The sequence below is a fragment of the Burkholderia sp. Bp9142 genome, assembly GCF_003853415.1.
GTDB lineage: Bacteria > Pseudomonadota > Gammaproteobacteria > Burkholderiales > Burkholderiaceae > Burkholderia.
Genome location: NZ_QTPP01000030.1, coordinates 57672 through 98128, shown reverse-complemented (window position 1 = coordinate 98128; position 40457 = coordinate 57672). Strand labels below are relative to the sequence as shown.

At 67.6% G+C, this 40457-nt stretch carries 32 protein-coding genes and 1 riboswitch (1 of these 33 only partly in view); of the genes, 17 read left to right on the top strand and 15 right to left on the bottom strand.

The genetic code is table 11. The annotated features are described in order from the left end of the window. Positions 1–83 precede the first annotated feature (83 nt). Both DIE22_RS27525 and DIE22_RS27520 read left to right on the top strand, forming a co-directional pair. Positions 84–290: a hypothetical protein gene (locus DIE22_RS27525; RefSeq protein ID WP_124494823.1), complete on the top strand. Its 207-nt coding sequence runs from the start codon at positions 84–86 to the stop codon at positions 288–290. A 288-nt stretch (positions 291–578) separates the two neighbouring features. Continuing rightward, on the top strand, positions 579–2003 hold the full coding sequence (locus DIE22_RS27520) for a DHA2 family efflux MFS transporter permease subunit (RefSeq protein ID WP_124606520.1): 1425 nt from the start codon (positions 579–581) through the stop codon (positions 2001–2003). A 332-nt stretch (positions 2004–2335) separates the two neighbouring features. On the opposite strand, the gene DIE22_RS27515 is transcribed toward DIE22_RS27520, so the two are convergent. From DIE22_RS27515 to DIE22_RS27505, 3 genes are all read right to left on the bottom strand, one after another. Further along, positions 2336–3079 carry a 2OG-Fe(II) oxygenase gene (locus tag DIE22_RS27515; protein WP_124606519.1) on the bottom strand — a complete coding sequence of 248 codons (744 nt, stop codon included), beginning with the start codon at positions 3077–3079 and terminating at the stop codon, positions 2336–2338. A 431-nt stretch (positions 3080–3510) separates the two neighbouring features. After that, on the bottom strand, positions 3511–5103 hold the full coding sequence (locus DIE22_RS27510; protein WP_124606518.1) for an inorganic phosphate transporter: 1593 nt from the start codon (positions 5101–5103) through the stop codon (positions 3511–3513). A gap of 141 nt (positions 5104–5244) precedes the next feature. Next, positions 5245–5832 carry a histidine phosphatase family protein gene (locus DIE22_RS27505; protein WP_124606517.1) on the bottom strand — a complete coding sequence of 196 codons (588 nt, stop codon included), beginning with the start codon at positions 5830–5832 and terminating at the stop codon, positions 5245–5247. Positions 5833–5875: 43 nt separating this feature from the next. Then, positions 5876–6018: riboswitch (cobalamin riboswitch) on the top strand. Between the two features lie 31 nt (positions 6019–6049). On the opposite strand from DIE22_RS27505, the gene DIE22_RS27500 reads away from it, so the two are divergent. Next, positions 6050–6259, top strand: a complete 210-nt coding sequence (locus DIE22_RS27500) for a CbtB-domain containing protein (RefSeq protein WP_047902386.1) — start codon at positions 6050–6052, stop codon at positions 6257–6259. Positions 6260–6272: 13 nt separating this feature from the next. Further along, on the top strand, positions 6273–7007 hold the full coding sequence (locus tag DIE22_RS27495; RefSeq protein ID WP_124494832.1) for a CbtA family protein: 735 nt from the start codon (positions 6273–6275) through the stop codon (positions 7005–7007). 21 nt (positions 7008–7028) lie between these two features. Here the strand turns inward: DIE22_RS27495 and DIE22_RS27490 are convergent, their stop codons facing one another. Continuing rightward, the gene (locus tag DIE22_RS27490) at positions 7029–7937 is read right to left on the bottom strand and encodes a LysR family transcriptional regulator (protein ID WP_124494834.1); all 909 of its coding nucleotides are present in this window, start codon (positions 7935–7937) and stop codon (positions 7029–7031) included. 128 nt (positions 7938–8065) lie between these two features. On the opposite strand from DIE22_RS27490, the gene metE reads away from it, so the two are divergent. Next, a complete protein-coding gene (gene metE, locus DIE22_RS27485) occupies positions 8066–10360 on the top strand; it encodes a 5-methyltetrahydropteroyltriglutamate--homocysteine S-methyltransferase (RefSeq protein ID WP_124606516.1) in 2295 nt (764 codons plus the stop codon). A gap of 174 nt (positions 10361–10534) precedes the next feature. On the opposite strand, the gene DIE22_RS27480 is transcribed toward metE, so the two are convergent. Both DIE22_RS27480 and speB read right to left on the bottom strand, forming a co-directional pair. After that, positions 10535–11860 (bottom strand): MFS transporter, encoded by a 1326-nt coding sequence (locus DIE22_RS27480; RefSeq protein ID WP_124494838.1) that lies wholly within the window; start codon positions 11858–11860, stop codon positions 10535–10537. Positions 11861–11910: 50 nt separating this feature from the next. Further along, a complete protein-coding gene (gene speB / locus DIE22_RS27475; protein ID WP_124606515.1) occupies positions 11911–12867 on the bottom strand; it encodes an agmatinase in 957 nt (318 codons plus the stop codon). Positions 12868–13006: 139 nt separating this feature from the next. On the opposite strand from speB, the gene DIE22_RS27470 reads away from it, so the two are divergent. Continuing rightward, a complete protein-coding gene (locus DIE22_RS27470; protein ID WP_124494842.1) occupies positions 13007–13921 on the top strand; it encodes a LysR family transcriptional regulator in 915 nt (304 codons plus the stop codon). Positions 13922–14048: 127 nt separating this feature from the next. Here DIE22_RS27470 and DIE22_RS27465 read toward each other — a convergent pair whose 3' ends face one another. Further along, positions 14049–14513: an Lrp/AsnC family transcriptional regulator gene (locus tag DIE22_RS27465; protein WP_124494844.1), complete on the bottom strand. Its 465-nt coding sequence runs from the start codon at positions 14511–14513 to the stop codon at positions 14049–14051. A gap of 134 nt (positions 14514–14647) precedes the next feature. Here DIE22_RS27465 and DIE22_RS27460 point away from each other — a divergent pair, with 134 nt between their 5' ends. From DIE22_RS27460 to DIE22_RS27450, 3 genes are all read left to right on the top strand, one after another. Further along, positions 14648–15271 carry a LysE family translocator gene (locus tag DIE22_RS27460; protein WP_124494846.1) on the top strand — a complete coding sequence of 208 codons (624 nt, stop codon included), beginning with the start codon at positions 14648–14650 and terminating at the stop codon, positions 15269–15271. 258 nt (positions 15272–15529) lie between these two features. After that, positions 15530–17131 carry a protease pro-enzyme activation domain-containing protein gene (locus tag DIE22_RS27455; protein WP_124606514.1) on the top strand — a complete coding sequence of 534 codons (1602 nt, stop codon included), beginning with the start codon at positions 15530–15532 and terminating at the stop codon, positions 17129–17131. A gap of 73 nt (positions 17132–17204) precedes the next feature. Continuing rightward, a complete protein-coding gene (locus DIE22_RS27450; RefSeq protein WP_124606513.1) occupies positions 17205–18881 on the top strand; it encodes a S10 family peptidase in 1677 nt (558 codons plus the stop codon). A gap of 75 nt (positions 18882–18956) precedes the next feature. On the opposite strand, the gene nadE is transcribed toward DIE22_RS27450, so the two are convergent. From nadE to DIE22_RS27435, 3 genes are all read right to left on the bottom strand, one after another. Further along, the gene (gene nadE / locus DIE22_RS27445) at positions 18957–19805 is read right to left on the bottom strand and encodes an ammonia-dependent NAD(+) synthetase (RefSeq protein WP_124494852.1); all 849 of its coding nucleotides are present in this window, start codon (positions 19803–19805) and stop codon (positions 18957–18959) included. A gap of 221 nt (positions 19806–20026) precedes the next feature. Continuing rightward, entirely contained in the window at positions 20027–20914 is an 888-nt protein-coding gene (locus DIE22_RS27440) for a DMT family transporter (RefSeq protein ID WP_124606512.1), read from the bottom strand. Between the two features lie 271 nt (positions 20915–21185). Then, complete coding sequence (locus tag DIE22_RS27435) at positions 21186–21371, bottom strand: hypothetical protein (RefSeq protein ID WP_006758664.1); 186 nt, start codon at positions 21369–21371, stop codon at positions 21186–21188. Between the two features lie 205 nt (positions 21372–21576). Between DIE22_RS27435 and DIE22_RS27425 the strand changes: the two genes are divergently transcribed. Both DIE22_RS27425 and DIE22_RS27420 read left to right on the top strand, forming a co-directional pair. After that, positions 21577–22335: a DeoR/GlpR family DNA-binding transcription regulator gene (locus tag DIE22_RS27425; protein WP_124494856.1), complete on the top strand. Its 759-nt coding sequence runs from the start codon at positions 21577–21579 to the stop codon at positions 22333–22335. A 104-nt stretch (positions 22336–22439) separates the two neighbouring features. Then, the gene (locus DIE22_RS27420; RefSeq protein ID WP_124606511.1) at positions 22440–24233 is read left to right on the top strand and encodes a phospholipase D-like domain-containing protein; all 1794 of its coding nucleotides are present in this window, start codon (positions 22440–22442) and stop codon (positions 24231–24233) included. Positions 24234–24391: 158 nt separating this feature from the next. Here the strand turns inward: DIE22_RS27420 and DIE22_RS27415 are convergent, their stop codons facing one another. The 3 genes from DIE22_RS27415 to DIE22_RS27405 form a co-directional block, all read right to left on the bottom strand. Beyond that, positions 24392–25066, bottom strand: a complete 675-nt coding sequence (locus tag DIE22_RS27415; protein ID WP_124494860.1) for a TetR family transcriptional regulator — start codon at positions 25064–25066, stop codon at positions 24392–24394. A 118-nt stretch (positions 25067–25184) separates the two neighbouring features. Further along, positions 25185–26453: an NAD(P)/FAD-dependent oxidoreductase gene (locus DIE22_RS27410; protein ID WP_124494862.1), complete on the bottom strand. Its 1269-nt coding sequence runs from the start codon at positions 26451–26453 to the stop codon at positions 25185–25187. Between the two features lie 133 nt (positions 26454–26586). Further along, positions 26587–28167, bottom strand: a complete 1581-nt coding sequence (locus DIE22_RS27405; RefSeq protein ID WP_124494864.1) for an amino acid permease — start codon at positions 28165–28167, stop codon at positions 26587–26589. Between the two features lie 630 nt (positions 28168–28797). Here DIE22_RS27405 and DIE22_RS27400 point away from each other — a divergent pair. Continuing rightward, positions 28798–30309, top strand: coding sequence for an aldehyde dehydrogenase family protein (locus DIE22_RS27400; protein ID WP_124494866.1), 1512 nt, complete (start codon positions 28798–28800; stop codon positions 30307–30309). Positions 30310–30448: 139 nt separating this feature from the next. Here DIE22_RS27400 and DIE22_RS27395 read toward each other — a convergent pair whose 3' ends face one another. After that, positions 30449–32911, bottom strand: a complete 2463-nt coding sequence (locus tag DIE22_RS27395; protein ID WP_124494868.1) for a DUF3772 domain-containing protein — start codon at positions 32909–32911, stop codon at positions 30449–30451. Between the two features lie 415 nt (positions 32912–33326). On the opposite strand from DIE22_RS27395, the gene DIE22_RS27385 reads away from it, so the two are divergent. The 4 genes from DIE22_RS27385 to DIE22_RS27370 all read left to right on the top strand — a co-directional run bounded on the left by DIE22_RS27385 (position 33327) and on the right by DIE22_RS27370 (position 38673). After that, positions 33327–34745: an MFS transporter gene (locus DIE22_RS27385; protein WP_124494872.1), complete on the top strand. Its 1419-nt coding sequence runs from the start codon at positions 33327–33329 to the stop codon at positions 34743–34745. Between the two features lie 327 nt (positions 34746–35072). After that, entirely contained in the window at positions 35073–36335 is a 1263-nt protein-coding gene (locus tag DIE22_RS27380) for a hypothetical protein (protein WP_124494874.1), read from the top strand. A gap of 163 nt (positions 36336–36498) precedes the next feature. Beyond that, positions 36499–37611 (top strand): porin, encoded by a 1113-nt coding sequence (locus tag DIE22_RS27375; protein WP_124606510.1) that lies wholly within the window; start codon positions 36499–36501, stop codon positions 37609–37611. A gap of 12 nt (positions 37612–37623) precedes the next feature. Beyond that, entirely contained in the window at positions 37624–38673 is a 1050-nt protein-coding gene (locus DIE22_RS27370; protein ID WP_124494878.1) for a nucleoside hydrolase, read from the top strand. A gap of 30 nt (positions 38674–38703) precedes the next feature. Here the strand turns inward: DIE22_RS27370 and DIE22_RS27365 are convergent, their stop codons facing one another. Continuing rightward, positions 38704–39615: a LysR family transcriptional regulator gene (locus DIE22_RS27365; RefSeq protein WP_124606509.1), complete on the bottom strand. Its 912-nt coding sequence runs from the start codon at positions 39613–39615 to the stop codon at positions 38704–38706. A gap of 94 nt (positions 39616–39709) precedes the next feature. On the opposite strand from DIE22_RS27365, the gene DIE22_RS27360 reads away from it, so the two are divergent. Beyond that, positions 39710–40457: the 5' portion of an NCS2 family permease gene (locus tag DIE22_RS27360; RefSeq protein ID WP_124494882.1), read on the top strand. The gene runs 602 nt beyond the window's last position; the window shows 748 of its 1350 coding nt (coding positions 1–748); the start codon lies at positions 39710–39712; the stop codon falls past the right edge of the window.

The window sequence follows — 40457 nt, the reverse complement described above, 5'->3', positions numbered from 1 at the left end:
CAATTCCGGCAATTGCATCAACCGAAAAACGGCGAGCCCACTAACTTACGAATGGTGTACTCGGCGGGGTAAGGTCAATACCAATGAAAAAGCTCGTACCGCTTCTGTTTTGCTTCTCTCTGCTGGGATGTGCTGCGCAGTCTCACGCCGGCTGTGTCCATGTACCGTTTCACGCAAAATTCCAGGATGCAGACGGCGATGTAGGCCCGTTCGCCAATATGAAGTTTTCGCTGATTCGGATGTCTGATGGCGCCGTGGTCTATCAAGGGACAACCGACGACCAGGGGTGAGCTGATTGGAGCGATGCGTGTCGAGGTGAGCGGTACAGCCTTCGCCAGGACGGCCAGATGGGCGAGTAACGTTGTCGATCTTCGCCGATATCGGCTCAAATGCGCGCTTTCTTGACGTCAGTGGCGTGTGTGGTTTGTCGCCGAGCCAAGTCTGATCTATGCGCATAAAGTAGCTTCAGCGCCACGTGTCGGCAGAGCGGAATGCGGACGCTTCAAGGTAATATCGCCACTCGTCCGGCTGCCGCGAACGGTTGCCGGTGTGTTCCGCCTTCCGCAACTGCATCGTTCATGGCTTCCAGCTCTGCTCAGAGTGGTCGGACGACCGACTTCTTGCCGTATCTCGTCGCCGCGACCTTCTTCATGGAGTATCTCGATACGACCGTGATCGCGACCGCGCTGCCGCAAATGGCGCGCTCCTTCGGCGTCGGGCCGAATGCGCTGAGCCTCGGGATGACGGCCTACATGCTGGCGCTCGCGGTATTCATCCCGATCAGCGGCTGGATTGCGGACCGATACGGTTCACGCACAGTGTTCGGCAGTGCGATCGTGATCTTTACCGGGGCGTCGATTCTGTGCGGGCTGTCCAACGGCGTGGTGACGTTTACGGCCGCACGCCTGTTGCAGGGCGTCGGCGGGGCGATGATGGTGCCGGTCGGGCGGATGATCGTCGTGCGCAGCACCGAGAAAGCACGGCTGATGCGTGCGATCGCGACGATCACGTGGCCGGGTATCGTTGCGCCGGTCGTGGGGCCGCCGATCGGCGGCTTCATCACGACCTACGCGTCCTGGCGATGGATCTTCCTGTTGAACGTGCCGCTTGGCCTCGCCGCGCTGGTCTGTACGTGGCTGATCGTCCGGAATACGCGCGCGAATGAACAGCGACCGCTTGATTGGGTCGGGTTCGCGCTGGCCGGCAGTGCGCTGACCTGTCTGCTGCTGGGTACCGAAACGGCTGGTCAGCAGGATGCGCAATTCACGCGTGCCGCCGTGCTGGTCGGGGCCAGCGTATTGTTCGGCATTGCCGCGTGGATGCATGCGCGGCGTTGCGCGCACCCGCTGCTCGACTTCACGACGCTGAAGGTGCCGACCTTCTCGGTAACGGTCCTCACCGGATCGATCACGCGGATTGCGGTCAATGCGGTGCCTTATCTGCTGCCATTGCTGTTCCAGATTGGCTTCGGGCTGTCGCCGTTCCAGTCCGGTTTGCTGTTGCTCGCGAGCGCGCTCGGCAATCTGGGCATGAAGGCGGGCACGTCGTGGATCCTCGACCGGTTCGGGTTTCGCCGCGTCGCGCTCGTCGACGTGACGATCGTCGGCTTCTTCACGATCGCATGCGGCTGGCTGACCGCGTCGACGCCGCTCGCGATCACGCTGCTCGTCGTATTCGTCTATGGGCTGACGCGCTCGATGCAGTTCACGACGCTGGCGACGCTCGCCTATGCCGATATTCCGTCGCACCAGACGAGCGCCGCGAGCACCCTGTGGAGCGCCGCGCAGCAGATGACGATCGGGATGGGGATCGCATTCGGCGCGCTGGCGCTGCGGCTCGCCGCGCTGATGCGCGGCGATGCGGCCGGGATTCACTATGTACTCGACGATTTTCGCTGGGCGTTCGTTGCCGCGGGCGTGCTCGCGCTGCTGACGTTGCCGGGCTATGCGCGGCTTGCGTCCGATGCGGGCGACCGGCTCCGGGCGAGTGCGGCGCAAGGGTAGGTCGACCTGTCGGTCGTGTGTGAATGGCAACAGGTGCGTATTGTCCCGCTCGGTCGCTCACCTGACGGTGCGACTCGTCGCGAGGGCGATGAATCTCCACACGCGCATTTCATGAGCCAGCACGGCCGCGGTGCTGGCGATGCCCGGTCGCCCTGCTGTGCACGCACGCATCCGGGCACGAGGCAGCGACCGACAATGCCGCGCTCGCGTCGGTTGCCGCTGCCGCGAGTGGCGGAAGGTGACGCCAACCGCATGGCGATGTCAGGCCGCCGCGCGGAATGAGTCCGGGCATGATGCAGCGACAGGCAATGCCGCGCCCGCATCGACTGCCGCTACTGCGCATCATGAAAGATGATGCCGACCGTATGGCGGTGCCCGGTCCGGATACGGCTCACGCCGTGACGCAGGTTGACCCGATAGACCCCGCGCGTTCCCTGCACGGGCCGGCCATGCACGGCGAAGATCACCGCGTCGCCTTGCGTCAGCGGCACCACTTCCGCACGCGATTGCATGCGCGGCCGCTGTTCCGTCACCACGAACTCGCCACCCGTGAAATCGCGGCCCGGCGCCGACAGCAGGATCGCGACCTGCAGCGGAAAGACGTGCTCGCCATACAGGTCCTGATGCAGGCAGTTGTAGTCGTCCGGACCGTACTGCAGGATCAGCGGCGTCGGACGCGTCTGTCCCGCCGCGTGGCAGCGCTCGAGGAATGCCGCGTGATCGGCCGGGTAGCGGACGTCGACCCCGAGTGCCCGGTTCCAGCGATTCGCGATCGGTGCGAGATGCGGGTAGATCGCCGTTCGCAATGCGTCGACAACTGCCGGCAGCGGATAAGCGAAATACCGGTATTCACCGCGGCCGAAGCCGTGCCGCGCCATGACGACGCGCGACCGGTAAAGCGCATCTCGCGCATAGAGCGATGCCAGTGCCGTGCATTCGTCCGCGGACAGAAGGCCCGGTACGCGAGCGCATCCATAGCGATCGAGTTCGGTACCGGCGGCGATCCAGTCGAGTGCACCCACGCGTTGCACGAAGTCGACAGATTCGACGGCGGGCTGTAGATCGGCGATGTTCACGGGTGTACCTCGTTCGTCAGCGATGGGGTGTCGTGCGGGTATGTCGTGAGCGCCCAAATAAGCCCGGACGGTCGCGGCGCGATGGTCGGCGAGGCGATGTCGGGAAGCGTTGCGAGCACGACCGTGTCCACGATGAAAGTCGATGAACCCAGTCTAACGGCGTCGGTGTGATGGCGCGCTCCAGATCTTGCGCTTCAATTCGGGGGAGAGAGGACGCAGGTCGCGGCGCGGGCGGTCGGGCACAACGGTGATTCATTGCGACACCGTTCCGCCACTGACCGGGATAAACCCAGGGTAGCGTGCGCGAGAAGGAAGGCGAAAGGGGCTGCGAGGCGAAGAGGCGAAGAGGCGAAGAGGTGACGAGACGTGGAGACCGAGCCGAATCCTCCACGGCGAGCGGCCGATTCCCCGGCCGCCCGCCGCTCGTCCGCTCAGGCGACCGACCGGAACAGCCAGTAAAGTCCAGCCGCCAGCACGATCGACGCCGGCAGCGTCAGCACCCACGCGAGCACGAGGCTGCGCACCGTGCTCCATTGCAGCCCGGACCCGTTCGCAGCCATCGTGCCCGCGACGCCCGACGACAGCACGTGCGTCGTCGACACGGGCAGCCCGTACGCATCGGCCGCGCCGATCGTCAGCATCGCGACGAGTTCGGCCGACGCACCCTGTCCGTACGTCAGATGCTGCTTGCCGATTTTCTCGCCGACGGTCACGACGATCCGTTTCCAGCCGACCATCGTGCCGAGACCCAGTGCGATCGCAACGGCCACCTTCACCCAGGTCGGAATGAACTTGGTCGCGTGATCGAGCTGCTTGCGGTAGTTGTCGATCGCGAGCTTGTCGTCGGCGGCGAAGGCGGGCTGACCCGACTTCTCGATCAGGCGAATCGCTTCGGATACCAGATACATCGTGTTGCGCACGTTGTCGACGTCGCCCTGCGGCACGGCCGCCATCGAGCCCGACGAGCCGACCGCGGTCGCGAGCGACGCGGACAGTTGCTGCACGGCCGGCAGCACGGAGGGCGTCATCTCGCGGCGCTGCACGAAGTGCTCGACGTCGGCGCGCGGATTCGCGGACGGCGCGACGCCATTCGAGTATTTCGCGAAGGTCGCGGCGGCCTGGTTCGCGACGGCGACGAACGTCTGCGATTCGGCCCGCGTGACCGCCTTGTTCAGCGCATACGCGGTCGGCATCGTGCCGATCAGGATCAGCATGATGAGGCCCATCCCCTTCTGCCCGTCGTTCGACCCGTGCGCGAACGACACGCCCGTGCACGTGAGGATCAGCAGGCAGCGGATCCAGAACGGCGGCGGCTGATCCTTCGGCGGCTCCTTGTACAGTTCCGGAATCCGCACGACGGCCTTCAGCAGGAGCAGCAGCAGCGACGCGCACAGGAAGCCGACGATCGGCGAGAGCAGCAGCGACTTGCCGACGCCGAGCGCCTGGCCCCAGTCGACGCCGCTCGTGCCCGACGGCCCGTGCATCAGCTGGTTCATCAGCCCGACGCCGATGATCGACCCGATCAGCGTATGCGAGCTCGACGACGGTAATCCGAAATACCAGGTCGCCAGGTTCCAGACGATCGCGGCGATCAGCAGCGCGAACACCATCGCGAAACCCGAACCGCTACCGACCTGCAGGATCAGCTCGACCGGCAGCAGCTGCAGGATGCCGAATGCGACGGCGCCGCTCGAAACCATCACGCCGAGGAAGTTCCACATGCCCGACCAGATCACCGCGACGTTCGGCGTCAGCGAGTGGGTGTAGATCACGGTCGCGACCGCATTCGCGGTGTCGTGGAAGCCGTTGACGAATTCGAAGCCGAGCGCGATCACCAGCGCGGCGCCGAGCATCAGGTACGGGAACAGCGACCCTTCGCGGATGGGCGACAGATCGGCAATCAGGTGGGTGGCGATATAGACGGCGCCGATTGCGAGCACCAGCAGGAAGACGGCATAGCCGACCTGCCGGGTGCGTTCGGTGGAGCCGGAATTGTTTGCGGCGGACGAAGCAGGCTGATTCATGACGGCATCTCATAAGGGAACCGCAGCCGATCCTAGCTTTCGCTATCCGTCAGTTTGATGACAGTCGGGAGGACGAACCGTTCACATTACACGCATGTAAGAAAGTGGCGCCGTCAATCTCCATATAGTGAACAGGCGGGCCTACGCATCGGTATCGCGTCGAACGTCGTCCGCGGGCAAGGTCCAGCCGTCTCGCGACGCGGTGAATACCGTGCACGACAGCGGCGCGACCTCGATGCGGGTCACAGCCTTCGTGTCCATCCGACGCACGTGCGCGATGGCCGCCCGAACGATCGTCGCATGGGTGATCGCGACGATATCGCGACCGCGCGGCAGCGCGTTCAACCACGCGCCGACGCGGCGCGCGACGTCCTCGAACGATTCCCCGCCGTGCGGCGACGCGGACGGATCGTCGATCCAGGCGCCGAGTTCGTCGGGCAGGTCGCGCGCGAGGTCGTGCAGCCGCTTGCCGCGCCAGTTGGCGTAGTCGACATCGCGCAGCGCATCGTCGATGCCGGCGCGCAGCCCGAGCGCGTCGGCGGTTTGCTGCGCACAACGTGCGGGGCTGCACAGCACGATCGCGTCGCGGCCGCCTTCGAACGACTCGCGCAGCGCGGCTGCATCGACGAGCCCGCGCGCATCGAGCGGATCGTCAGCGGGAAACGCGCCGGTGCGCATCGCACGGGTCGGCGCATGCGCGATCATGCGCAGCGAGGCAGGGAGGGGCATGTCGATGCTCGGAGGATTCGGGGCGGCCGCGCCCGTCGTGCGCGGGCCTTCAACACGCGCACGTTCGCGCGTACAATTCGCCCGATACGAAGCGCGGAAGCCGGTGCAAGCCCGGCGCGGTCGCGCCACTGTAACCGGGGATCCTCAATCCCGGAAGCCAGACCTGCGTTCGTACCATCCAACATTTGTCGGGGCGCGATTCCCCTGAGGTGCATCCATGAGCGAAGCAGTGCTGAAGCCGGTCGTCGTGCCGGCCCCCATTCCCGTCCGCGAATTGTTGCCGTGGGCCGTCTTCGTCGGCTTGATCCTGCTGCTCGCGCTGTATTTCGTCGGCGCGGAACAGGGCGCGACGTCGCTCGTGCCGGGCATGTACGTGCACGAGTTCGTCCACGACGGCCGCCATCTGCTCGGCTTTCCCTGCCACTGACGCGGAGTACACGATGGTTGGAAAGCTGCTCATGCGCGGGATGCTCGCAGGCATCGCCGCGGGCCTCCTCACGTTCGGTTTCGCCAAGATCGTCGGCGAGCCGCAAGTCGATCAGGCGATCGCCTTTGAAGCATCGCACGATGCCGGGAATGGCGATTCGCCGGAGCACGAACACGAACACGAACTGGTCAGCCGCCATACGCAGTCCGGCCTCGGCCTGCTGACGGGCGTCGTGGCCTACGGCGCGGCATTCGGCGGGCTGTTCTCGCTGGTCTTCGCGTACGCATACGGGCGCGGCGGCCGCCTTCCGGCACGACCGCTGGCCGCGTGGCTCGCACTGGCGGCGTTCATCACGCTCGTGATCGTGCCGAACATCAAATATCCGGCCAGTCCGCCCGCGGTCGGGGATCCCGACACGATCGGCCATCGCACCGGCCTGTTTTTCCTGATGATCGCGATCTCGATCGCGACGATGGTGTTCTCGGTCAGCGTGCGCCGCCATCTGCTGGCGAAGCTCGGCCAGTGGAACGCGTCGATCGTCGCAGGGCTCGTGTTCGTCGCGATCATCGCGGCCGTGCAGATCGGGCTGCCGTCGTTCAACGAAGTGCCGGCCGCTTTCCCGGCCGCCGTGCTGTGGAAATTCCGCGTCGCGGCGATCGGCATGCAGGTGATCATGTGGACGACGATCGGCCTGCTGTTCGGCGCATGGGTCGAACGCGGCGAACGCACCGGCATGCGCGCCGCCTGACGCGCATGGCGCGGAGCGTGCCTAGCGCAGCATGCGCGGCGCGCTCCACGTCGATTCGCGCGCCAGCGCGACGAATGCGGCCAGATAGTCGATCGACGCATCCGCCTCGCGGATGCCGAGAAAGATCTGCTTCGAAATCCCCTTCTCGCCGAGCCTGACCGGCACGACCGGCATCCGGTCCGCGTATTCGTCGGCAAGCCATCCCGGCAGCGCGGCCACGCCGCGCCCGCTTGCCACCATCTGCAGCATGATGTCGGTCGTCTCGATCGACTTGTGGCGCCGGGGCACGATGCCGGCCGGCGTCAGGAACTGATTGTAGATGTCGAGCCGGTCGGTCTCGACCGGGTAGGTGATCAGGACCTCGTCGGTCAGCTGCTCGGGCGTCACGTAGTCGGCGTTCGCGAACCGGTGCGTCTCCGCGACCATCAGCACCTGCTCGTAATCGAACACCGGATCGAAGCGCAGCCCCGGCTTGTTCAGCGGGTCGGGCGTCACGAGCACGTCGATGTCATGGCCGAACAGCGCGCCGATGCCGCCGAACTGGAAGCGCTGCTTCACGTCCACGTCGACGTCCGGCCAGCGCGACAGGTACGGCGACACGACCTTCAGCAGCCACTGATAGCACGGATGGCACTCCATCCCGATGCGCAGCGTGCCGCGCTCGCCCTTTGCATACTGCTTCATCCGCTCTTCGGCGAGCTCGAACTGCGGCAGCAGCCGGTGTGCCAGCTTCAGCAGATATTGCCCGCCCTGCGTGAGCCGCAGGCCGCGTCCTTCCCGATCCCAGATCGGCGTGCCGAGCTGCTGCTCGATCTTCCGGACGGTGTGGCTGAGCGCCGATTGGGTGAGATGCAGCGCATTGGCGGCCGCCGTCAGCGAGCCCTGGCGCTCGACTTCGCGGATCACGACAAGATGGAATCGTTCCAGCATGGCTATCGCTTATCCCACAAACACATGAACAAATTTAATGGATGAATGAAATAATGCCATTTTATTTCATGGAATGAAATCCCTATGATGGCTGCCGGATCTTCAATTTTTCTCTGGACGGCAGCTTCATGGTTACGACACACAACCTCGGTTTTCCGCGCATCGGCGCGAAGCGCGAACTCAAGTTCGGTCTCGAGCGCTACTGGAAGGGCGAATCGTCGCGCGACGAGCTGAAGGCACTCGGCGCCGAGCTCCGCCAGCGCCACTGGAACGACCAGCGCGACCTCGATCTCGCGCCGATCGGCGATTTCGCGTTCTACGACCAGGTGCTCGACATGAGCTTCACGCTCGGCAACCTGCCGAAGCGCGTGCGGGACTTCCATGGCGATGCGCTCGACAACTATTTCCGCGTCGCGCGTGGCCGTTCGGCGCAGTCGGCGGAGGAACACGCGGCATGCTGCGGCGGTGTCGCGGCCGGTGAAATGACGAAGTGGTTCGACACGAACTATCACTACATCGTCCCGGAATTCCACGCGGACACGAACTTCTCACTCGATCCGTCGCGCCTGCTCGGGCAACTGGCCGAGGCGAAAGCGCAGGGCGTGAACGCGAAGCCGGTGATCCTCGGCCCCGTCACGTATCTGTGGCTCGGCAAGGCGAAGGACGATTCGGATCGCCTCGCGCTGCTGCCGAAGCTGCTGCCGGTGTACGGCGCGCTGCTCGACACGCTGACCGCACAGGGCGTCGAATGGGTGCAGATCGACGAGCCGATCCTCGTGACCGAACTCGACGCTGAATGGCGCCAGGCATTCCGCACCGCGTATGCGGCGCTGGAAACGCGCCGTATCAAGCTGCTGCTCGCCACGTACTTCGGCCAGCTTCGGGACAACCTGACGCTCACGGCTTCGCTGCCGGTCGACGGCCTGCATATCGACGCGATCAACGCCCGTGACGAAATCGATGCACTGGTTCGTGAACTGCCGGCCGGTCGCGTGCTGTCGGTGGGCGCGATTAACGGCCGCAACATCTGGAAGACGGACCTGAACGCGACGCTCGACTGGCTCGAGCCGCTCGCGAACCAGCTCGGCGCGCGCCTGTGGCTCGCGCCGTCGTGCTCGCTGCTGCACGTGCCGGTCGATCTCGCGAGCGAAGAGAAGCTCGATGCGGAGATCCGTTCGTGGCTCGCGTTCGCGCTGCAGAAGCTCGACGAGCTGAAGGTGCTCGCGACCGCGCTGAACGAAGGCCGCGGCAAGGTGGCCGACGCGCTCGCGGCGAATGCCGCGGCGATCGCGTCGCGCCGCCGCTCGCCGCGCGTGAACAACCCGGCGGTGAAGGCTGCAATCGCCCGCGTCGACGCGCAGCTCGGCAACCGCGTGAGCCCCTATCCGGAGCGCGCGCCAAAGCAGTCGGCACGCCTGAACCTGCCGGCCTTCCCGACGACGACGATCGGCTCGTTCCCGCAGACCGCCGAAATTCGCCAGGCGCGCAGCCAGTTCAAGGCCGGCGCGCTGGATGAAGCAGGCTACCGCAAGGCGATGCGGGCCGAGATCGAGCGCAGCGTGCGCGAACAGGAATCGCTCGAGCTCGACGTGCTCGTGCACGGCGAAGCCGAACGCAACGACATGGTCGAATACTTCGGCGAGCAACTCGACGGCTACGCATTCAGCCAGTTCGGCTGGGTGCAGTCGTACGGTTCGCGCTGCGTGAAGCCGCCGATCCTGTTCGGCGACATCAGCCGTCCGAAAGCGATGACGGTCGAATGGATCGCGTACGCGCAGTCGCTGACGAACAAGCCGATGAAGGGCATGCTGACCGGCCCGGTGACGATCCTGAACTGGTCGTTCGTGCGCGACGACCAGCCGCGCTCGGTGTCGTGCTACCAGCTCGCGCTCGCGATCCGCGAGGAAGTGCTGGACCTCGAGAAGGCCGGCGTGCGCGTGATCCAGATCGACGAGGCCGCGCTGCGCGAGGGCCTGCCGCTGCGCCGCGCGCAATGGGGCGAGTATCTGAAGTGGGCGGTCGAATCGTTCCGCATCACCGCGAACGGCGTGCAGGACGATACGCAGATCCATACGCACATGTGCTATTCGGAGTTCAACGACATCATCGCGTCGATCGCCGACATGGACGCGGACGTGATCACGATCGAGACGTCGCGCTCGGACATGGAACTGCTCGACGCGTTCGACAGCTTCAGGTATCCGAACGAGATCGGGCCGGGTGTGTACGACATCCACTCGCCGAACATCCCGACGCAGGCGCACATCGTCGGCCTGATGAGGAAGGCGGCCGAGCGGATTCCGGCGGAACGCCTGTGGGTGAATCCGGACTGCGGGCTGAAGACGCGCCAGTGGGCGGAGGTGATTCCGGCGCTGACGAACCTGGTCGCCGCCGCGAAGACGCTGCGCAACCAGGTGCAATAACGTGCGAACGCTGCGCGCCTGCCGTCGCGGTCGATGATCGGGCGGCACGCTCGCGGCCCGCATGGGCGGGCCGCTTGTCGCAATGAAGGTTCGGGGCGCGGCGGGGGCGTTGCGGCGTACCGCCGGATGCCCAATGCAAACGGGCAGGCGATGTCGCCTGCCCGTTGCGTGAGGTTACGCGGTACGTGTGCCGCGCGGCAGCACTTCGTCCGCCTTGCCGGGGGCGCCCGCATCGTCGATGCTGACGCGTCGCGAGATCAGCCACACGCACACCGACGACAGCACGGCGGCGCTCATGTACTGGAGCGCGAGCGGCCACCATTGCGGCGCGGCGTTCTGCGCGATCAGCGTGGCGACGAGCGGCGTGAGACCGCCGGCGAGCGCGCCGCACACCTGGTACGCGATCGAGATCGCGGTGTAGCGGATGCGCGCGATGAAGATGCCGCTGACGAAACCGGCGACCACCGAGTAGTAGCCCGATTCCGCGAGCGTCGCGAGGCCGACGCCGACCGTGATCGACAGCGGCGTGCCCATGTGCACGAGCGGCAGCATCACGAACGGCACGATCGCGGCCCAGGCGCCGGTGATCAGCAGCACGCGGGTCGTGCCGAAGCGCTGCGCGAGGAACGCGGCGGCGAGCTGCACGACGAACTGCAGCACGGCGACGATGGTCATGCAATGCAGCACCATCGACCGGTCGAGCGACAGGAACTGCGTCGCGTAGCTGATCATGAAGATGTTGCTGAAGTACACGCCGGCGATCCCGTACACGTTCGCGCCGATCGCGAGCAGCAGCAGCGGCCAGTACTTGAGCGCTTCGCGCACCGGGTTCTGTGCGGTGTTGCCGCTCTTCCTGACTTCCTCGAACTCGGGCGATTCCGACACGCTCGCGCGGATCACGAAGCCGACGATCAGCAGCACGGAACTCGCGAGGAACGGCACGCGCCAGCCCCAGCTCATCAGGTCGTCCTTCGACAGCGTGCTGATCGCGCCGAACGCGAGCATCGACAGGATCAGGCCGCTCGCGCTGCCGAGTTGCGCGAACGACGCAAAGAACGTGCGCTTGCCTTCCGGCGCATGCTCGCCGGCGAGCAGCACCGCGCCGCCCCATTCGCCGCCGACCGCGATGCCTTGCAGCACGCGCATCAGCACGAGCAGGATCGGTGCGATCACACCGGCCTGCGCATGGGTCGGCAGCAGGCCGATCGCGACCGTCGACACGGCCATCAGCATCAGCGTCGCGAGCAGCGAGCGCTTGCGGCCAAAGCGGTCGCCGAGATAGCCGAACATCACGCCGCCGAGCGGCCGCGCGAAGAAGCCGACCGCGAACGAGCCGAACGACGCGAGCAGGCTGATGAGGCGGTTTTCGCCGGGGAAGAACAGCGGCCCGAACACGATGGCGGCGGCGGTCGCATAGCTATAGAAGTCGTACCACTCGATCGTGGTGCCGACGAACGAAGCGAGCGCCGCCCGCTTCGGTTGCTTGACGGAAGTCCCCATCTGTCTTGTGCTCCTCTGGAATCCTCTGATTTGGAATAGGTCGGGCGGGATCAGTCGCGGTAGGCGACGCCGGGCAGCACGCACAGCAGCTCGTACGCGAGGTTCGCGCCGAGCAGGGCCGTGGTGCCGAACGGGTCGTACGGCGGCGCGACTTCGACGAGATCGCAGCCGACGATGTTCAGTCCCTTCGCGCCGCGGATGATCTCGAGCGCCTGCGGCACCGTGAGGCCGGCGATTTCCGGCGTGCCGGTGCCCGGTGCATAGGCCGGGTCGATGCCGTCGATGTCGAAGCTGATGTAGACGGGCGTGTCGCCGACGCGCGCGCGCACTTCTTCCATCAGCGGCGCGAGCGACTTGTTCCAGCATTCCTCGGCCTGGACCACGCGGAAGCCCTGCTCGCGGCACCAGTCGAAATCCTCGGCGGCGTAGCCGGTGCCGCGCAGGCCGATCTGCGTGACCTTGTCGCCGTGCAGCAGGCCTTCCTCGACCGCGCGGCGGAACGGCGTGCCGTGCGCGATCTTTTCGCCCATCATCGTATCGTTCACGTCGGCGTGTGCATCGACGTGGATCAATGCCACCTTGCCGTGCTTGCGGTGGATCGCGTGCAGGATCGGCAGCGCGATCGTATGGTCGCCGCCGAGCGTGACCGGCTTGCAGTCGTGCTCGAGGATCGCGTCGTACGCGGCCTCGATGCGCGCGATGGAATCGTGCAGGTTGTACGGGTTGATCGCGACGTCGCCGATGTCGGCGACCTGCAGCGAATCGAACGGCGCGGCGCGCGTGGCCATGTTGTACGGGCGCAGCAGCACGGATTCGGTGCGGATCTGGCGCGGGCCGAAGCGCGCGCCGGTGCGGTTGGAGGTGCCGAGATCGAACGGCACGCCGACGAAGCAGGCGTCGAGGCCTGCGGCGCTCGCCACGTGCGGCAGGCGCATCATCGTCGCGATGCCGCCGCAGCGCGGCATTTCATTGCCGCCGAGCGGCTGGAAATGGGTGGAGTCGTTCATGGGCTTGTCTCTTCCGATGTGGGGGTGCCGTATCATGCGACGCGGCCTGGCACATAGTTTTACGCGTCACGCCGGAAAGAAGAATGCGAAGATATCGACGTAAACATCGATTTTCATCGATGTATGGAAGGGGAATAGCGTGCTCGGGAATCTGTCGACCCTCGATCTGCGGTTGATCCGCGTGTTTCTCGCGGTCACCGACGCGGGCGGCGTGTCGGCCGCGCAGGCGATGCTGAACGTCGGCCAGTCGACGATCAGCGCGCAGCTGTCGTCGCTCGAGACCCGGCTCGGCTATCGGCTCTGCGAGCGCGGCCGCAGCGGCTTCCGGCTCACGCCGAAGGGCGAGCGGTTCCACGCGATGAGCCGCAAGCTGCTTGCCGCGCTCGACGAATTCGGGATGGCGGCGCGGCACATGGACCGCCAATTGGTCGGCACGCTGAACATCGGCCTGATCGGCCATACGCCGGTCAGCCAGAACGCGCGGATCGCCGAGGCGATCGCCGCGTTCCGCACGCGCGACGAGGCCGTGCGCTTCTCGATCTCGGTGCGCGCGCCGGGCGATCTCGAGGAAAAGCTGCTGAGCAACGAGATCCAGATCGCGGTCGGCTACTTCTGGCATCGCGTGCCGTCGCTGCACTACACGCCGCTGTTCATCGAGCGGCAGGTCGCCTACTGCGGCCGCGGCCATCCGCTGTTCGAGGGCGCCGGCGCGCTGACGCCGGCCGACGTCGCGGGATTCGAGTGGGCGTGGCGCTCGTATCCGCTGCCGGAGGCGCAAATGTCGACGACGCCCGATCGCGTGACCGCGACCGCCGACAACATGGAGGCCGTCGCGCTGCTGATCCTGTCAGGCCATCACCTCGGCTACCTGCCGCAGCACTTCGCGGCGCCGTATGTCGCGCAGGGGCTGCTCGCGCCGCTCAATCCGGATCAGCTGCGCTATGACGTCACGTTCCACATGGTCGTGGCGCGCGACGGGCGCGGCGATCCGCTCGTCGAAGCATTTCTCGAGGATCTCGAGCGCGCGCATCAGTCGCCTGACGTCGTCGCGTAGGCCCGACGATGCCAACAATTTGAACGAGCGTTACGCCGACGTGCCTCGCCGTGGCCGGCATCGACACGCGTCGACGTGACGGGGCGCGTGTCCGTCGTGCGCGGCCTTCCGTCCGGGGCCGCCGGCATCACGGCACCGGCAACCCCGCGTCGTGCTTCACCTCCCGCAGCGACAGCGCCGATTCGATCGACGTCACGCCCGGCAGCATCCGCAGCGAGTCGCGAATGAACGTGCCGTAGTCGTCGAGATCGCGCGCGACCACCTGCAACAGGTAGTCGGCCGTGCCCGCGACGTTGTGGCACGCGACGATCCGCTCGATGCCGAGCACTTCCCGTTCGAACCGGTCGGCGACCTTGCGGTCGTGCGTCGCGAACCGCACGAGCACGAACGCGACGACGCCGAAGCCGAGCGCCTGGCGCGACAGCTGCGCGCGGTAGCGCTCGATGTAGCCGTCGCTTTCGAGACGTTTCAGGCGTCGTGCGCACGGCGTCTCGGACAGGCCGACGGAATCGGCGAGGCGCGCGATCGGCAGGCGGCCGTCGCGCTGCACCGCGGCGAGAATCGCGCGATCGGTTTTGTCGAGTTCGGTCATGTTGGCGGATTCCGTTTCTGGATTTCATGATTGTGGCGGATTCCGCTATGGATCGCCAATCCTGAGCCAAAGATGGCCAATAATCCCTCCTCCTTCAGCGGCAACATAACGTCATTGGAGGACGGGGGCAGACCATGATTTCCACGCACTTGCTGTTGATTTATCTTGCCGCGCTGGCGGCCATTTATGCAGTGCCGGGCCCCGACATGGCGCTCGTGCTGCAGACCAGCATCGGCCGCGGCGTACGGCCGGGAATGGCGGCGGCGGCCGGCCTGTCGCTGTCGCGCACCGCGCACGTGACGCTGTCCGCCTGCGGCGTCGCGGCGCTGATCCGCAGCGCGCCGTGGCTGTACGAAGCGATCCGCTACGGCGGTGCGCTCTATCTCGCGTACGTCGCGATCCAGGTGTTCCGCTCGCCGGTGTTCGCGCTCGGCGACGGCGACGCGGCGGCGCCGGGCGAGCTGCGGCAGTCGTTCTTCAAGGGGCTGCTGACGAACCTGTTGAACCCGAAGGCGCTGCTGTTCTGCTCGGTGCTGCTGCCGCAGTTCGTGCGGCCCGAGGCCGGGCCCGTCGTGTGGCAGATGTTCGAACTCGGCGCGATGCTCGTCGCGACCGGCGTGTGTTTCGACCTCGCATGCGTGTTCGGCGCGTCGCGCATCGCGGCGTGGATGCGCGCCCATCCGCTCGCGCAGACGGTGCAGCGCTGGACGTTTTCCGCTGCGCTGATCGGCTTCGCGCTGCGCCTGTCGATGGACTGACCCGCATCATCGCAGCGCTGCCGCGCGGGCCGACAGGCCACGCGGTGCACCGCACCGACCAACGCGGGTCGCGCGCAATGCCGGCCTGCGCGCGCCGGCCCCGTCACGGCACGGCGTGCGCGCAAATCATCTGACTGTTCTAAACTTCCCTTAACTTCGCGCTGCCGCGAACCGACTGACCGAACGGAACCGTCTCCCGCCGGCCCTGTCCGATTTCCTGGCTGTTCCGTGCAACGCGGTACCAAGGAGGGTCTGAACATGGCAAGGCATCTTCAAGCCGACCGTGAACCTCGCATCGTCGCCGAGTCGAAGTGTCTCGGTCAGTGCGATCCGGCAGAACGCATCCACGTCACGATCATGTTGCGGCGGCAGGAAGAAGGGCAACTCGATACATTGGTCCACCAGCTCGCCACCGGTGACGCGAACGCAACACCGCTGTCGCGCGAAGCCTTCGCACAGCGTTTCTCCGCCAATCCCGACGACATTCGCAAGACCGAGGATTTCGCGCGCCGTCATCAACTGACGGTCGATCGCGTCGATCCGGTCGAAAGCGTCGTCGTGCTGTCCGGCACGATCCAGCAGTTCGAGGCGGCATTCAGCGTGAAGCTCGAGCGTTTCGAGCATCGCGCGATCGGCCAGTACCGCGGCCGCTCGGGCCCGATCTCGCTGCCGGACGAACTCGGCGATGCGGTGACGGCCGTGCTCGGTCTCGACAGCCGCCCGCAGGCGCGGCCGCACTTCCGGCTGCGCCCGCCGTTCAGGCCTGCGCGCGGCGCCACGGCCGTCACCTTCACGCCGCCGCAACTCGCTTCGCTTTACGGCTTTCCGGCCGGCGACGGCGCCGGGCAATGCATCGCGATCGTCGAACTCGGCGGCGGCTATCGCGCGGCCGATATCCAGCAATATTTCCACGGGCTCGGGATCGGCACGCCGCCGACGCTCGTCGACGTGAACGTCGGCACCGGCCGCAATACGCCGACCGGCGACGCGAACGGCCCGGACGGCGAAGTCGCGCTCGACATCGAGATCGCCGGCGCGATCGCGCCGGCCGCGAAGATCGCGGTCTACTTCGCGCCGAACAGCGACGCGGGCTTCATCCAGGCCGTCAACGCGGCCGTCACCGACAAGACCAACCGGCCTTCGGTGATCTCGATCAGCTGGGGCGGACCGGAAGCGATCTGGCAGGCGCAGTCGGCGCACGCGTTCAACCGCGTGCTGCAGGCGGCCGCCGCGCAGGGGATCACGGTGTGCGCGGCGTCGGGCGACAGCGGCTCGGGCGACGGGCTGCAGGACGGCGCCGATCACGTCGACTTCCCCGCGTCGAGCCCGTACGTGCTCGGCTGCGGCGGTACGCAGCTCGACGCGCTGCCGGGGCAGGGCATTCGCGGCGAGGTCACGTGGAACGACGAGGCGGCGGGTGGCGGGGCGGGCGGCGGCGGCGTCAGCACGATGTTCGACGTGCCGGCCTGGCAGCAGGGGCTGACCGTCGCGCTCGCCGACGGCAGCCACACGCCGCTCGCGAAGCGCGGCGTGCCCGACGTGGCCGGCGACGCATCGCCGCAAACGGGCTATGAGGTGTCGGTCGCGGGCACGCCCGCGGTGATGGGCGGCACGAGCGCGGTCGCGCCGTTGTGGGCCGCGCTGATCGCACGGATCAACGCGGCGGCGAGTGCGGCGGCCGGCGCCTCGGCCGGCTGGATCAATCCCGCGCTGTACAAGAATCCCGGCGCATTGCGCGACATCACCAAAGGCTCGAACGGCACGTATGCGGCCGCGTCCGGCTGGGACGCGTGCACGGGCCTCGGCAGCCCCGACGGCGCGAAACTCGCGGCGATCCTCGCGCGCAAGCCGTCGAGCTGACGCGCCGGCACCTGCCTTTCCAGGCGACGCGGGTTTCCTGCCCGCGTCTTTTTTCACCTCCAGGAGCAGCACGATGGGCAACGATTCCGCATCTTCCGGCGGCGTGTATCCGCTGCATCACGGCGACCACCATTCGCATGGCGTGCCGCCGACCATCCATCCTGTCGCGCTGAGCCACGGCCGCGACCAGCCGTTCTTCGATCCGGTCGCGTACGGCAACGGCCCCGACGACTCGGTGACCGACACGACCGAAGCGGCCGCGATCACGCATCACACGATCCTGATCGACGGCAAGCGGATCGCGTACACGGCGACGGTCGGCCATCTCGTGACGGTCGACCCGAGCAGTTCGCAGCCGGCCGCGAAGATCTTCTACGTCGCGTTCACGGCCGACGGCGCGAAGGAGGAAACGCGACCCGTCACGTTCTTCTACAACGGCGGGCCCGGCTCGTCGTCGGTGTTCGTGCTGCTCGGCTCGTTCGCGCCGAAGCGCATCAGGACGTCGATGCCGGGGTTCACGCCGCCCGCGCCGTACCAGATGGAAGACAACCCGGACAGCATGATCGACCACAGTGACCTGGTGTTCATCAATCCGGTCGGCACCGGCTATTCGGCGGCCGTCGCGCCGAACCGGAACCGCAATTTCTGGGGCGTCGACCAGGACGCGGATTCGCTGAAGCAGTTCATCAAGCGCTACCTGACGAAGAACAACCGCTGGAATTCGCCGAAATACCTGTTCGGCGAGTCGTATGGCACCGCGCGCAGCTGCGTGCTCGCGTACAAGCTGCACGAGGATGGCGTCGACCTGAACGGCGTCACGCTGCAGTCGTCGATCCTCGATTACCGGCAGGCCGGCAACCCGGTCGGCGCGCTGCCGACCGCGGCGGCCGACGCGTGGTATCACAAGAAGCTCGGCGTCGAGCCGGCGCCGGCCGATCTCGGCGCGTTTGTCGAGGAAGTCGCGCAGTTCGCGCGCACCGACTACCTGACTGCGTTGCGCAAGGTGCCGCATGCCGACCCGGCCGCCGTGCGGAAGCTGGCGGACTACACGGGCATCGACACGGCGACGCTGCAGACGTGGGGGCTCGACATCGCGGCTTACAACGCGCGCGGCAATTCGCTGTTCCTGACGACGCTGCTGCAGGCGCAGGGGCTGGCGCTCGGTTCGTACGACGGCCGCGTGACGGCGATCTCGACCGGTATCGCCGGCAAGATCGATCCGAACTCGGGCGGCAACGATCCGACGATGACGGCCGTGACGGGCGTCTACACGGCGATGTGGAACAGCTACCTGAACGAGCAGCTGAAGTTCACGTCGAACTCCGCGTTCACGGACCTGAACGACCAGGCATTCCGGAACTGGGACTTCAGCCATGTCGACCCGACCGGCGCGCAGCAGGGCATCGATGCGAAGGGGAACGTGATCCTCTACACGGCGGGCGATCTCGCCGCGGTGATGGCGTTGAACGTCGACCTGAAGGTGCTGTCGGCGAACGGCTTGTACGATTTCGTCACACCGTTCTACCAGACCGTGATCGACCTGCAGCAGATGCCGCTCGAGGATCAGAAGGTGCGGCAGAACCTGTCCGCGCGCTTCTATCCGTCCGGGCACATGGTGTATCTCGACGGCGGTTCGCGCACCGCGCTCAAGCGCGATCTCGCGACGATGTACGACGCGACGGTCAGCGATACGGGTGCGCGGATGCGGATTCGCGCACTGCAGGCGGGGAAGACGGGCGGGCACGCGTAGCGCTGCCCGTCGTGCCCGCGCCGCGCGCAACCGTTACGGTTCGCGCGGCGCGGTGTTTCGGCCGTAGCGGCCGGCTTACGCGGCCGGCCAGTCGAACGGCGTGTACGGCAGCGCGCGCTTGTGGCGCGAACCGTCGTAGAAGCGCAGCACCGTTTCGTACACGGTGTCGGCGACGGTCTTGCCTTCGAGGAAATCGTCGATCTCGTCGTAGGTGACGCCGTACGCGTGCTCGTCGGGACGCAGCGGACGCAGTTCCTCGAGGTCGGCCGTCGGCACCTTCATCACGATCAGTTCGTCGCCGCCGAGCGCGCGGGCCACCGCACGCACGCGACGCTTGCTCAGGCCGGCGAGCGGCAGCACGTCCGCGCCGCCGTCGCCGAATTTCGTGAAGAAACCCATCAGCGATTCGGCCGCGTGGTCGGTGCCGATCACGATGCCGCGCCGCGCGCCGGCCACCGCGTACTGCGCGATCATGCGCTCGCGCGCCTTGATGTTGCCGTGCACGAAGTCCTGCTGCGCCGGGTTGTCGAACGCGTGGCCGGAGGCGACCAGCGAGGCCAGCATCGCGTCGGCGGCCGGCTTCACGTCGACCGTGAACGTCTCGTCCGCGCGCACGAACGCGAGCGCGCGCTGCGCATCGGCTTCGTCGTTCTGCACCCCGTTCGGCAAGCGCATCGCGATGAAGCGGGCGTCGTAGCCGCCGGCGCGCAGCTGCTCGACCGACAGTTGCGCGAGCCGCCCGGCCGTCGACGAATCGACGCCGCCGCTGATGCCGAGCACGTAGGTCCGCAGGCCGGTTGAACGAAGGTACTGCGCGAGGAAATCGACGCGGCGGGCGATGTCGGCTTCGACGTCGAAGTGCGGGGCGACGTTCAGTTCGGCAATGATCGCGCGTTGGCGGCTGGCGTAATCGGCGGATGTCATGAAGGTGGTTCCGGAACGAAATGCAAGGCGCCCATCATAAGCGCAATCGCGGCCCGGCGCCGCGCCGGGCACGCGTTTCCGGCGGCTTCGCGTTGCATCGGCGAGACGCGGTGCATCGTCGTGGTGCAGCGCGCCGGGCGGCGCACCCTGGCGTGCGCGCGGATGCTTCGTTTCGATGCATGAAGGGGGGCGGCAGCGACGGGCGCTTCCGCTTGCCCGCGTCAGCGCCGCGCGAGCACGACGCCCACCAGCGCGAGCGCGAAACCGGCGAGCTGGACGGTCGCGAGCGTTTCGCCGAACAGCAGGTAGCCCTGCAGCGCGGCGAGCGGCGGCGCGAGGAACAGCAACGACGTCGCGCGCGCCGCGTTGCCGCGCCGCAGCATCCACATCAGCATCGTGACTGCGCCGCCGGACAGGAACACGACGCCCCACACGAGCGATATCCACAGCGCCGGCGCGCCGATCCAGCGCGTTTCGTGCAGCAGCACGACGAAGAGGGCCGCGACGATCGCCGCGCCGAGGTTCTGCACGGCGACGGCCGTGCGCAGGTCGTTCCGCGCGAGCTTGCCCTTCTGGTACAGCGAGCCCGCGGTGATCGAGCCGACCGACAGGACGGAGACGGCCACGACGAACCACGCGGGCGCGGCGCCCGGCGGCGCCGCGACGCCCGGCGGCGCCGCGACGCCGCCCGCGACCTTCGGCGCGAGGACGAGCGCGACGCCGGCGAGCCCGAGCGCCATCCCGAGCCAGCCGCGCGCGGGCAGGCGCTCGTTGAACAGCGGCACGGCCAGCACGGCGGTGGCGAGCGGCTGCAGTGCACCGAGCAGTGCCATCACGCCTGCATTCAGCCCTTGCGCGACGGCCCAGTAGCTGGCGCCGAGATAGACGCCCTGCAACAGCGCGCCCGCGATCAGGTGGCGCGGCCATGCGCGGCGGGCCGGCCACGGCGCGCGCGCGGCGAGCGCCACCGCGCCGAACAGCACGGCCGTGCCCGCGAAACGCGCGAGCAGGAACAGGTTCGGATCGGCGTAGGGCTTGATGGCCCGGGCGACGATGAAGCCGGTGGACCACAGCGCGACGAACGCCGCGGCGACGAGCGAGGTAAGCATGCGTGGCGGGCCGCGATACGGCCGGACGAATCGTGAAGCCGGCCAGTATCGGGGGAAGCAGCGCCGCTGTCTTGTCGGATTCTGCACTCGCCGGTCGCGCGTGCGGGACGCATGCCGCGGCCATGCGTGGCGCGCGGCTTCGGCTGCGAATGGCGGCGACGGACACGAAGCGCCGCAAGCGCGGCAACGGGGCGGCCGTTCGGCTATCGGCCGGCCGGGCGATAGCGCCGCGGCATGACGACGCGCCGTAGCGCGCGGCAAGGAAGGAAGCTCAGTCGAGCGAGAACGTGTCGAGCGGCTGGTTCGCGCGCACGTCGGTCGCGAAGCGCGCGGCGAGCTGTTCGTACAGCCGGCGGGCCTCGTCGAGCGTCAGGTCGATCCAGTACGGATCGCCGGCCCCGTCGTTGAGTCGTTCCGGCGAGAACTGGATTTCGAGCACACTGCCTTTGCGATACATGGCGCAAGCCCCTTGCTGGTCTGTCGTTCGGCGAAACGCAGAGTGTAGCAATCGCGTGCCGCGCCGATTCGCGCGCATCGGGCAATACAGAATTTCGCTTTCGTGAAACGCGGCCGCCGCCGGACGCGACCTCGTCAAATACCGGTCAAACGGCCGTAATACAATGGCTGGCTTACCCATTACCAGTCGCCTCGGGCGCATTGCGATGCTGGCGGAACAACGTCATCAATACATCCTGTCGGAGCTCGGACGCTCGGGCGCGCTGTCGGTCGCCGAACTCGTGCGCTCGCTCGACGTGTCGCGCGAGACTGTGCGGCGCGACCTGAACGCGCTCGCGGCGCGCGGCCTGCTCGTGATGACGCACGGCGGCGCGCTGGCGGCGGACCGCCGCGAGCCGAGCCTGTCCGAGCGTGAAGCGGCGAACGCCGAAGCGAAGCGCACGATCGGGCGGCGCGCGGCCGAATTCGTGCCCGACGATGCATCGGTGCTGATCGACTCGGGCAGCACGCCGCATGCGGTCGCGCTCGCGCTGGCCGACCGGCACCGGCTGTCGATCTATACGAACGACTGGCGTACCGCGTTCGTGCTCGCGCGGCGCAACGGCAATCGCGTGACGCTGCTCGGCGGCGAATTGTCCGATGACGAGGATGCGACGTTCGGGCTCGATACGATCCAGCAGCTCGCGCAATATCACGTCGATTTCGCGTTCGTCGGCGCGGGCGGCATCACGGCCGACGGCGACTGCACCGACTACTCGCGGCTCGCCGCCGAAGTGCGCAGCCGGATGATCGCGGCGGCCGGCACGGCGGTCATCGTCGCCGACCATTCGAAGTTCGGCCGCGTGACGCCGGTGCGGATCAACGGCACGTCGGCCGCGCGCTACCTCGTGACCGAGCGCGCGCCGGACAAGACCGTGCGCCGCGCGCTGACCGCCCGCGGCATCGAGTTGCTCGTGTGCGACTGACGCGGGTCCGACATACAAGGTTCATCGAACCGTCATCGCGCGGGAAGAACCGCCGTCAACACTGACTCATTCATCTCGACCGGCCGGCCCGGCAGGAGCAACGAATGACCGTCAGCGTACGCAGCTATCTTTCCCCGACCCTGGTCCTGCTGGCCTTCGACTGGCCCGACGCGGCGTCGCGCACCGACTTCCTCGGCTTCGCGATCCGGCGCACGCCGGGCTTCTGGTCGGCCGACGGCAAGACGCGGGCGCCGAACAGCTGGCTGCCGAACCGGCTGACGTTCGACGGCCCGGCCGCCGATACGCAGGGCGACGCGCCGACCGACCAGGCGCCGATCCAGAAATTCATGTGGTGGGACGCGCGCATCGATCCGCAGGATCGCGATGCGTCGTTCCGCTATGACGTCTATCCGGTCGTCGGCACGCCGGCGCACCTGCAGGTGCTCGATGCGGAGGCCGGCGTGTGCGATGTCGTGCTGCCCGCGCACGTCGTGGACGGCGTCGGCACGTGGTTCAACCGCGCGGTGGTCAGCTCGCAGGCGTTCGCGAAGCAGGTCGCGGCGCTGGGTCTCGCGCCGAATGCGGCGCCGAGCGCGGACCAGGCGCTGAAGCTGCGCACGTGGCTCGCGAACGACATGGAGCAGGTGTTCGCGGCGATGCTCGATCCCGCGTCGCGCGCGGTGTCGGCCGTCTATCACCTGACGGACACGCTGTGGGCGCTGCCCGCATTCGAGGCGTTCGGCCGTCAGCATGGTGAAGCGTCGCTCGCGATCGTCTACGATGCGCACACGACGGCACGCAAGGGCAAGCCGCCGCTGCCGTCGCCGAACCAGCCGGCCGTCGACGCGCTGCAGGGTCTTGCGACGCTGGCGCCGCGCGATCGCACGCACATCATGCATGACAAGTTCGTCGTGACCGACGCACCGGCGAACGGGGCAACTGCGGTGACGCCCGCGCGCGTGCTGACCGGTTCCGCGAACTTCACGACCGAAGGGCTGACGGAGCAGGCCAACGTGCTGCACGCATTCGATTCGCCCGCGCTCGCCGCGCTGTACAACGCGCGTGCGCAAGCGCTGGCCGCGAATCCGACGATCGCGGAGACGGCGAAGTTGTCGCCGGGCTGGTCCGAGCCGCTGACGATCGGCAGCGCGCAGGTGCGCGTCGCGTTTTCGCCGGAGCCGGCGGGGCAGCGCACCGAGATCGATACGATCGTCGCCGCGATCGCGGCCGCGAAGCATTCGGTGTCGTTCTGCCTGTTCATGCCGACCGACGCGGCGCTGCGCGACGCATGCTTCGCCGCCGGCGACCGCGGCCTGATGATGTTCGGCCTGGTGAACCGCATCAACGCCGGCAGCGCGACGAAGGCCGATGCCGCGCAGCACGACGGCCAGCCGCTCGATGCGGCGACGCTCGCGAACCTCGAGCTTTACCATCGCCAGCGCGATCATCGCGACGTGATCGATGCCGCGTATTTTTCGCCGGCAACGGTGCCGCAGGGTTTCGAGCCGGAGCTGCGCCTCTTTCCGGGTGAACCGGCGCCGGCCTATCCGCCGGTCGTGATCCATCACAAGTTCATCGTGATCGATGCGGAAGGCGCGAACCCGATCGTCTATACGGGCTCGGCGAACATGAGCCGCAATTCCGAGCAGTACAACGACGAGAACCTGCTCGAGATCCGCGACACGCGGATCGCGGCGATCTATCTCGCGGAATTCCTGCGGCTCTACGAGCACTATCGCGCGCGGGCGCTGTCGATCGAGACGAAACAGCACGGCGCCGGTTCGCATCGGCAGCTCGCGCTCGCGCCGGATTCGAGCTGGGCGAAGAAGTATTACGTGGCGGGCAGCCCGGAAGAGAAGGCGCGGATCGCGCTGGCGTCGACCGCGCCGACGGAGTGACGTGCGGCGTACGCGCTCGGCCGGAACGGGCCGGAAGGGAAGCGCCGCGTGCGTCCGGCTCGTGCCGGCTGCATGCGGCGCGGTGTCATTCGGGAGGCGTGTCGTCCGGCGAACGCATCGCTCGCCGGACGGCCTTCGGGCGGAATCGCGCGCCGTGCCTACGCGGCGACGTAGCGCAGCACCGAGTCGGCGATCGTCTCGCGATGCCGCGCGCGCAGCCGCGGCGCCGACGGATCGCGGCCGAACGCGGCGCCGAACGTATAGCGGTTCGACACGCGGTGGAAGCAGAACGAGCTGATCAGCAGGTGCAGGTCGAACGCGTCGATGTCCTGGCGGAACGCGCCGCTCGCCGCGCCGCGCTCGAGCAGTTCCTCGAGCGTCTTGATGATGCTGACGTTGCGGTTCTTGAACGACTTCAGTTGTTCGAGATACTTCGCGCCGTGGATGTTCTCGATCGACACGAGGCGGACGAAGTCGCGATGCTTGTCGTGATAGTCGAACGTGAATTCGACGAGCCGGCGCATGCCTTCGCGCGGCTCCATGTCGCCGACGTGCAGTTCCTGCTCGAGCGCGCGGATGTCGCCGTACACCTTCTCCAGCACGGCCTCGTACAGGCCTTCCTTGCTTTCGAAGTAGTAGTAGAGCATTCGCTTCGTCGTGTTCGTACGCTCGGCGATCGCGTCGACGCGCGCACCGGCGAGGCCCATCGCGGAAAACTCCTGCGTGGCGACGTCGAGGATGTTGCGCTTGGTTTGCTCGGGATCGTATTTGCGCCGCGCATCGGTCGCAAGCGCGCGGCTTTCGGACGTGGCGGCCTTGCTTCCAGCTTTCATGTGACTTTGTTGTGGGTTGGCGGCGGCATGAAAAAACCATTCTAGCATGCGGGAAATCCCCGTCCCGCCGACCTTCCGCTCTAATCGGCAGCGCGGTTTCGGCCGCCGCCGCCGGCGTTCAGCGCCGGCACGACGCGAGTGCGTCGCGGGCCTGGTACGCGGTGTATGTGAGCTGCGCGGCGGCGAGGCCCGCGAGCCCGAACGTGCGTGTGAGACCGAACGCGGCGAAGCCTTCCGGCACGGGCCGCTCCCCGGCCAGCGCGGCGGCGAGCGCTTCGCCCGCGACGGTGGTGGGGGCCATCCCGTGGCCGCCGAACGCGATCGCATGCCACACGCCGTCTGCGTCGCGCCCGATCTGCGGCATCTTGTGCCGCGCGTAGCTCATCAGCCCGCCCCACGCGTAGTCGACCTTCACGCCGTCGAGTTGCGGATACACGCGCAGCAGGTCGCGCCGCAGCAGCCGTGCGATCGCGTCGGGGCCGCGGTCCAGCACCGAGATCCGGCCGCCCCACAGAATCCGCGTGTCCTTCAGCGGGCGGTAGTAGTCGAACGCGAAACGCGTGTCGTAGATCGCATACGGCGCATCGATCGCGTCCGGCAGGCGCGTGCCGAGCGGTTCGGTCGCGATCACGTAGGTCGCGATCGGCAGCACCGCGCGCTCGATGCGCGGCGACACGCCGCGCGCATAGCCGCCGCCGGCGAACACGACGTCCTTCGCGCGCACCGTGCCCTGCGCCGTGCGCACGACGTAGCCGGCGCCTTCGCGCGCGATGCCGAGCGCGGCCGAGCGTTCGTACACGCGTGCGCCGCCGCGCGACGCGGCCGCCGCGACGCCGAGCACGTACTTGAGCGGATGGAAGTGAAACGCGTTCGGCTCGAACAGGCCGCCGTAATAGCGCGGCGTCTTCAGCCGCGCGCGCAGCGCGTCGGTCGCGACCGGTTCCCAGTCGACGTTGAATTCCTGCTTCATCAGCGTGCGCACGCCGTCGAGCCGCGACGGATCGTCGAACCAGTTCGCGAGCATCACGCCCTCGTCGACGATGTCGCAGTCGATTCCGTAGCGGGCAATCCGCGCGCGGATCAGGTCGACCGCATCGACGGTGAGCCGGTACAGGCGACGGCCCTCGTCGCGGCCGAGCGTGCGCAGCAGGTCCGCGTTGTCGAGGCTGTAGCCGCCGAACACGAACCCGCCGTTGCGGCCCGATGCGCCGAAGCCGACCCGTTCGCTGTCGAGCACGACGACATCCCGCACGCCGCGCTCGACGAGACCGAGCGCCGTGCACAGGCCGGCGAGGCCGCCGCCGACGATGCAGACCTGCGTGTCGATCGTGCCGGTCAGTTGCGGGTAGGGCTGGCGGGTAACGGTGGCTTCGTAGAAGTTCTGCATGCGTTTTCGGTGACTCGTAACGGCGGAAAAGCGGGCGTCGCGCGTCGATCTTGCCTGAACGCGCGCGCCGCGTCGAATGGGGTTTTCAGCGCGCCGGCCGCCGCGGCCGGGCGGCGGCCGGCGCGGTCGCGCATCAGGCGCCCGGCGTCGGGTTGGCCGGGCTGGCGACGTAGGCCGGATAGCCGGCGTCGGCCTTCTCCGTGGCGTCGGGCGCCGCGTTGCGCGCGATCCACGGCGCGATCTCCATGTCCTCGTGGCGTACGAGGCGGCATTTGCGCACCAGCGCGTAGCCGAGCCAGATCACGAGGAAGAACGGCAGGCCGATGTAGGTCGCGGCGATGCCGGCCCAGTCGATCCTGTCGGCGAGGAACGCCTGGTAGTCCTGGCCGAGCGCGACGATCGCGCACAACGCGAACGCGAACAGCGGGCCGAACGGGAACCACTTCGACCGGTACGGCAACTGGTCGAGCCGATAGCCCTGCTTCAGGAACCCCTTGCGGAACCGGTAGTGGCTGACCGCGATGCCGAGCCACGTGATGAAGCCAGCCATGCCCGACGTGTTCAGCAGCCACAGGTAGACGGTTTTGTCGCCATACAGCGACGTGAGGAAGCACAGCGCGCCGACGGCGGTCGTCGCGTACAGCGCGTTGCGCGGCACGCCGCCGGGCGACAGCTTCGCGAACAGCTTCGGCGCGCGGCCTTCGACCGCGAGGTTGTAGAGCATCCGCGTCGACGCGTACATGCCCGAGTTGCCGGCCGACAGCACGGCCGTCAGGATCACCGCGTTCATCACGCCGGCCGCGAACGCGAGGCCCGCGTGGCGGAACACGAGCGTGAACGGGCTCACGCCGATGTCGGTCACGTCGCTTTTCAACAGGCTCGGGTCGGTGTACGGAATCAGCACGCCGATCACGAAGATCGCGAACACGTAGAACAGCAGGATCCGCCAGAAGATCTGGCTGACCGCGCGCGGGATCGTCGTGCGCGGGTTCTCCGATTCGCCGGCCGCGACGCCGATCATTTCGGTGCCCTGGAACGAGAAGCCCGCGATCATCGCAACGCCGAGCATCGTTGCCCAGCCGCCCGCGAACGGCGCGTCGCCGATCGTGAAGTTGGCCCAGCCCGCGCTCGGGCCGCCCTGCATGATGCCGAAGATCATCAGCAGGCCGACGCCGACGAACGCGAGGACCGTCAGCACCTTGATCAGCGCGAACCAGTATTCGGCTTCGCCGAAGCCGCGCACCGACAGTGCGTTGAGCGCGAAGATCAGCGTGAGGAAGATCGCGCTCCACCAGACGCCCGGCACGTGCGGAAACCAGTAGTGCATCACGAGCTGCGCGGCGACGAGTTCGACGGCGAGCGTCACGGCCCAGCTGTACCAGTAGTTCCAGCCGAGCGCGAAGCCGAAGCCTTCGTCGACGAATTTCGCGCCGTAGGTCGCGAACGAGCCCGACACCGGCATGAACGCGGCCATTTCGCCGAGGCTCGTCATCAGGAAGTAGACCATCAGGCCGATCAGCATGTACGCGAGCATCGCGCCGCCGGGGCCGGCCTGCGAGATCGACGCGCCGGACGCGACGAACAGGCCCGTGCCGATCGAGCCGCCGATCGCGATCATACGCAGATGGCGTGCCTGCAGCGCACGGTGGAGGGACGGCTTCGCGGGCGGCGGGCCGGACGGACGGGGCGAGTCGGGGCGGGCATCTGGATGCATGGCGGGTGCTGGGCGCTGTCTCCGGGATTGTTTTTTGGCTACGAAGTGCGATGCGTCGCCGGCCGCCAGCCGGGCAGCGGCGATGCTTCGCGGGCCCGATCCGGATCGGGCGGGCCGCGATCGGCCGGGCCGCGACGCGTGTCGCCTTCGTCTGTCGTCCGGCCGCTGCTGGCGGCCGTCGGTGCGCCGGGTGCGGTGCACCTCGACGCCGCCCCGATTGTGTGGGGCCGCCGCATGGTCGGCAAACGATATTTCCGCACTGGGTGATGCGGCTTTGTCATCAAGTTGCAGCGCGCCGCAACCGGCGCGGCGGCCCGGCCATCGGCCCTGGACACGTCCGATACCCGTGCCGAAACGGGCGGATTCGTCCTGCCCCGGTGTTGCGTTTTGGGAATGAAGTCGTGAGTTAATATCAATAGCGGCCCGGCTTGCGGCCACCGACAATGTGTCTCATGGATCCTGCCTCGCGAGGCGGGGGCGCGCCGTCCGGCCGGATTTCCGGTGGCGGCGCGGCGCACCGGGCCTGCCGAGCTGCGCATCCGCTTGCACAAGGCGCGCGAACGCGCTCCAATCGAATCACGCGGGCGGCGTCGCCGCCGCACCGATCAATCTGTCCCTGAAGAGGAAGTGATGCAATTCAACGACATTCTTGCCGCGCTCGACATCGATCTCGCCCAGTGGAAAGGCACTGCGCTGACCGCGCGTTCGCCGCTCGACGGCGCGACGCTCGCGACGCTGGCGGTCGACTCGCCCGCCGACGCCGAGCGCAAGATCGACGCCGCGCACGACGCATTCCTCAAGTGGCGCACGGTGCCGGCGCCGGTGCGCGGCGAACTCGTGCGCGTGTTCGGCAACGTGCTGCGTGAGCACAAGGCCGAGCTGGGCCGCCTCGTCACGCTCGAAGCCGGCAAGATCACGTCGGAAGGGCTCGGCGAAGTGCAGGAAATGATCGACATCTGCGATTTCGCGGTCGGCCTGTCGCGCCAGCTTTACGGCCTGACGATCGCGTCCGAGCGCCCGGGCCACCGGATGATGGAGACGTGGCACCCGATCGGCGTGTGCGGCGTGATCTCGGCGTTCAACTTCCCGGTCGCGGTGTGGGCGTGGAATGCGGCGCTCGCGTTCGTATGCGGCGATTCGGTCGTGTGGAAGCCGTCGGAGAAGACGCCGCTCACCGCGATTGCCTGCCACGTGCTGCTCGAGAAGGCGATCCGCGAATTCGAGAAGACCCATCCGGGCGTCGCGCCGAAGGGCCTGAGCCAGCTGGTGCTCGGCATGCGCGATGTCGGCGAGGTGCTGACGTCGTCGAGGAAGGTGCCGGTCGTCAGCGCGACGGGCAGCGTGCGGATGGGCCAGGAAGTCGCGAAGGTGCTGAGCCAGCGTCTTGCGCGCGGCATCCTCGAGCTCGGCGGCAACAACGGGATGATCGTCGCGCCGAGCGCCGACCTCGACCTCGTGGTGCGCGCGGTCACGTTCGCGGCGGTCGGCACGGCCGGCCAGCGCTGCACGACGCTGCGCCGCCTGATCGTGCATCGCAGCCTGGTCGAGCAACTGCTGCCGCGCATCGAGAAGGCCTATGTGTCGGTGAAGGTCGGCAGCCCGCTCGAGGAAGGCACGCTCGTCGGTCCGCTGGTCGACCGTGCGTCGTTCGACGCGATGCAGAAAGCGCTGGCCGATGCGCGCGAGCAGGGCGGCGAAGTGAAGGGCGGCGAGCGCGTCGACGTCGGCCACGCGGATGCTTACTACGTGCGTCCGGCGATCGTGCGGATGCCGAAGCAATCGGCGGTGGTCGAGCGCGAGACGTTCGCGCCGATTCTCTACGTGATGGTCTACGACGACTTCGAAGACGCGATCGACGTGCACAACGCAGTGCCGCAAGGCCTGTCGTCGGCAATCTTCACGAACGACATGCGCGAGGCCGAGCAGTTCATGTCGGCGGCGGGCAGCGATTGCGGGATCGTCAACGTGAACATCGGCACGAGCGGCGCGGAGATCGGCGGCGCGTTCGGCGGCGAGAAGGAAACGGGCGGCGGCCGTGAGTCGGGTTCGGACGCGTGGAAGGCGTACATGCGCCGTGCGACGAACACGATCAACTACAGCCGTCAGCTGCCGCTGGCGCAAGGGGTGAAGTTCGACGTGTGATGCGGGGCGCCCGGGAGGGCGCCTTGACGGTCGAATGAACAGGGCCGGTTGCCGCGGAAGCGGTAACCGGCCCTTGTCGTTTCCGGCGCTGCGGGCGCCGCGATGATCGATCGGAGCGACCGCACGCTCAATGACTCACTTACGGTTCATGTCGCGTCGAACCGTCGCCCGCCGGCAGGTTCTGCACGACCAGCATCTGCGGTGTCGACAGCGTGATCTGCGCCGCGCGCAACTGCTTCAGGATCTCGAACAGCAGGTCGCTCTTCGTCGTGCTCGCGATCCGCGGGCTCGCCACGTAGCCCGTCACGCTCAGCGTGATCCCTTCCGGTGTCAGCTGGCTGAACGTGACCGACGGCGCCGGCTTGTCGAGAATCGCCGGGTGTTCGAGATACGCATCGAGCAGCAGGTCGCGCACCTGCTCGGGGTCGGTGTTCAGCGGGAACGTCAGCATCAGCGTCGCGACGCCTTGCGTGCTGTTGCCCATCGTCACGTTGCGCACGTTCTGCGAGATCAGCTGCGAGTTCGGCACGATCACGGTCGAGCGGTCGGTGAGCTGGATCTCGGTCGCGCGCACGTTGATGCGGCGGATGTCGCCTTCGACGCCCGCGATGCTGACCATGTCGCCGACCTTCACCGGCCGCTCGGTCAGCAGGATCAGCCCCGACACGAAGTTCTTCACGATCTCCTGCAGGCCGAAACCGATACCGACCGACAGCGCGCTGACGATCCACGCGAGGTTGCTCCACTTGACGCCAAGCAGCCCCAGCGTCATCAGCACGAGCAGCACGTAGCCGACGTTGGCGAACAGCGTGACCAGCGATACGCGCATCCCCGCGTCCATGCCGAGCGCCGGCATGAACTCGTTGTCGAGCCAGCGGCGCACCGAGCGCAGCAGGTAGAAGCCGATCGCGAACCCGATTGCCGCGTTCATGATCCGGTCGGGCATGATGTTCAGGCTCTGCAGCCGCTGGCCGCCGATCATCGCGATCGCGCTGTCGAGCAGGTCGCTCGGCGTCGTGCCGAAACCGCCCGTCAGCAGCGCGATGGCCGCGACCAGCATCAGCAGGCTCGTGCCCAGGCCGGACACGACGGTGTGCGCCTGTTCGAGATGCTTGTCGTCGAGCGCGAACAGGTGCTTGATCTGCTGGCCGGTCGACAGGTTCGCGGAGAACAGGCTTTCGCTCGCGTCGCGCGTCAGTTGCGTCAGGATGTAGATGCTGCACAGGACCAGCTCGAACCACACGAGTTCGTAGGTGATGAACCGCGCGACCGTGATGTAGCCGATCACGAGCGCGATCAGCGACACGATAATCGCCAGCGTGACGCCGGCATGGATCAGACCCGCGAGCGTCGAGCGTTGCTCGGGCGATTCGCCGGCGGCCGCGAGCGCGGCGCGCTCGCGGTTCGCGCGCAACAGCGACGCGCCGACGGTCAGCGCGACGACGAGCGAGACGATCCCGCGGCCGAACAGCGTGACGGACAGGCTGGTATCGACGATCCGGTTGATCGATTCGAGCGTGCCGGACATCAGCAGCAGCGCGGCCAGCACGCCGGGAAACGGCCGCATCGCGAGCGCGACGGGATCGGCGAGCGCCGGCAGCCGCCACGACGGATGTTTCGTGCAGAGCAGCGCGCGGCCGAGGCCGGCGATCAGCGCGCAGGTCACGGCGAGCTTCGCGAACTGATCCCACAGATCGCTCATCGAAGGCGTGAGCGCGTAGTGGCGGGCGAGCGCGAGATAGAGGATCTGGACGGCGACCGCGGTAGCCAGCAGCGTCGAGAACGCCGTCGCCAGCGCCAGTGCGCTGCGCCGCAGCCGGGTGGGCGGCAGGCGGTTCAGGCAGACCCACGCGAGCCCGCGTTCGAGGATGCGGCGGCCGCCGAGCCAGACAGCGAGCGCGGCGATCATCAGCAGCGTGGTGAGTGCACGCTGTCCCGGTGTCCACGACGAGCGCAGCATGTCGCGCAGTTCGTCGTTGAAGTCGTCGAGCCGCTGGACATCGTCCGGTGACAGGTGGAACAGCGGCAGCCAGAATTGCGCGCCGAAGATGCTGCCCGAACGGAACGCGAGCTGATTCTTCAGCAGGCTGCGGTGCAGCTTCGCGAACTGGTCGTTCAGGTTCGCGAGGTTGGTCTTCTGGTCCGCCGCCTGCTTCAGCGCTGCTTCGATTTGCGTCTTGCGCGCATTCAGCGTCGCCCGCTGTTGCGCGACCGCGGGCGTTTCGGGCGATGCGCCCGGGGCCGGCGGCGGGCCGAGCACGTCGAGCTGCGCCTGGACTTGCGTGCGCTGCGGTGCGAGCTGGCTCTGCAGCTTGTCGACGTCGGCGCTCAGTTCCTGGGTCGCGTCGCCGAGTTCGTCGAGCTCCTTGCTGTTGGTCGCGTTCGACGTCTGCTGCTTGATGCGGTCCTGTTGCCCCTGCATCTGCTTGAGCTGCGCCACCGCGTCGCTCAGCGAAATGGTCGGCACCGGGACGCCGACGCCGCTCGCGGTCGGCGCGGAGGCGGCAGCCGGAAACGCCGACGCGGTCGCGAGCGCCGCGAACTGCAGCAGTGCGAACAGCGCGATCCGGCGTGCGTACGTGGATAGTCGTTGCATGGACATGGAATGCTTACGTTTTGCCGACAATGCCGGGCGCCGAAAGGCGGCCGGAAGCCGGGAGTTGACCCGGTAGCATGTTACCGGGGCATGGCGACCGCGGTGACGCCGATTGCGCGCCTGCCCGCCGCGCACCGGGTTGCCCGCGCGGGCTCGCGATGGCCCGGTGTGCCCTTGCCGACGGGGCCGTGCCGGTTGCGGCCGCGGTTGGACAGCGGTCTCTCGCGATGCCGGCGAACCTGGCGGATCCGACAGACGGTTACGCAATTTACACATTGTCCGGCGTGAAAACGGGCTATCCGAACCGGTTCGCCACGTGACGCGGCCCGCGCGGCGTGCCGGTACAATGCAGCGAATCGCCCGACGGCGGCCCGCTGCCGCCGGACAACAACACACGACACGATCAGGAGACACGACCACGATGGTCTCAACGGACAGCTTTCCACAGGCAGCCGCCTCGTCCTCTTCCATCGACGCCGGCTCGATATCGGCCCGCCTCGACCGCCTGCCGCCGACCCGCAGCGTCTGGAAACTCGTCGTGCTGCTGAGCCTCGGCTTCTTCTTCGAACTCTACGATCTGCTGTACAGCGGCTACGTCGCGCCGGGCCTCGTGAAAAGCGGGATCCTGTCCGCGACGACGCACGGCCTGTTCGGCACCACGGGCGTCGCGAGCTTCATCGCCGCGCTGTTCGCCGGCCTCTTCATCGGCACGATCGCATGCGGCTTCCTCGCGGACCGCTTCGGCCGCCGCGCGATCTTCACGTGGTCGCTGCTGTGGTACACGGCCGCCAACGTCGTGATGGCGTTCCAGGACACGGCAGGCGGGCTGAACTTCTGGCGCTTCGTCGTCGGTCTCGGCCTCGGCGTCGAGATGGTCACGATCGGCACGTATATCTCCGAACTCGTGCCGAAGCAGATCCGCGGCCGCGCGTTCGCGTGCGAGCAGGCGGTCGGGTTCGTCGCGGTGCCGGTGGTCGCGTTCCTCGCGTACCTGCTCGTGCCGCACGCGCCGCTCGGCCTCGACGGCTGGCGCTGGGTCGTGCTGATCGGTGCGCACGGCGCGCTGTTCGTGTGGTGGATTCGCCGCGCATTGCCCGAAAGCCCGCGCTGGCTCGCGCAGCAGGGCCGCGTCGACGAAGCCGACCGCATCATGCGCCTGCTCGAGGCGAAGGTCGAAGCCGAATACGGCCGGCCGCTGCCGCCGCCCGCGCCGGCCGAGCCCGTGCCGCCGCGCGGCAGCTTCCGCGACATGTGGGTGCCGCCGTATCGCAGCCGCACGATCATGATGACGATCTTCAACGTGTTCCAGACGGTCGGCTTCTACGGCTTCGCGAACTGGGTGCCGACGCTGCTGATCAAGCAGGGCATCACGGTCACGTCGAGCCTCATGTATTCGAGCGTGATCGCGCTCGCGGCGCCGCTCGGTCCGCTGATCGGCCTCGTGATCGCCGACCGCTTCGAGCGCAAGTCGGTGATCGTCGCGATGGCGGCGGCGATCGTCGTCTGCGGGCTGCTGTTCAGCCAGACGACGGCGGGTGCGTTCCTGATCGTGCTCGGCATCGGTCTCACGCTCGCGAGCAACATCATGTCGTACAGCTACCATGCGTACCAGGCCGAACTGTTCCCGACGTCGATCCGCGCGCGCGCGGTAGGCTTCGTCTATTCGTGGAGCCGCTTCTCGGCGATCTTCTCGTCATTCGTGATCGCGGCGGTGCTGAAGGGCTTCGGCACGTTCGGCGTGTTCTCGTTCATCGCCGGCGCGATGATGATCGTGATGGCCGCGATCGGCTTCATGGGGCCGCGCACGAAAGGCATCGCGCTCGAAACCATTTCGAAGTAGGCGGTGGTGGCGCGCTCGTGTGCCGCGTGCGGCATGCGGGCGCATTGCCGCAGTGTGATGTTGCCGGGAATGTCCAACGAAACAGTCTGCCATGCGGCGGCGAAGCAAGCGGCAACGAGTTGAAACAAGGCGTGACGAAGCGCAAAACCGCCGCAAAACCGGCGGTTCGGCCCTGCCGATCGTTGTCCGCGCGGGTAGAATGAAAGATCTGACGACTCATTAGCCGCCATCGGACCCAACGCATTGCACTGCGAACGGATCCACCGCGAAGAGGCGTCGGCGCCGGGCTCACGCGTGCCTTCGGCGTATCGATGGCTCGTGCGGAAGATGCGCCGTTCGCAACGTGCGGCGGCTGGCTTTGCCGATGGCTTCGATCGCATGACGTTTTCCGACCAGGCGCGGCGGGTTCCCAAGCCGCGTCGCCGTATCCTCGCAGCTGCCGCATCCGTGTGGCTCGCGGCCGCTCTCCCGATCTCCGTGCTTGTCGAGCGGCCAGCCTTTGCCGCGTCCGACGTGCCGTCGTCCACTGCTACGTCATCCTCATCAACTGTATCGCCCGCGCATCCGGCTTCGCCCGCGCATGTGCCGGCGGGGGCAGCGCCGTCATCCGCGGCATCCGCCGCGCATCATGCGTGGCCGGCCAGCGGGGCATCGGGGGCTTCCGCCGCGTCCACTGCATCGCCGGCGTCGGCTGCATCACCTGCATCGCCCGCATCGCCCGCATCGGCCGCTTCCGGCACGCCGGCGAGCGAAGCCGAGGCGCCCGTGCCGACCCCGCCGCGCCGGCACCCGCCGCTGTCCGCCGAGGAAGCGAAGAGCGCGACCGCGCGTGCGATCGACATGCGCAAGCGCTTCTCGCAGGAAGTCACGCGGCGCCTGAACGTGCCCGCGAACGAACAGCGCGCGTACGGCGACCGCCTTCAGAATACCCTCGCCGATGGGGACCTCGGCGACCTGGCCGGCGAGTACGTCGCGATGGTCGACCGCGCGCCGAACGTGCAGGCGCTGTTCATCTACTTCCGCGCGACGCCGGCCAATGCGTGGCTGATCATCGGTGCGTCGCCGGTCGGCACCGGCTGGCCCGGCAAGTACGATCACTTCGTGACGCCGCTCGGCGTGTTCCATCATTCGCCCGACAACATGGACTTCCGCGCGGAAGGCACGACGAACGACAACGGCATTCGCGGCTACGGCAAGCGCGACATGCGCATCTACGACTTCGGCTGGGTGGACGGTGAGCGTGGCTGGGGCAAGGGCGGCACGTCGCCGATGCGCTTCCAGATGCACGCGAGCGACCCCGATCGCCTCGAGCCGCTGCTCGGCATCCGGCACTCGAAAGGTTGCGTGCGAATCCCGGCTTCGCTGAACACGTTCCTCGACCGGCACGGCATTCTCGACGACGACTATCAGGCACGCGTCGAAGCCGGCAAGTCGCTCTGGGTGCTGCGCCACGATCGCGACATCACGCCGATCGCCGGCCGCTACCTGGTCGTGATCGACAGCGCGCGCAAGACGCGTCCGGCCTGGTCGCCGGCGCCGGGACGCAACGCATGGTCGAAGCTGCCGAAGAGCGGCGACACGGCGGACTGACGGCAGCCGGTCCGTCAGCGCGGGAGACGCAAGGATGAGAATAAATTCGTTTTATTGAGACATAAGAAAAGCAAACTTTTATTATCCGGCCGCGGTTCGTATAGTGGCGTCCAGTTTCGCGGAACCCTGCCGCGCCTGGGCCACCATCGACCACACGACCCGCATGAAAACTCTCTACAAGCTCGCTCCGCTCGCGATGCTCGGCGCCTTCGCGACCCATGCCGGTGCGCAAGGCAGCATCACGCTGTACGGTCTCATCTCGGCCGGCGTCGGGTACGCGACCAACCAGGGCGGCAAGAACGCCTGGCAGGCGCTGTCCGGCACGAACCAGAACCCGCGCTGGGGGCTGAAGGGCAAGGAGGACCTCGGGCAGGGGCTGTCGGCGATCTTCCAGCTCGAGAACGGCTTCAACGTGATGACGGGCACGGCCGCGCAGAACGGCCGCGAGTTCGGGCGCATGGCCTACGTCGGCCTCGCCGACCGCACCTACGGGTCGCTGACCTTCGGCCGCCAGTACGACGCGATCCACGACTACATCGGGCCCGTGATCATCGCGAGCAACGGCGTGAACATCGGCGACAACGACAACGGCTACAACGACATCCGCGTGCAGAACTCGGTGAAGTACGTGAGCCCCGTCTACTACGGGCTGAAGTTCACGGCGCTGTACGGCTTCAGCAATGCGACGGGCTTCGCGAACAACAGCGCATACAGCTTCGGCCTCGGCTACGAGCGTGGCCCGCTGCGCTGGAGCGCGGTCTACGCGCAGTACAACCACCCGTACAGCGCGACGAACCAGGACGGCGCGATCGCGAACGACTATGCGTCGCCGCTGCTGATCTTCAGCAAGAGCGCGATGACGCCGGCGGCTTATGCCAGCCGGCAGCGGATCGCGGGCACGGGCGGCTTCTATACGATCGGCCGCGCGCAGTTCGCGGCGATGTTCACCGACGTGCGCTACGATTACCTCGACAATTCGCACCTGCACTTGCAGAACCTCGGCGTGAACGTCGTCTACACGATGACGCCGCAGCTCTTTCTCGGCGCCGCGTATGCGTTCACGAACGGCAAGTACGACGTGATCGACAAGCGGCCGAAATGGCACCAGGTGAACCTGCAGGCCGATTACTTCCTGTCGAAACGCACCGACGTCGCGCTGACGGTGATTGCGCAGCAGGCGGCTGGCGACGCGGACCATGCGCAGATCTTCGCGTACGCACGCTCGACCGGCACGCGCCAGATGATGGCGACGCTTGGCGTCCGGCACGTTTTCTGAGCCCGACCGACCATGACCCATCCGATCGCATCCCGCCGCACCTTCCTGAAACTGTCCGCCGCGCTGGCCGGCACCGCGCTGCTGCCCGAAACGGGCGCGTTCGCGGCCGGCGACGCCGCGCGCCGCACGGTGATCATCGATACCGACCCGGGGCAGGACGACGCCATCGCGATCCTGTTCGCGCTGGGCGCGCAGGACCGCCTCGACGTGCACGCGCTGACCGCCGTGGCAGGCAACGTGCCGCTCGACCTGACCGAACGCAATGCGCGGATCATCCGCGACTGGGCCGGCCGCACGAAGACGCTGCCGGTCTACGCGGGCTGCCCGCGCCCGCTCGTGCGCGAGCTCGTGACGGCCGCGAACGTGCACGGCAAGACCGGCCTCGAAGGCGTCGCGCTGCACGACCCGCGCGCGCCGCTCGCGCCCGGCCACGCGGTGTCGTATCTCGTCGATACGCTGAGCCGGGCAGCGCCGAATAGCGTGACGCTGTGTGCGCTCGGCCCGCTGACGAACATCGCGACCGCGCTGGTCGAGGCACCGCAGACCCGCGGCGCGTTGCGCGAAATCGTGCTGATGGGCGGCGCGTTCTTCGAGCGCGGCAACATCACGCCGGCCGCCGAATTCAACATCTATGTCGATCCGCAGGCGGCCGAAGTCGTGTTCGGCAGTGGCGTGCCGATCGTCGTGCTGCCGCGCGACGTCGCGGTGAAGGCGCCGATCACGCCGGCGCGCGTCGCGCCGTTCCGCGCGCTCGGCAACCGCTGCGGCGCGATCGTCGCCGACATCATGGACGCCGAGCTCGCGTACAACAAGAAGCGTCGTGGTGTCGACGACGCACCGATGTACGACCCGACGGCAGTCGGCTATCTCGTCGATCCGACGCTGTTCACCGGTCGCAAGGTGAACGTCGTGGTGGAGACGACCGGGCAGTGGACGCTCGGCGAGACGGTGGTCGACTGGAACGGGCGCAGTGGCCGGGCGGCGAACGCGACGTGGATCAACGAGGTCGATGCGGACCGCTTCTACACGACGCTCGTCGAGCGCATCGCGAAGCTGCCCTGAACGACGCGACGTGCCGTGCGGCGAACCGGATCAGATGTGCTTCGCGATCCACTCGCGGCAGGTGCGCACGTGCGGGCCGCGATCGTCGGCGGCGAGCGAGATCAGCGAGATCGCGCGCGTGACGCGCGGTTTCTCGACGCGCAGCGCGACGAGTTCGGGATCGTGCAGATGCATCGTGTAGAGGCTCGGCAGCACGGCGGTCGCGAGACCGTTGCGCGCGAGCGCGTACAGCGGCTCGGTGTACTCCATCCGGTACGCGACGTTCAGGCGCAGCCGCTCTGCGCCGCCGGTGCGATGCAGCGATTCGCTGACGCTGCCGCGCACGAACACGGCCAGCTCGCGATCGACGAGCTTCGCCCACGTCACGCTCTTCGCGCCCGCGAGCGGATCGTCACGCCGCACGACGATCACGATCTCGTCCTCGAAGAGCTGCTGGTAGCGCAGCGTGCCGTCGTCGCCGTCGGGCTCGCGCACGCCGATGCCGAGATCCGCGACGCTGTCGCGCACGGCTTCGACGAGTGCGCTGTTGGGCAAGTCGGTGAGCGTGAAGCGCAGCGCCGGATGCGTGCCGCGCAGCGCGTTGAGCGCGGGCAACAGGCGGCCAGCGACCGACGGGATGAAGGCGATCCGCACGGTCTGGATGCGTTCGCCGATCAGCCGCGTCATGTCGTCGAAGGTGCCGCGCGCCTGGTTCAGCAGACGTTCGGCGAGCGGCAGCACGGCCTCGCCGGCGGTGGTCAGCGTGAGCCGGTGCGCGGAGCGCGCGAACAGGCGCCCGCCGAGCAGGAACTCGATCTGGCGGATCGACGCCGTGAGCGCGGGCTGCGTGAGCGACAGCGCCTGCGCGGCCCGCGTGAAGCTGCGCACATGCGCAAGGACGACGAAGTGCTGGACCTGCCGCAACGTGAGTGCGGGCAGCAGCGACGAGCGATCGGACGACATCGGAACGGTAAGGTCGGGAGGCGGTACGCGGCAGTATAAGACCGCGCCGCGCGAGCCGGCACAGGACAATAATCGGAATCACAGGAGAATCACCATGTCAGCGACTGACACGATGCCGGCGCGCACGCCGGCCCACTGGCTCGAACGGCGCTTCGCGCTCGCGGCGCGCGGCACGAGCGTGCGCACCGAGGCGATCGCGGGCATCACGTCGTTTCTTGCGGCCGCGTACCTGCTCGTCGTGATCCCGTCGCTGCTCGCGACGGGCGGGATGGAGCGCGGCGCGGCGACGACCGCGACGATCATCGTGTTCGTGCTGTTCACCACGCTGATGGGGCTTTATGCGAACCTGCCGTTCCTCGTCGGCCCCGGCATCGGCGGCTCGGTGATCGTCGGCGTGACGCTCGCGACGACGGAACACGTCGGCTGGCAGACGGGCCTCGGCATCGCGTGCGTGTCGGGCGTGCTGTTCTTCCTGCTGACGATCTTCGGCGCGCGCGGTGTCGTGATGCGGCTGATTCCGGTGCAGATCAAGCTCGGGCTCGGCGCGTCGATCGGCCTGTTCGTGACGATGCTCGGGCTGCGCAATGCGGGGATGGTCGTCGCGAACGCGAAGACCAACGCATTCGCGCTCGGCGACTTCTCGCGGCCGGGCGCGCTCGTCGCGCTGATCGGCCTCGCGGTCGCGATCGTGCTGCAGGCGCGCAAGGTGCCCGGCGCGATCCTCATCGCGATGCTCGTCGCGGCCGCGGCAGGCGTGCCGCTCGGCGTCACGCACTTGCCGGCGTCGTTCGTGTCGCTGCCGCACGGCATCGCGCCGATCGCGTTCAAGCTCGACATCCGCA

What these genes read in the sequence shown, in the direction of transcription:
- DIE22_RS27525 (WP_124494823.1), top strand. Translation starts at nt 84, where the DNA reads ATGAAAAAGCTCGTACCGCTTCTGTTTTGCTTCTCTCTGCTGGGATGT.
- DIE22_RS27520 (WP_124606520.1), top strand. Translation starts at nt 579, where the DNA reads ATGGCTTCCAGCTCTGCTCAGAGTGGTCGGACGACCGACTTCTTGCCG.
- DIE22_RS27510 (WP_124606518.1), bottom strand. Translation starts at nt 5,103, where the DNA reads ATGAATCAGCCTGCTTCGTCCGCCGCAAACAATTCCGGCTCCACCGAA.
- DIE22_RS27505 (WP_124606517.1), bottom strand. Translation starts at nt 5,832, where the DNA reads ATGCCCCTCCCTGCCTCGCTGCGCATGATCGCGCATGCGCCGACCCGT.
- DIE22_RS27500 (WP_047902386.1), top strand. Translation starts at nt 6,050, where the DNA reads ATGAGCGAAGCAGTGCTGAAGCCGGTCGTCGTGCCGGCCCCCATTCCC.
- DIE22_RS27495 (WP_124494832.1), top strand. Translation starts at nt 6,273, where the DNA reads ATGGTTGGAAAGCTGCTCATGCGCGGGATGCTCGCAGGCATCGCCGCG.
- DIE22_RS27490 (WP_124494834.1), bottom strand. Translation starts at nt 7,937, where the DNA reads ATGCTGGAACGATTCCATCTTGTCGTGATCCGCGAAGTCGAGCGCCAG.
- metE (WP_124606516.1), top strand. Translation starts at nt 8,066, where the DNA reads ATGGTTACGACACACAACCTCGGTTTTCCGCGCATCGGCGCGAAGCGC.
- DIE22_RS27480 (WP_124494838.1), bottom strand. Translation starts at nt 11,860, where the DNA reads ATGGGGACTTCCGTCAAGCAACCGAAGCGGGCGGCGCTCGCTTCGTTC.
- speB (WP_124606515.1), bottom strand. Translation starts at nt 12,867, where the DNA reads ATGAACGACTCCACCCATTTCCAGCCGCTCGGCGGCAATGAAATGCCG.
- DIE22_RS27465 (WP_124494844.1), bottom strand. Translation starts at nt 14,513, where the DNA reads ATGACCGAACTCGACAAAACCGATCGCGCGATTCTCGCCGCGGTGCAG.
- DIE22_RS27460 (WP_124494846.1), top strand. Translation starts at nt 14,648, where the DNA reads ATGATTTCCACGCACTTGCTGTTGATTTATCTTGCCGCGCTGGCGGCC.
- DIE22_RS27455 (WP_124606514.1), top strand. Translation starts at nt 15,530, where the DNA reads ATGGCAAGGCATCTTCAAGCCGACCGTGAACCTCGCATCGTCGCCGAG.
- DIE22_RS27450 (WP_124606513.1), top strand. Translation starts at nt 17,205, where the DNA reads ATGGGCAACGATTCCGCATCTTCCGGCGGCGTGTATCCGCTGCATCAC.
- nadE (WP_124494852.1), bottom strand. Translation starts at nt 19,805, where the DNA reads ATGACATCCGCCGATTACGCCAGCCGCCAACGCGCGATCATTGCCGAA.
- DIE22_RS27440 (WP_124606512.1), bottom strand. Translation starts at nt 20,914, where the DNA reads ATGCTTACCTCGCTCGTCGCCGCGGCGTTCGTCGCGCTGTGGTCCACC.
- DIE22_RS27435 (WP_006758664.1), bottom strand. Translation starts at nt 21,371, where the DNA reads ATGTATCGCAAAGGCAGTGTGCTCGAAATCCAGTTCTCGCCGGAACGA.
- DIE22_RS27425 (WP_124494856.1), top strand. Translation starts at nt 21,577, where the DNA reads ATGCTGGCGGAACAACGTCATCAATACATCCTGTCGGAGCTCGGACGC.
- DIE22_RS27420 (WP_124606511.1), top strand. Translation starts at nt 22,440, where the DNA reads ATGACCGTCAGCGTACGCAGCTATCTTTCCCCGACCCTGGTCCTGCTG.
- DIE22_RS27415 (WP_124494860.1), bottom strand. Translation starts at nt 25,066, where the DNA reads ATGAAAGCTGGAAGCAAGGCCGCCACGTCCGAAAGCCGCGCGCTTGCG.
- DIE22_RS27410 (WP_124494862.1), bottom strand. Translation starts at nt 26,453, where the DNA reads ATGCAGAACTTCTACGAAGCCACCGTTACCCGCCAGCCCTACCCGCAA.
- DIE22_RS27405 (WP_124494864.1), bottom strand. Translation starts at nt 28,167, where the DNA reads ATGCATCCAGATGCCCGCCCCGACTCGCCCCGTCCGTCCGGCCCGCCG.
- DIE22_RS27400 (WP_124494866.1), top strand. Translation starts at nt 28,798, where the DNA reads ATGCAATTCAACGACATTCTTGCCGCGCTCGACATCGATCTCGCCCAG.
- DIE22_RS27395 (WP_124494868.1), bottom strand. Translation starts at nt 32,911, where the DNA reads ATGTCCATGCAACGACTATCCACGTACGCACGCCGGATCGCGCTGTTC.
- DIE22_RS27385 (WP_124494872.1), top strand. Translation starts at nt 33,327, where the DNA reads ATGGTCTCAACGGACAGCTTTCCACAGGCAGCCGCCTCGTCCTCTTCC.
- DIE22_RS27380 (WP_124494874.1), top strand. Translation starts at nt 35,073, where the DNA reads ATGCGCCGTTCGCAACGTGCGGCGGCTGGCTTTGCCGATGGCTTCGAT.
- DIE22_RS27375 (WP_124606510.1), top strand. Translation starts at nt 36,499, where the DNA reads ATGAAAACTCTCTACAAGCTCGCTCCGCTCGCGATGCTCGGCGCCTTC.
- DIE22_RS27370 (WP_124494878.1), top strand. Translation starts at nt 37,624, where the DNA reads ATGACCCATCCGATCGCATCCCGCCGCACCTTCCTGAAACTGTCCGCC.
- DIE22_RS27365 (WP_124606509.1), bottom strand. Translation starts at nt 39,615, where the DNA reads ATGTCGTCCGATCGCTCGTCGCTGCTGCCCGCACTCACGTTGCGGCAG.